The organism is Streptomyces sp. NPDC020192, assembly GCF_044388685.1.
GTDB lineage: Bacteria > Actinomycetota > Actinomycetes > Streptomycetales > Streptomycetaceae > Streptomyces.
This window is the reverse complement of the sequence record NZ_JBIRXG010000009.1, coordinates 115,343-171,785: the sequence shown is the minus strand read 5'-3', so window position 1 is coordinate 171,785 and position 56,443 is coordinate 115,343. Positions and strand designations below refer to the sequence as shown.

Sequence of the window (56,443 nt, the reverse complement as noted above, 5' to 3'; positions counted from 1 at the left end):
CTGCGGCAGCGCTGCCCCCGTCCGTGACAGCAAGGTCCCGCACGGTCCGGCACTGTGCTTCGAAGCCGCCGCCTGGGCCGCCTTCACAGGCGAGTTGAAGGCCGGCGGCCACCGTCGCTGAGTCCGCCGGGCTCTGGTCGCCGTCCGCGCCCCGGGCTCACCGGGCCCCTGTCCGCGAGGGCCCGGCAGGCCACTGGCCTCCCCAAAGAACCGGGGGAAAGAACTACCCGCCCACCCGCCCTCCCCAGCCGCGCGGCCCGCGTCACCCGTCCGAGTGACCGGCTTGCAAGCGCGGGATTCGGGCGGTTACGTTCGCCGCGACAACCGCACACAGACATCGGCCCCCGGCCGGGATTGCCGTCCCGATCGAGGGCCTGACCGATCAGGAAGCAGAGACCCTTCCCGATGGCTGACCCGCAGTCTAACGCGCCCCTGCGCGCCGCCGCCGGAGCACCGACCTCCGGCGTGATCCACGTCCGCACCCGGCTCACCGCCGACTTCACCGTGATCTCCAACGACCTCGCGCAACGGCGCGGCAGCGCGGTCACGGTCGGTGTCGCGGCGTACATCCTCTCCCTGCCCGACGGCGCCCTCGTGAGCATCACCGCCTTATGCGAGCACTTCAGTGAGGGCGAGATCCTCATCTCGCGAGCGCTCAGGGAACTCGAAGAAGCCGGTTACCTGGAGCGCCGCCGCGAGCGGACGCCCAGCGGGCAGGTCCGTACCCGGACGTACTTCTACGACGTCCCCTGCGGCGATCCCGAGCCTGATCCGGACGGCCCGCCCGAGCCGCCCACACCGCGTCGGCCCCGGAAGCGGCCCGCCGCTGCGGCGGTCACGCCGGCGGCGGCAGCCGTGCGGGAAACGGCGCAGGCGCCCGCCCCGGCCGAGGCGGAGACGCCGGTACCGCTCACCGACGCCGACCCCCGAGCCGTCGCCGTACTCGCGGCCCTGCGCCGGGTCGACCCCCGCCTTGTCCTGTCCGAGCAGGAGGCCGCCCGCCTCGCCCCGGCCGTCACCCGGTGGCTCGCGGCAGGCCTTCTTCCCACGCAGATCACCGACCACCTCAGCGCGAGGCTCCCGGACCAGCTCCTGACCCGTCCGGTCGGCATCCTCGCCTACCGGCTCAGGGAGACTCCCCTGCCCGCACCGGCAAGAGGCGCGGAACCCCCCGCGGGTCCGGCCGTCGTGCCCATGCGCAACTGCGACGGTTGCGACCGGGGATTCCGCTCGGCGGAAGCCGGCCACTGCCGGGACTGCCGTCGGCGCGAGCAGCGCCTCGCCGACGCTGCCTGAGCCACAGAACCGTTGCTTCCGCCCGCGCTTCCTCGTTCTCCACCGGGATCATCAACGACCTCTATTCTCAACGGCGTTACGCCGATCGACCGGGTCGGCAAGAGGCGGGGGAGTCATACCAGTATGAGCGGCACGAACGGAGACGGGCGCGGCAAGCGGGAGACCCGGCGGGACGACCGCTTCGGCGGGGGTGTCGAACCGCTCACCGCCCTGGACCCGGCGCGGATCGGGCCGTACCTGCTGCTCGGGCGGCTCGGTGCCGGAGGCATGGGGAGGGTGTTTCTCGCACGGTCCGACGGCGGGCGCACCGTCGCCGTGAAGGTGGTGCACGAGGAGCATGTGTCGGACGCGCGGTTCCGGGCGCGGTTCCGGCGGGAGATCGAGGCCGCGAGCCGGGTCGCCGAGCGGTACACGGCACCCGTGCTCGACGCCGGGCCCGACGAGGAGCCGCCGTGGGTCGCCACCGGGTATGTGCCGGGTCTCTCGCTGGAGCAGGTCGTGCGGGGGTACGGCCCGTTGGCCCCCGAGTCCCTGCCCACCCTCGCCGACGGGTTGCTGCGCGCGCTGAAGGACATCCATGACGCGGGGATCGTGCACCGCGACCTGAAGCCGTCGAACGTCATGCTGACCGTGGACGGGGTCAAGGTCATCGACTTCGGGATCGCGCGGGCCCTGGAGACCTCCGTCGAGTCGCTTCTGACCAGTACGGGGATGGTCATCGGCACGCCCGGCTTCATGTCGCCCGAGCAGATCCAGGGGCAGAGCGCCGGGCCCGGGAGCGATGTGTTCACCCTCGGGTGTGTGCTCACGTACGCGGCGACGGGGCGGCTGCCTTTCGGGCACCGGGCCAGCAACCAGCACGCGGTCATGTACCAGATCGTGCAGGACGAGCCGGATCTGGAGGGTGTCGAGGACCCCGCTCTGCGGGCGCTCATCACTCGGTGTCTGACCAAGGACGCCGGGCAACGGCCCGATGTGGACGAGCTGTTGGCCGACCCGGAGCGGGCTCGGCCCTCGGCCGCCGGCAAGGCGTGGCTGCCCGCCGACGTCCTGGCGCGCATCGCGAAGCAGACCGCCGAGTTGCTCGACGCCGAGGTGCGGCCGCTGCACGAGGAGTCCATGGACCGGGCGACCGCGGACCTGCGCCCGCGGTCCGAGCCGCCCGTGGTCGTCGCGCCGGGCAGCGGCGGCGCCGACCCGGAAGAGCGTGAACGCCGCCCGCGCCGCCGCCGCACCTTCATCGCCCTGCCCGTGGTCGTCGTCCTCACCGTCGGTGGGACCACGATGGTCGTGCTCCAGCCCTGGCACCGGGGCAGCGACCGGGGCGGAGCCCACGCCCAGTCGCCGGGCAGCAGCGTGAGTCCCACGCCGGACGGCAGTAACTCGCCTGTGACGACCAGTGGTTCACCGTCGAAGACGTCCGACGGGAGGAACGGGAAGGACAAGAAGGAAACGGGTTCCGACGGCGGCAAGAACGCCACGAACGGCGACAAGGCGGCGGGAGGCGGCGGGAGCGCGGGGGCGGCCGGAGGGGACACCTCCGGCCGCGGCTCGTCACGCGCCTCCTCGGACACGACCGCAGGAAGCTCGTCCGGCTCCGGTGACTCGTCCTCGGGTTCCTCCGGTTCGTCCGCCGGCTCCCCGCCGCCCGACCTGAAGAGCTACAACCTCGCGTACACGAACTCCTGCGTCGGAGCGTGCGACATGCCGATCAGGGCGAGCTGGACGGCGGTCTCCCGCGCGACCCGCTACGACATCCACTACACCAACAAGGGCAGCAACTTCACGGCGAAGAACGTCGACACCGTCTACTCCACCAGCAACACCAGCTACACGATCAACGGCCCGTACTCGGGCGACAAGATCTGCATCACCGTGCGCGCGGCCAACACGTACGGCGCCTCCGCCTGGGCGCAGACCTGGTGCAACACGGTTCCCTACTAGATCAGTACTACTTCAGGCCGATGGCAGCGCAGTCCGCCGCGTACGCCGGTGTGCAGATGTCCTGGACGGAGTAGACGCCGTCCGCGATCACCGTCGCCTTGATGGTGGCCCTCGTGAGGGCGACCACCGGCACGAGTCGCGCGGGGATCTTCTTCGTCGTCGGGCTGTCGACCGTGTCGCGGGTCAGCGCGTCGAACTGGATGTCCTTTCCCTTGACCTTGTCCACCGCCAGCTGCGCGGCGTCGGTGGCCTCGTCCAGGAACGACTTGTACACGGTCATGTACTGCTCGCCCGAGACGACCCGCTGCACCGCGTCCAGGTTCGCGTCCTGCCCGGTCACCGGCGGGATCCTGGTCGCGCCCGCCTCCTTCAGCGCGTCGATGACGGCGCCCGCCATGCCGTCGTTCGCCGAGTAGACGGCGGCTATGCTGCCCAGCCCGACCGACCGGATCGCCTTCTTCATGTTCGCCTTGGCGATCGCGGGCGACCACTTGTCGGTGTCGTACTGCGCGACGATGTCCACCTGGCCCTGGAGTTCGCCGAGCGCGCCTTCCTTGAAGCGGGCCGTGTTCGGGTCGGCGGGGTCGCCGTTCATCATGACGATCTTGCTGCTCGGCGCCTTCGGACCGAGCGCCTTGATGATGGCCCGGGCCTGCACCTGGCCGACGAGTTCGTTGTCGTGGGAGACGTACGCGTCGATCGGGCCCTGCGCGAGGCGGTCGTACGCGATGACCGGTATGCCCGCGTCCTTGGCCTTCTGCACATCCGGCGCGATGGCCCTGGCGTCCAGCGCGTCCACCAGGATGACGTCGACCTTGTCGGCCACCATCTGCTGGAACTGGCGACTCTGTGTGGCCGGGCTCGCCTCGGCGTTGGCGTAGACGACCTTGCCCTTGCCGTGCGTGAGGGCGGCGACCTCCTTCTCGATGATGGGGTGGTCGAACCTCTCGAAGCGCGCCGTGTCCTTGTCCGGCAGGAGCAGCCCCACCGTGATGTCGTCCCCCTTCGGGGAGGCAGAGCCGCCGCTCCCCCCGACGACGTTGCCGAGGGCGCCGCACGCCGCGAGTGTGAGAGCCGAGACGGAGGCGGCCAGGGCGACCGCGGCGTGCCGCACGGGGGTTCTGTGGGGGGCAGGAGCGTTCACTGCAGGTGCCTTCCGAGCGGAGGGGGAGCATCTGGCAACCCAGGTGGCGGAAGCCAACTCGGAACGACGGGGGACGTCAAGACGTAAGGACAATAAGGCAGTTGAGTGAACACGGTCTCCTTCGTTCCTCCCTGATTCCCCCAAGTTTCCGTCCGCCCCCTGGACACGTAACTACCCGTCAGTAAGGTTCGGCGCGACGGGCAGACCGAGGCTCCGGTGGTCGGAGCACATGCCTTCGTGAACAGGGGGATTCATGAGTGGGATCAGTCGGCGGCGGTTCGTGGCCGGGGTTGCCGGGGCGGGGGCCGGAGTCGGTCTGTGGTCCGGGCGGGCCGTGGCGCTGGAGCGGGCCCTGGCCGGGAGTGCCCGGCGGGCCGTGCGGATCGGCGGGACTACGCTCGAGCAGGTCGCCATGCCTGTCGGGGACGGGGCCTACAAGCGGTTGGTGGCCGGGCCCGGGTGGCCGCTCGTGGTGCGTCAGGAGTTGCGCGGTGCCGACGGCGGGCGGGACGGGCGGCGGGCCGGGCTCGCCTCCTTCGTGCAGTTCACCGACCTGCATCTGACGGACACCGAGTCGCCGGTGCGGTTCGAGTATCTGGCGCGGCTCAACGACAGCGCGCACCGGCCGCAGGAGACGCTGACCGTGCGGGGCGCCTCGTCACTGGTCGAGCGGGTCAACGCGGTGCGGCAAGGGCCGTACACCGGGCTGCCGTTCCGGTTCGTCATGGCCACCGGGGACAACACCGACAACCACGAGCGGATCGAGCTCGACTGGTATCTCACCGTCATGAGCGGCGGGCGAGTCACTCCCAACACGGGGGATCCCGGGCGGTACGAAGGCGTCCAGAACTCCGGGAGCGGGCTGTTCTGGAATCCCGAGTCCGGGCTTCAGGACGCCTACAAGGCCAAGGGGTTGCCGCACATACCCGGGCTGCTCGGCTCCGCCATCCGGCCCTTCGACGCGCCCGGGCTGAGCGTCCCCTGGTACACCACGGTCGGCAACCACGACGACAGCATCGAGGGCAGCCTGCCCGACCTCGGTCTGCTCAACGACCTCTACACCGGGTCGCGGAAGATCGAGGGGTGTGACGACGCCACCGCGGCGCGGCTCGCGGATGCCCTGCGGCACGACCCGGGGCAGGCCGTCCTTCTGCTCGGCAAGCTGCTGAGCGAGGGCGGTGCGGTGCGCAGCGTCACGCCCGATGAGCGGCGGCATCCGTTCACGCCCGCCGAGTTCGCCCGGGCCCACCTCGATCCCGCCCACACCGGTGCCGGGCCCCACGGGCACGGGTTCAGCCAGGAGTCCGCCGACAGCGGGCGGCTCTACTACACCTTCGACCTCGCCGACGGCATCCTCGGCATCAGCCTCGACACCACCAACCGCGCCGGATTCGCCGACGGCTCCCTCGGTACGGCGCAGCTCCACTGGCTGGAGTCCGTTCTCAAGGCCAACAGCGGGTACTGGTACGACAGCGACGGGCATGTGGTGCGGGGCGGATCCGGGGGTCGGCTCGTCGTCGTGTTCAGTCATCACACCAGCGGCACCATGGGGAACCTGCTGCCCGATCCGTACCGGCCCTTCGAGGGGCGCCACAGCGGGGCCGAGCTCGTCGCGCTGCTCCAGCGGTTCCCGAACGTCGTGGCCTGGGTCAACGGGCACACCCACACCAACCAGATCATGGCGCACGGCCACACCGTCCCGGAGCGCGCCTTCTGGGAGATCAACACCGCCTCGCACGTGGACTATCCGCACCACGCCCGGATCATCGAGATCGCCGACAACCACGACGGCACGCTCTCCCTCTTCACCACCCTCATCGAGTCCGCCGCCCCCTACCGGACCGACTTCGCCGACACCTCCGACCCCGGTCTCGCCGCCCTGTACCGCGAACTCGCCTACAACGACCCCTACGCCACCCCCGCCACCCGCATCGGTACCGCCGCCGACCACAACACCGAGCTGCTTCTCACCAAGCCGGCCATCTGACACCCGACTCTTACGTTCCGGCGGGTCCCACATTTGCCGTTTTACGCAACTAAGCAGCTAGCATTCCGGCGAACCACACACGCGGGGACGCCGGAGGCAGCTGACATGACCAGCGTGAAGAGCTTCTCCGTCTCGGGATACGGGCCCCAACGGCCCCGGTGGACGCGGCTCTTCGCGCGCGATTCCGTGGTCCGCCGGCTGGACTGGCCGATACTGCTGTCCGCTCTCGCGCTGTCGTTCATCGGCTCGCTGCTCGTCTACTCCGCGACCCGCAACCGCACCACCATCAACCAGGGCGACCCGCACTACTTCCTGGTCCGGCATCTGATGAACCTGGGCATCGGGTTCGTCCTGATGGCCGGCACCCTGTGGCTGGGCCACCGCGGCCTGCGCAACGCCGTGCCGGTCCTCTACGGTCTGTCCCTCGCGGGTGTGCTGGCCGTGCTCACCCCGCTCGGCGCGACCATCAACGGCAACCGCAACTGGATCGTGCTGGGCGGCGGGTTCTCGCTCCAGCCCTCGGAGTTCGTGAAGGTCGCGATCGTGCTGGGCATGGCGATGCTGCTGTCGGCGCAGGTCGACGCGGGCGACCGGACGTATCCCGACCACCGCACCGTGATCCAGGCGCTGGGCCTGGCCGCCGTACCGATCATGGTCGTCATGATGATGCCCGACCTCGGCTCGACGATGGTCATGACCGTCACGATCCTGGGCGTGCTGCTCGCCTCGGGCGCGTCCAACCGCTGGGTCTTCGGCCTGCTCGGCATCGGGGTCCTCGGGGCGGTCGCCATCTGGCAGTTGCATCTGCTGGACCAGTACCAGATCAACCGCTTCGCCGCCTTCGCCGACCCGAGTCTGGACCCGTCGGGCGTGGGCTACAACACCAACCAGGCCCGGATCGCCATCGGGTCCGGCGGCCTCACCGGGGAGGGGCTCTTCCACGGGGCGCAGACCACCGGGCAGTTCGTGCCGGAGCAGCAGACGGACTTCGTGTTCACGGTCGCCGGGGAGGAGCTGGGCTTCCTCGGCGGCGGGCTGATCATCGTCCTGATCGGGGTCATCCTGTGGCGGGCCTGCCGTATCGCCCGCGAATCGACCGAGCTGTACAGCACGATCGTCGCCGCCGGGATCGTCGCCTGGTTCTCCTTCCAGTCCTTCGAGAACATCGGCATGGCCCTCGGCATCATGCCGGTGGCGGGCATCCCGCTGCCCTTCGTCTCCTACGGCGGCTCGTCCATGTTCGCCGTGTGGGTGGCCGTGGGGCTCCTTCAGTCGATCAAGGTCCAGCGGCCTGTGCAGGCCTGACATCGGCCGCCGTGTCGACCGGGTACGTCACACCGCCCGCCCCGGGCGGCCGCGGCGACGTCGGCATCGCTCGTCCCCGCCCCGCTCACCGTGCAGCTGAGCGCGGGCCCCTCACGCCCGGTCAGCACCGCGGCCGGCGTCGCCGCCGTGCCCTCGTGGCGTGCATGGGCTTCCGGCTAGCCGCTGCGCCGCACCTTCTGCGCGGCCACGGTGACCGGCAGGTCCGGGTAGTGGGGCACCTCGACCAGCGCGTCGAAGAACCTGCCGGCCTGGTGGACGGGATCGCGGGTCTGCGCGGGGCCGTGACCCCCGGGGTCGACCTCACGAAGACGGTGCCGTCAGACCCGGGGCGTCCACCCCGCACGGCACACACCCGAGCGCTGACGCCGGCCTCGCCACGGCGGCCGAGAGGCCGCACGTCAGGAAGGCCGGCACCCTGTGGCCTGCGGGCCGGGGCGCGGGTTGTGCGGCCGTGACCGGGGAGGCGGGGGTCAGGCGAGGGTGAAGTAGGCCAGGCTGCCGAGCCCCGCGACGGAGCAGTAGATCGCGAACGGGATCAGGGTGCGGTTCTCGAAGTAGCGGACGAGGTAGCGGGTGGCGAAGTAGGCCGCCACGAACGCGGCCACGCTGCCCGCCAGCAGCGGACCGCGCAGGCCGTCGCCCTGGGAGCCGAGCAGCGGCGGCAGCTTGAGCAGCGCGGCTCCGCCGATCACCGGGGTGGCGAGCAGGAACGCGAAGCGCGCGGAGTCCTCGTGGCCCAGGCCCTTGAAGATGCCCGCGCTGATGGTGGAGCCGGAGCGGCTGATGCCGGGGAGGAGGGCGAGGATCTGGGCCGCGCCGATCGTGAGGGCCTGCTTGAAGGTCATCCGGGTGATCCGCAGGTCGGACAGCTCCTCCTCGGACAGATGCTCCTCCCCGGGGGCGACGGCGGCGCCGGCCCGTCTGCGGCCGGTCCCGCCGCGCCGCAGCTGCTCGGTGACGAAGAGCACGATGCCGTTGAGCGCCAGGAAGATCGCGGTGGGAACCGGACGCCCGAGCGTCGTACGGAACACCTTGTCGAGCGCGACACCGGCGACCGCGACCGGGACGCACGCGGTGACGATCAGCCAGGCGAGCCGCTGGTCCACGGTCTCGATCCGCCGCTGGGTGATGGACGTGGCGAGGCCGCGGATCACCCGTACCCAGTCCCGCCAGAAGTAGACGACGAGCGCGAGCGCGGTGGCCAGGTGGAGGCCGACCAGCTCGTTGAGGTAGAGGGAGTCCGCGGCGGAGACGTCCAGGTCGTGCTTCCAGTGCCCGCCGAGCAGCGCGGGTATCAGGATGCTGTGCCCCAGGCTGGAGACGGGGAACAGTTCGGTGACGCCTTGCAGCAGGCCGACGCCCACGGCTTCGGGATAGGTCAGAACGGACATCGGCCGGCCTTCGACTCCAGGTGCGCGACAGGGGGGAGCCGAGGACAGCGCGCGACGGGCGGCTCCGGGCGCAGAAGCTACTACACGAGTGTAAAAACCGGGCCGGGTCCGGATGGAGCGCGCGACACACCGGCCCGGGCCGCCCGGCACCCAGGGCGTCGGCGCCGGAAGACGCCCGCTTTCAGCGGGTTAATCCTGGCCGGTGAGCTGCCGTTCGTGGCGTGTGCGGGCCAGGACGAGCGCACCGGCGTACAGCGCCAGGACGATGGTGAGAAGCAGGTAATACTCGGGTGGGAGCGCCGTCAGACCGAGCAGCGGGCCGAGCGGGGAGGGCGGCAGGACCAGGCCGATGACCGCCAGGGCGGCCGCCGTCCAGCCGACCGGTCCGGGCGGGCGGTCCTCGAACAGCCGGCGGCCGGTGCGCAGCAGCAGCATCACCAGGCTCTGGGTGATCAGGTTCTCGGTGAACCAGCCGGAGTGGAAGACCGCCTCGTCGTCCCCCGGCCCCCGGCCGTGCAGGGCGAGCGCCAGGACACCGAAGGTCGCGAGGTCGGCCGCCGCGTTGAGCAGGCCGAACCCGGTGATGAAGCGCAGCAGGGCACGCGGGTCGAGGACGGCCGGCCGGCGCAGCACGGCCGGGTGGGGGCGGTCGTAGGCGAAGGCGAGCTGCACCGTGTCGAAGCACAGGTTCTGCACCAGCACCTGGGCCGGGAGCATCGGCAGGAAGGGCAGCAGCAGGCCGGCGGCGAGCATCGCGACGACGTTGCCGAGGTTCGACGACAGGATGACGCGCAGATACGTGGCGATGTTGCCCCCGCTCAGCCGGCCCACGGAGATGGCGTGGTCGACGGCGGTGAGGTCCTTCTCGGCGAGCACCACGTCGGCGCCCTCCCGGGCCACGTCGGTGGCGTCGCGCGGGGCGATGCCGACGTCGGCCGCCCACAGCGCGGACACGTCGTTGACGCCGTCCCCGAGGAAGCCCACCGTGTGCCCGCCGGTGCGCAGCGCGGCGCTGATCCGCGCCTTGTGCTCCGGGGTGCAGCGGGCGAAGACGGTCGTACGGGCGGCGAGTCCGGCCAGTTCGGCGTCGGTCAGGCCGTCGGTGCGGTCGGCGGTGACCACCGCGTCCTCACCGAGGGCGATGCCCAGGTCACGGCAGGCGCGGGCGGCGGTGCCGGGGTGGTCGCCGGTGAGGATCTTGACGGTGACACCGCGGTCGGCGAGCGCGGCGAGGGCCGGCGCGGCGGTGGGCGCGAGGGCGTCGCGCAGGGTGACGAAGCCGCGGAAGTCCAGGCCGCGTTCGTCGGCCGGGGTGTAGTCGCGCAGCCGGGCCGGGCGTTCGGCGGTGGCGACCGCCAGCACCCGCAGGCCCTCCCGCGCGGCCCGGTCGGCGAGGTCCGTGAGCCGCCGCGCCTCCTCCGGCCGCAGGGCGCAGCGCTCCAGGACGGCCTCCACGGCACCCTTGACGACGAGCGTGTGCGTGCCCAGCCGGCCCGGGGTGCGCACCACGGCCGTGGACAGCCGGCGCACGGGGTCGAACGGCAGCGCCGCGACCCCGTCGTACGCCATGAGGTCGTCCTCGTCGGCCGCGTCCAGGACCGCCTCGTCCAGGGCGTCGGGCTCGGGCAGTTCGGCGATCTGCAGGGTCCACCAGGCGTTGACGGCGGCCCAGCGCACCGCCTCGGGACCGTCGGCGCCGGCCGCGTCCAGGCCCCGTTCGACCACCGGCCGGTCCTGGGTGAGGGTGCCCGTCTTGTCCAGGCACAGCACGTCGACCGCGCCCAGGTCGTGCAGGGCCGGGAGCCGTTTGACGATCACCCCGTGCGCGCGGGCCAGCAGCGCCGCCCCGCGGGCCAGGCAGGTGGTGACGACGACCGGCAGCATCTCCGGCGTCAGCCCCACCGCCACCGCCACCGCGAACGGCAGGGTCTCCAGCCCCCGGTCGCGCAGCGCCGCGTTGGTCATCAGCACCAGCGGCGGGGTGAGGAGCATGAAGCGGATCAGGATCCACGAGATGCCGTACACGGACCGGTCGAAGGCGCTCGCCTCGCGCTGCCCGGCCGTACGGTCATGAGCCGCCGCGAACCGGGTGCGCCCGCCGGTGTCCACCACGACCGCCGTACCGCTGCCGGTGGCGACGCTGCTGCCCTGGAAACACAGCTGCGGCTGCCCGAACACCCCGGTCCCGCCCGGCCCGACGGCATCGGCCGCGTGCTTGGCGGCATCGGCCGCTTGCTTGGCGACGGGGACAGACTCCCCGGTCAGCGCCGACTGGTGCACGGTCAGGCCCCGGGCGCGCAGCAGCCGTACGTCCGCCGGGACCAGGTCCCCCGGGCCGAGCCGGACGATGTCACCGGGGACCAGGTCCGCCACCGGGATCTCCCGGGCGACGGGGGCCGCGTCCTCGCCGGCCCGCCGCAGCACGGTCGACGTGGTGGCGACCAGCTCGCGCAGGTGGGCCATGGACCGGTCGGCGCGGTGCTCGCCGGAGGCCCGCAACACGGTGCTGGTCACGACCAGCGCCAGGATCACACAGGCGGTGGACCAGGCGGACACGGCGGCGGAGACCACGGCGAGACACAGCAGCACCGCGGTGAACGGATCGCGCAGGCCCCGCAGCAGCAGCCGCGGCCAGGAGGCGTCCTCGCGGTCCGGCAGTGTGTTCGCCCCGACCCGGGCCAGGCGCAGCGCGGCCTCGTCCTCCGTCAGCCCGCGCGGCCCGGTGTCCAGCCGCCGCAGCACCTGCAGCGCGGTCGCCGCACCCGCGTCCCCGGAATCACTCGCGGCCAGTGCTTCGGGCACGGCCCCGGACACCGGTGTCCCGGCATCCTCTCCCCAGGCCGGCGCGATCCTAGGCACCGGTTCCCTGCAGCAGCGCCGCCGGCGCGGGCGCTTCTCCGGCGCGCTCGGCGAGCTGACCCACCATCACCCGTACGACCGTGACGACATCGGGGTCGCCGACGTAGTAGATCTGCCGCCGGCCCTCGCGGCGGGAGCGGACGAGACCGGCGAGCTTCAGCTTCGACAGGTGCTGGCTGACCGCGGGCAGCGCACCGCCCACCCGGTCCGCGAGCCGGCTCACATCGCTCTCGCCCTGGGCCAGCACCCACATGATGTGCAGCCGGGGCGCCGCCGCCAGCAGCCCGAAGGCGGCGGCGGCCTGCGCGAGCACCTCGGCGGACGGATCCTCGAAACCGTCGGCGATCTGCGCCACAGTCCTCCCCCGTCCGCCGTGTCATCGGTGTGCGCGCCCCTCAGTCTAGGCAGGGGGAAGACGGCCACAGGCCGACGCGAGCAGGTCGATGCTGAAGTCCGCCGTCTCCACCAGGGCCGGCTCCGGCATCAGAGCGGGGTGTCCTCGGTACGGCGGACGGCGGACGGCGGACGGCGGACGGCGGCCTGCAGGCGGGCCGGCAGCTCGTCCGTGCTGAAGGGCTTGGTGACGTAGTCGTCGGCGCCGGCGTCGAGCGCGGTGACCTTCTCGTCGGAGGCCTGACCGGTCCGCGCCCCCGGATGCGTCCTGGCCACGGCGTACGACCCGCCGCCGTCCGGGAAGGCCGCGATGACCTGCTGGTACGAGGCGACCGGCACCGCGAGCAGGGCGGCGACGGCCGGCGTGACCGGCAGGGTGAAGCCGAGCCCGTGCGCGCCGGCGGCGGCGAGGACGAGCACGATCGCCTCGGGCCCGTAGGCCACGGACGCCATGGCGTCCAGCGAGAGGGTCGTGCTCCTCTTTTTCCTAGCGTGCGCGGGCGCACTCAGGTTCTGTCCGTTTCCGACCGCATCCGACCGCTCCTTGCGGGATCTTCGCAGCCAACCGGCCCGTCTTGACGGGACCTTGACGGGGATCCGCGTCAGAGCTGTATCAAGGTGCCGGAATCCGCTCCCGCAGCTCAGTACCGTCGTCGGCATGGCGGGTTCCGGCGAGGTGGCCAACGACCAGGACTGGGCACAGGAGTGGTGGAGCGCCGTCCGCTGCGCCGGTGTCCCGCTCGTCCTGCTGCTCCTGGTCGACTGGGCCTCCGGCCACGGCGCCCTGTGGCGCACGGCCCTGTGGCTGGCGCTGTCGGCCCTGCTCTTCGCCGTCCTGTGCCCCACCCGGATCTCCGCCGGCCCGAACTGGCTGACCGCACGCCGCCTGGGCCGCGAACACCGGATACGGACGGACCTCCTGATCTCGGTCCGCTGCCTGGACGGCGTCTCCCCGCGGCTGCTGCTGCGGGACGCGCTGGGCGGCCGCGTCGAGATCGACCCCGAGGTCCTGGTCCGCAACCCGCAGCTGTGGCACCGCCTCGACGAGGGCGCCCGGAAGGCCGCGGCCGAGGGGATGCTGCTGTGCGGCGAGACCGCGCTACGCCGCCTGTCGTCCCGGATGGACCGGGAGACGGCGCTGGGAGTGTTCCGGGCGTCGGGACTGAACTAGCGGATGTGGTGCACAATGCCCGCGTGAACTCACTGACGGATCGGCCCCGGTGGTGGCTGGGGCTGCGCGGCCTGGTCTGCTTCCTGCTGGGCGGCGGCCTCGGCACCTACGCGTACGCGGCGGTCACGCACCGGCCGGGTGGGCTGCCGTGGGGCGGACTGCTCTTCGGCTCACTGGTGTGCGGGACGCTGTGCGCGCTGTTTCCCCGGCGCCGCCGCTGACCGGCCACGCCGTCAGGCGTCCGCCAGCCGCGCCTCCTCCAGGTCCAGGGCCCGCTGGAGCCGCCGTCGGGTGGTGTCGCTGATGGCGTGGGCGTCGTAGAGGCGTTGCAGTTCCGCCGTCTCCACCGCTATCAGGTCGCGGCGCAGCTGGCGGTAGACCCGGTCGGCGGACTCGGTGGCCGTGGTGGCGCCGTTGGTCTCGGCGAGGCGCTCGCAGGCGTCCTCCAGGCGAGCGGTGAGGCCGCGGCGGAGCCGGTCGAGGACGACGTCGGACACGGCCTCCAGCTCGGCCAGTTCCTCCAGCCGGGCCAGGCCGGCGTGGGCCAGGTGGGCGCGGGCCTCGGCCTCCTCGCGGGCGGTGTGCGCGGGCTCCAGGGCGATGCCGGAGGCGCGGACGACCGGGGCGAGGGTGAAGCCCTGGACGACGAGGGTGACCACCACGACCGACGTGGTCAGGACCAGCACCAGCGGCCGGTCGGTGAGCGGGCTGCCGTTCTTCGTGACCTCGGGGATGGACAGGGCGGCCGCCAGCGGCATCACACCCCGGGTGCCCGCCCAGGTCAGCACCACCGGCACCCGCCAGTTCAGCCGGCCGACCCCGCCCTTGCGCTGGACGACCGCCGACAGCGGCGCGAGCCACAGCAGGCGTACGGCGACGAGCGTGCCGGCGACCGCCAGGGCGTACAGCGGCCAGGCCCGGTCCCCGGCCAGGGCCCGCACCTGGGCGGGGAGGGCGAGACCTATGAGGCTGAACACCACGCTCTCCAGCAGGAAGACGACCGTGCCGTAGACGGCGTGGAGTTGCAGTCTGATGCGGGCGTTGGTGAGGCGGTCGCCCCGGCCGCCCAGGATCACCCCGGCGACCACGCAGGACGTCACGCCGGAGGTGTGCGCGATCTCCGCCAGCAGATAGGCGGCGTACGGGGTGACCAGCGCGATCACCGTCTCCAGCACCGGGTCCTCGGTGCGGCGCCGGATCAGGGTGATCACTCCCGCGACGGCCGCCCCGATCACCGTGCCGCCGCCCGCGAGCAGGAAGAACTTGCCGGTCGCCGAGCCCCAGTCCGCGGCGGCCGCGGCGATGGCGATGCCCGCCGCCACCCGGACCAGCACCAGTGAGGTCGCGTCGTTGAACAGGCTCTCCGCCTGCACCAGCACCTGCACCCGGGGCGGCAGGGCCAGCCGGCGGCCCAGCGCGGTGACCGCCACCGGGTCGGTGCTGGCCAGCACCGCGCCCAGCACGAACGCCATCGGCCAGGACAGCGGGGTCACGAGCGCCGCCACGACGGCGACGGCCGCCGCCGAGGCGAGCACCAGGCCGATCGCGAGGATCCCGACCGGTTTCCACACCGCGCGCAGCTCCCGCCAGGGCATGTCCTCGGCGCTCGCGTACAGCAGCGGGGGCAGCACGACGAGGGCGATGATCTGCGGGCTGATCTGGAACTGCGGGGTGCCCGGCAGCAGCGCCACGGCGAGGCCCGCGACCACCAGCAGGGAGGGTGCCGGAATGCGCCAACGGCGCGCGAAGGTGGCGACCACCGTGGCGAGGACCACGAGGGCGAGAACCGTACCGACGCTGCGCATGCCGTCCCCCTGGGAATTCCCTCCGGAAACGCGGAAGGGGATTGCGGAAGCCACCCCGGCCTCCGGCCGACCAGACTTCCCGGCACACCTGTTCTCACCCTATCGGGTACGTAAGGGTCGCGTCAGGATCCAGCCCCGCCCCGTCAAGGCCGCGTCAGCAGCGGTCGCCGGGCCCGCCGGGCAGGCCTGGCGTCGGCTGTATGCGAGGGAGCAGAGCCACCGGCACCGCCCGCGATCGTCACTGGCGTGGCGGCGCTCGGCCGGCGGCGGGCTGTGCCGTTCTCTTCGGGGCGCTGGCCTTTCTCGTCGACTGGGACGCGGGCACGCTGACGGCGCTCCGCGCTCTGCTCTGGGCCGCCCTGGCGGCCGCGGTGTGTGTCGTGCTGTTGCCGCAGCGGGTGAGCGCGGGGCCGGGATGGCTCGCGGTGCGGACGCCCTGGCGCCGGCGTGTCGTGCGTACGGACGCGCTGACGGCCGTACGGCAGTACGACGGTGTCTCCTCGCACCTGGTCCTGCGGGACGTCCACGGCCACCGCCTGGAACTCGATCCCCGGATCCTCGCCGCCAACCCCCTCCTCTGGCACGAACTCGAAACCGGCGTGCGCCGCTCGCTACAGCGCGGCACGCTGCGCCACGGCGCGGACGTCCTGGACCGGCTGGGCCACCACATCGACGACGAGACGGCGCAGGCGGTGCTCCGGGCCTCGGGGCTCTCCTGACTTCTGGCTAACCTGCACGGGTGACCATCGAGCTGACCCTGCTGTCCCAAGTCGCCTGCCGTGGACGGGAGATCACCGCGCCCCGGCTGCGCGGGCTGTTGGCGTTGCTCGCGGAGGATCTGCGGGCCGGATGCAGCACCGGACGGCTCGTGGAGGGGCTGTGGGCCGACGACCTGCCCGAACGGCCGGGCAAGGCGGTGCAGATCCTCGTGTCGCGGCTCCGGGCGCAGGTCGGGGCCGAGGTGGTCGTGAGTACGCCGACCGGCTACCGGCTGGCGCTGGAGGAGACGCGGGTCGACAGCTCCGCGCTGCTGCTGCACGAGGCGGCGAGTGCCGAGCGCGCGCGGGCGGGGGATCACGCGGGCGCCCTCGCGCGGGCCGAGGCCGGGCTGGCGCTGTGGGACGGCGGCGTGGGCGCCGGGGCGGCGGACGACCTGCACGATCCGGTGGCGGCGCTGCGGGCCGCGCGGGTGCGGGCGCACCGGGCGCTGGTGCGCTCCCGCGCGCTCGCCCTCGCCCGGCTGGGCCGGCGGGAGGAGGCCGCGGCACCCCTGGCCGAGCTGGCGCGGGAGCTGCCGCGGGACGAGGAGCTGCTGGCGGAGCTGCTGCGCTGCGAGGCCGCCACAGCGGGCCGGGCCGCGGCGCTGACCCGGTACGACGCCTATCGCCGTGGCCTGCGGGACACTCTGGGGACCGATCCGGGGCCCGGGCTCAGGGCCGTGTACCAGGAGCTGCTGAGCGCGGACGTACCGCCGGTCCGCCACGGCGTGCCGCACGACCCGAACCCGCTGCTGGGGCGGGACGCCGACCTCGCCGCGGTGACCGGGCTGCTGCGCGAGGCCCGGGTGGTCACCGTCATCGGCCCCGGCGGGCTGGGCAAGACCCGCCTCTCCCACGCGGTCGGCCGGGCGGCCGAGCAGCCCGTGGTGCACTTCGTCCCGCTGGCCGGTGTCACCGCCGACGACGACGTGGCCGGTGAGGTGGCCTCGGCGGTCGGTGCCGCGGACGGACGTCAGTTCCCCGGGGGCGGGGACATGGTGAGCGGCATCGTCGGCGCGTTGGGCGCCGGGCCGGCGCTGCTGGTATTGGACAACTGCGAGCACGTCGTCGCGGGTGCGGCCGCCCTCGTCCAGGCGCTGGTGTCGCGGTCCAGGGAGCTGCGGATCCTGACCACCAGCAGGGCCGCGCTGGGGCTGACCTCGGAGTCGGTGTACGCGCTGCCGGAGCTGTCCCTGGCGACCTCGGTGGAGCTGTTCACCCAGCGGGCGCGGGCCGCCCGGCCCGGCGTGGAGCTGCCCGCGGCGGCGGTCGCCGAGATCTGCCGGCACCTGGACGGGCTGCCGCTCGCCGTGGAGCTGGCCGCGGCCCGGGTACGGGTGCTGTCCGTGGACGAGATCTCCCGCCGGCTGCGGGACCGGTTCACGCTGCTGCGCGGCGGTGCCCGCGACGCCCCCGAGCGGCATCGCACGCTGCGGGCCGTGGTCGACTGGAGCTGGAACCTCCTGGAACCCGACGGCCAGGCCGCCCTGCGCGCCCTGTCCGTGTTCCCCGGGGGCTTCACCGAGGACGCGGCGGAGTACGTCCTCGGCGAGACCGGGGACACGCTGGCGCTGCTGGAGCAGCTGGCCGGACAGTCACTCATCAGGGTGGACGACAGCCCGTCCGGGGTGCGCTTCCACATGCTGGAGACGCTGCGCGAGTTCGGTGCCGACCGGCGGGCCGCCGCGGGCCGGGAGGAGGCGGTGACCGACCGGTTCCTCGCCTGGGCGCGGGACTTCGGCCGTGCCCACCACGACCTGCTGTTCAGCCACGATCCGGTGCCCGGCTGGGCCGGCATCCGCGCCGAGCAGGACAACCTGGTCCTCGCCCTGCGGCACGCGCTGGCCCGCGCCGACGGACCCACCACCGCGGCCGTCACCGCCGTACTGTCCTCCCTGTGGTCCACCGGCTCCAGCTACAGCCGGCTGGCCTCGCTGGCCGCCGACACCGCGGGCCTCCTGTCCCACTTCCGGCCCGACGACCCCGAGGACGTGGAACCGGCCCGCAGCGCGGCGGCCGTGTGCGCGGCGAGCCTCTTCATGGGTCACGGCCCGCACGCCGTACGCCAGTTGGTGACTCTGCGCCGGCTGCCGCCCGCCCCGCCGGACACCGTGGTGCGGGCCCTGGCCGTCGTGCTGTGCGCCGTACCGGAGATGCGGCCGCCGGAGTTCGCCCGGCTCCAGCAGCTGTGCGAGGCCGACGAGCCGATGCTCGCGGGCATCGCCTCGGGCATCGCCAGCTACGTCTGGGAGGCCGGGCACGACACGGAGCGGGCGCTGGAGAGCGCCCGCCGGATGCTCGACGCGCTCACCCCGCTGGACAACCCGGCCATGAGCCTGCTCAGCCACGGCCGGGTCAGCGAGCTGTGCCTGCAGTCCGAGCGGGGCGTGGAGGCGTACGACCATCTGCGCGCCGCCATGAGCGCGCTGGACGCGTTCGGCGACTCGTCGGACGCGATCGGCGTGCGCTGGGGGCTGGTGCTGGCCTGTCTGCACAAGGGCGACATCGAGGAGGCCGAGTACTGGCTGGGCCTCGCCGCCCTGGACCAGCCGCCGGATTCGGACGGGATGTTCAGCCCCGAGCTGCCGGCCAGGGCGGAGATCGCGCTGGCCCGGGGACTGACCGAGGTCGGGCTCGGGCTGTGGCGCCGGGCGGCGAAGCGGGTACGGGAGTTCAGCGCCCTGCACACCGACGATCCCTTCGTGGACCCGTGGGCGCTGCAGGTGGAGTCGGCCGCCGTGGCCGCGCACGCGCTGCACGGCCGGCCGGAACCGGTCGCCGGGCTCACCCAGGAGTTGCGGGCGCGGCTGCTCGGGCTGCTGTCCGGTGCCCCGGCCGGCGGCTCGCCGGTCGACGGGTCCCCGGTGGAACTGCCGGTGTACGGGACGTTGTTGCTGGCGCTCGGACACGCCCGGCTGGCCCAGGGCGACCCGGCGGCCGTACGGCTGGTGGCCCTGGCCGAACGGATGCCGGTGGTACGGGAGTTCCCCATCCTGTCCCTGGCCCGCTCCCGGGAGGCGGCCGAGAACGCCGACAGGGCGGCGTACACCGACGCGAGGTCGAGGTACGCCGCCCTGGGGCGGGAGGAGTTGCGGGGGGAGGCGCTGCGGGAGCTGACGGGCGGCTGATCCGCCACGCCTCACCGCTTCGGCTCGCGGTTGAACTGCGACTTGGACCACAGGTAGCCCAGCAGGCTCATGCCCACGAACCAGGCGACGGCGAGCACCGCGTTCTTCGTGCCGATCCCGCTGCCCAGCAGCAGCCCGCGCAGCGTCTCGATGGCGGGCGAGAACGGCTGGTACTCGGCGAACCAGCGGAACCAGCCCGGCATGGCGTCCACCGGTACGAACGCGCTGGACAGGAAAGGCAGCATGACCAGCGGGGTCCCGATGTTGCTCGCACCCTCGGGGTTGGGGCTCACCAGGCCCATGCCGACCGCGAGCCAGGTCAGCCCGAGGCTGACCAGCGCCATCAGTCCGGCCGCCGCGATCCACTCCACCGGCGTGGCGTTCGGCCGGAAGCCGATGGCCAGTCCGATGCCCAGGACGAGCACCAGGGCCGTCATCGTCTTGATCACGCTGCCGGCCACATGCCCGATCAGCACGGAGGCGCGGGAGATCGCCATGGTGCGGAACCGGGCCATGATGCCCTCGGTCATGTCGGTGCACACGGACACCGCGGTGCCGAGCGAGGTCATCGCCACGGTCAGGAAGAGAATGCCGGGGACGAGGTAGGCGACGTAGTCGGACCGGTCCGCGTGGCCGCCGTTGATGCCGGCGCTCATCACGTTGCCGAAGACGTAGACGAAGAGCAGCAGCAGGATGACCGGGGTGAGCAGGAGGTTCAGGGTGAGGGAGGGGTAGCGGCGCGCGTGCAGGAGGTTGCGCCGCAGCATGGTCATGTTGTCGCGGAACGGGTTGGCCCGCAGGGGCTGGGGGGCGGCGCTCATCGGACGGTCTCCTTGTCGGTGGTCTGGGCGGTGGTCTGAGCGGGTACGGCACTGCCGGTCAGGGCGAAGAACACGTCGTCGAGGTCGGGGGTGTGCACGGACAGCTCGTCGGCCTCGATACCGGCGGCGTCCAGCCAGTCGAGGACGGCGCGCAGCTCGCGCTGGCTGCCGTCGCTGGGGATCTGCAGGCTGAGCGTGTCGTCGTCCCGGGTGGTCTCGCGCAGCGCGGTCGCCGCCCGCTCGTACGCCGTCGGGTCGGTGAAGCGGAGCCGGACGTGTCCGCCGGGCACGAGCCGCTTCAGCTCCTCGGCGGTGCCCTGGGCGACGATCTTGCCGCCGTTGAGCACGGCGATGCGGTCGGCGAGCTGGTCGGCCTCGTCCAGGTACTGGGTGGTGAGGAAGACGGTCGTACCGCCGGACACCAGCTCGCGGATGATCTGCCACATGGTGTGGCGGGAGCGCGGGTCGAGGCCGGTGGTCGGCTCGTCGAGGAAGATGATCCGCGGGCTGCCCACCAGGGTCATGGCGATGTCGAGGCGGCGCTTCATGCCGCCGGAGTAGGTGGAGGCGGGTTTCCTCGCGGCCTCGACCAGGTCGAAGCGCTCCAGCAGACCGGCGGTGACCTGCCGTCCCTCGCGCGGGGAGAGGTGGTGCAGGTCGGCCATCAGCAGCATGTTCTCCTCGCCGGTGATCAGGCCGTCCACGGCGGAGAACTGGCCGGTGACCCCGATGGCGGCCCGGACCGCCTGGGCCTCGGCGGTGAGGTCGTGCCCGGCGATCCGGGCCTGGCCGCCGTCGGCGGAGATCAGGGTGGACAGGATGTTGACCGCCGTGGTCTTGCCCGCGCCGTTCGGCCCGAGGAGGGAGAAGATCGTGCCCGCGGGCACCTGGATGTCGATGCCGTCGAGAACGGTCTTGTCCCCGTAGGCCTTGCGCAGCCCGGTGGCCGCGATCGCGAGTTCGTGGTCCGTCGTCGTCATGCCGCAGAGCATGCGGCGGGGGCGGTTCAGCGTGGTCTCAACGCGGTTTCAGGCCTGGAGCGGAGCCGTCGTAGGGATGAAACGCGCAGGTCACGGCCGCGACGATGAGGGCCCCGACGAGGCTTCCCAGCATGACGAGACCGACGCCGATCACGAACAGGCCGCTGGAGTCGTCCGACCAGTCGGCGTATGCGGCGACCGTCAGGCCGGCCGTGGTGCCCAGCACGGCGCCCACCGCGTGGTGCCGCCAGGCCGCCCAGCACACCGTCGCCAGCAGCGTCAGCACCAGCCCCGCCACCTGCCACGCCTGGTACGGGCCGGTCGTCGTGCCGTCCGGATGCACGTCGCGGTGCTGGTCCCAGCCCAGCCAGACGGCCCAGGCCGCCGACGCCGCAAGGGCCGGCAGCACGGTCCCGCACAGCCGGAGAAGAGTTTTCGCACGTGGTCTTCCCATGCCCCCAGCGTTCCGGCCCGGCCCGGCACCGGCCAGCGCGCACATACTCATCTTCGGGTGAGCATCTACGCTTCCCCTGTAGAAGAGCCGTCTCGTCTGTGGGGTCCGTGGCGTGGTGAGGGAAGTCCCGTTGAACTTCTGGTCGATCTATCAGCATGGCTTCGCGCGCGTCGCCGCGTGTACGGGCCACACCGTCATCGCCGACCCGCCCGCCAACGCCGCCTCCGTCCTGCGCCACGCGCGCCGGTGCGACGAGGAGGGCGTCGCCGTCGCCGTCTTCCCGGAGCTGTGCCTGTCCGGGTACGCGATCGAGGACCTCCTGCTCCAGGACGCGCTGCTCGACGACGTCGAGAAGGCGCTCGCCACCGTCGTCGCCGGGTCGGCCGACCTGCTGCCGGTGCTGGTCGTCGGCGCCCCGCTGCGCCACCGCGGCCGGATCTACAACTGCGCGGTCCTCGTGCACCGCGGCCGGATCCTGGGCGTCGTACCGAAGTCGTACCCGCCGAACTACCGCGAGTTCTACGAGCGCCGGCAGATCGCCGGCGGCGACGACGAGCGCGGCGGAACGATCCGGCTCGCGGGCGGGGACCTCCCCTTCGGCGTGGACCTGCTCTTCGCGGCGGACGACGTCCCCGGGCTGGTGCTGCACGCCGAGATCTGCGAGGACATGTGGGTGCCGGTGCCGCCGAGCGCGGAGGCTGCCCTGGCCGGCGCGACCGTCCTGCTCAACCTCTCCGGCAGCCCGATCACGGTCGGCCGGGCCGAGGACCGCAAGCTGCTGTGCCGCTCGGCGTCCGAGCGCTGCCACGCCGCGTACGTCTACGCGGCCGCCGGCCTCGGCGAGTCCACCACCGACCTGTCCTGGGACGGCCAGACCCTGATCTACGAGAACGGGGTGCTGCTGGCCGAGACCGAGCGCTTCCCGCTCGGCGAGCAGTACGCGGTCGCCGACGTCGACCTCGACCTGCTGCGCCAGGAACGCCAGCGGATGGGCACCTTCGACGACAACCGCCGTACGCACGCCGCCCGCACCGGCGACTTCCGCACGGTCTCCTTCGAACTCGCCCCGCCGGCCACCACCGACCTGGGCCTGCGCCGCGGCCTGGAGCGCTACCCGTTCGTGCCCGCCGACGCCGACCGCCTCGCCCTGGACTGCTACGAGGCCTACAACATCCAGGTCGCCGGCCTCCAGCAGCGGCTCGCGGCGATCGGCGGCCCCAAGGTCGTCATCGGTGTCTCCGGCGGCCTGGACTCCACGCACGCGCTGATCGTCGCCGCCCGCGCGATGGACCGCGCCGGCCGTCCGCGCAGCGACATCCTGGCCTTCACCCTGCCCGGCTTCGCCACCAGCGACCACACCAAGGACAACGCCCACAAGCTGATGCGCGCCCTCGGTGTCACCGCGGCCGAGCTGGACATCACGCCGACCGCACGGCTGATGCTCAAGGAGATGGGCCACCCCTTCGCCTCCGGCGAGCCGGTCTACGACGTCACCTTCGAGAACGTCCAGGCGGGCCTGCGCACCGACTACCTGTTCCGGCTGGCCAACCAGCGCGACGGCATCGTCCTCGGCACCGGCGACCTCTCCGAGCTGGCGCTCGGCTGGTGCACGTACGGCGTCGGCGACCAGATGAGCCACTACAACGTCAACTCCGGCGTGCCGAAGACGCTGATCCAGCACCTGATCCGCTGGGTGATCAGCAGCGACCAGTTCGACGACGAGACCGGCAGGATCCTCGCCGCCATCCTGGACACCGAGATCAGCCCCGAGCTGGTCCCGGGCGAGGAACTGCAGTCCACCGAGTCGAAGATCGGCCCGTACGCGCTGCACGACTTCACCCTCTGGTACGTCCTGCGCCACGGCTTCCGCCCCTCCAAGATCGCCTTCCTGGCCTGGCACGCCTGGCACGACCGCGAGTCCGGCGCCTGGCCCCCCGGGTTCCCCGAGTCCGAACGCGGCTCCTACGACCTCCCCGAGATCCGCCGCTGGCTGGAGGTCTTCATCCGCCGCTTCTTCGGCTTCTCCCAGTTCAAACGCTCGGCGATGCCCAACGGACCGAAGGTCTCGGCAGGCGGCGCGCTCTCGCCGCGCGGCGACTGGCGGGCGCCGTCGGACGGGAACGCCCAGGCGTGGCTGAGGGACCTGGAGCGGTTCGACGTGAAGGAGACAGAGGCGTAGGCGGCCCGAAAGGGGCGCGGGGAACTGCGCGACGCATCACGACGGACCCGCGGCCGCCGGACCACCACACGCCCCGAGTCGGTGGGCGACGGCTCAGGCCCTCGCCGGTGCCAGTGCACGAAGGATGCGTGTGAGGTCGTCCGGCGCGGCCGCCAACCGCACCGTCCGGCCCCCGTCATCCAGCTCGGCGATGTGCCAGCTGTGCGGCACCAGCTCGCCCTCCTCTCCCCGCGCCCGCCGCACGGTCCGCAGGGTGAGCCGCTGAACGGGTACCGGCCTGGCGGCGAACCGCCCCGGCCCGGGGTGCGGCGTCACCGCGGGCCCGTCCGCGCCGAGGACGACGTGCGTGCCGAAGTGGTGCGGGTTGTAGTCGGTGTGCTCCAGGAAGCGGGCGGAGAGGAACACGTCCTCTCCGTCCGGGAGTTCACGCGTGCGCACCGGCACGCCGGTCTCGTCGGGCACACGGATCCGGGTCGCGCGCCAGGCCCAGGCGAACAGCCCCAGGCTGACCGCCCCGCCGGCGGCCCACCACACGACCGCCTCCGTGGAGCCGGACAAGGACGTGGGGTGCCGGTAGCACAGCGGGAACAGCCACACCGCGGTGCCGACGAGGGGCGCCAGGAACGGCAGATGCGACGGCAGGACCTCGTCCACCGGCTGTCGGCGTCCGCGCACCAGGACGAGCAACCGCGCCCCCGGATACCCGGCGCCCAGCACGAGCACGGCGGCGAGGACGGCCATGCTGCCGCCGGTGGTCACATGCTCGTGCCAGACGTAGTGCTGCCCGGAGACCGTCATCACCTGCCCCCGCCAGAAGGTCAGCTCGACCCGGTCACCGGCCTCGAAGGACTCGGCGGCCTCGTACGACACCTCCAGCCCCCGCACCGGCCGGCCGTCGGTGAAGTACAGGTGGCTGCGCTTCTTGGGCTGCTGCGGGTCGGTCCGCTCGATCACGGCGGGGACGGTGCTCAGACACTCGTCCCCGCGCTCCCCTGCCGCACAGGGCCTGGCCGCGTCCCAGGCCCGCTCGTCCGCGGTGACTGCGGCCACGGACCGGGCGACCCCCGCGGCGAGGAGCAGCAACAGCAGCACGTAGGCCAGCGGCTTGGCCCAGCCGCCCCGCGCGCTGCCTTCTCCGGTGTTCATGGAGGGCATTCTCGCGCTGCCGGCATCCGGCCCTCATGTGCGGAATCCGGCAATGTAACCGGGCTCAGTTGTTCCAGGTCTCGTCGTACGGGTCGTGCGGCACCGGGACCGGCTGGGCCGAGGTGACCTTCAGGTACGGGATCGGCCCGTTGTTGACCGGGTCGCGGCTCAGCCGGGGACTGTAGGTGCCGGTCACCGTCAGCCAGGCGTCCGGCCGCAGCACCGGCGGCAGCTGGCCGGTCAGCGCGATCTTGATCGGCTGGGCGTCCGCGGCACAGCAGTTGAGGGCCATGCGCACCAGATACGGCGCGCCCGAACCGTCCAGCGCGAGGAACCCGGTGACCCGGACCGGCCGGCCGCCCAGGGAGCGGCCGTGGCCGTAGGCCGCGCGGGAGGCGTAGTCGACCACGGACAGCTGCACCGGCCCGCTGCCGCCGGGCAACGGCCCGAGGTCGTACGGCTTCTGCAGCGCCGTACCGGAGCGCAGGGCGCTGTACGAGCCGAGCGCGGGCGGGGCGATGAGGATGAGGGCGAGGAGGGGAAGCAGGAGCAGCCAGGAGATCCGCGGCTCGGGGTGGGCATGGCCGTGGCCGTGGCCCTGTCGGCGATGGCGTCGGCGTTCGTACCAGACGGTCGCCAGCGCCCCCACGATCAGCACCGCGCCCGAGGCCAGCAGCAGCGGTTGCAGTCCCGCCTTGACGTACCGCAGATACAGGTCGGTGCTGCCCGCGTGCAGCAGGGCGGCGCCGAGCAGGAACATGACGGCGGCCTGGGCCTGGCGGTTCACAGGAGCACCGTCCCGGTCAGTACGGCGCCCGCGACGGCCATCACGAACGTGGCCGGGGCGAAGCGCAGGGCGAAGGTACGGCCGAAGGTGCCGGCCTGCATCGCGAACAGCTTGAGGTCGATCATCGGGCCCACCACCAGGAACACCAGCTTGGCCGTCAGGGAGAACTGGGTGAGGGAGGCCGCGACGAACGCGTCCGCCTCCGAGCAGATGGACAGCAGGACGGCGAGGACGGCCAGGGCGAGGATCGCGACCAGGGGGTTGCCGGCCGCCGTGCGCAGCCAGGACGCAGGGGCCACCGCCTTCAGGGTCGCGGCGGCCATCGCGCCGAGCACCAGGAAGCCGCCGGCGTGCACGGTGTCGTGCCGTACCGAGTTCCAGAACGCCTCCCCCTTGGTCTCGCCCTCGTGCGCGCCGTGGGCCGGGGGGCGCAGCCAGTCGGTACGGCCCAGCCGCTGCCACAGCCAGCCCATCGCACACGCCACCAGGAGGCTCGCGAGGAACCGGCCGAGGACCATCTCGGGGTTGCGGGGGAAGGCGACGGCGGTGGCGGTCAGCACGATCGGGTTGATCGCGGGAGCGGAGAGCAGGAAGGCGAGCGCGGCGGCCGGGGTGACTCCCCTGCGCACCAGCGCGCCCGCCACCGGCACCGACGCGCACTCGCAGCCCGGCAGGATCGCGCCCGCGAACCCGGCCACCGGGACGGCGAGGGCAGGGCGGCTGGGCAGGGCGCGGGCGAAGAAGGACGGCGGCACGAACACCGCGAGCGCCGCCGAGAGCAGCACGCCCAGCACCAGGAAGGGCAGCGCCTGCACGGTCACCGCGACGAACACCGTCATCCAGCTCTGCATCAGCGGGGTGCCGAGGAGCCCGCGGATCGGGGACTGGGCGAGCACCGCCAGCACCAGCACCAGGGTCAGCACCAGCGAGGAGCTGAGCCGCCGGTCCTCCGCACCGGAGTCGGCGGACTCGGAGCCGACGTCCGCGCCGGGCGGGGCGTCTTCGGTGATGGCCACGGGCGGTTACCTCCGGCTGGCTGTCCTGGCTCGCTCCCTCCCCGTCAGTACGCGGGGCAGGGCAAGGGCGTTCAGTCCGTTCCTGGAACCGCCCGCCTTCTTGGTGCACTCTTTTCCCTCGTGGCGAGCGTTCCGTATCAGGGGGGGCCGGGTGGTACCCCGCCGGCGCACATGGTGGTGTGCGGTGACGACGGACTCGCGCACCGGCTGGCCGCCGAGTTGCGCGGAGTCTACGGCGAGCAGGTCACCCTCGTGGTACCGCCGAACGGGCGCACCGCGCGCCCTCCGGTGGTCGGCCGGGCCCGTGCCGCGTCGGCGGCACTGTTCGACCGTATGGTCAGCGCGGCGGTGAGCCGGGCGGGCGCCGTCACCGGGAGCACGACGGCGGCGGCGAGCACCGGCGGGGGCGCCAACGGGACCGACGGACCCCGGGTGTTGGAGGCCGACGACCTCACGGAAGCGGTCCTCTCCGAGGCCGGGGTGGAGCGGGCCGCCGCGCTCGCCCTCGTCTTCGACGACGACGAGACCAACATCCGGGCCGCGCTGACCGCCCGCCGGCTCAACCCCCGCCTCCGTCTCGTCCTGAGGCTCTACAACCGCCGGTTGGGCCAGCACATCGAGGAACTCCTCGACCAGGCCGCCGCGTTGGCGGCGGGCGACGGCGAGGGCGGCGCGGACGCCTCCACCACCGTGCTGTCCGACGCCGACACCGCCGCGCCCGCGCTCGCCGCCACCGCCGTCGCCGGCACCAGCAAGGTCGTGCAGACCGAGGGGCTGCTGCTGCGGGCCGTGGAACGCCCGCTGCCCCCGGCCGGGCCGGCCGCCGGCTCCGGGCTGCGCACGCTGGCCCTGCTGTCGGGCAACGACCCCGCCGGTACGGCCGGCGGTGCGGACGGAGCGGTCGGGGCGGACGGCGCCGGGGAGCACGAGCCGCGGCTGCTGCCCGACGACGAGGAGGTGGAACGGGCACGGGCAGCCGGGCGGACGGCCCTGGTCCTGGAGCAGGCGACGGCGACGGTCGGCCCGGAGCCGGCCACCCCCGGCCGCCGGACGGGCGGCCGCGCGGCGGGCGGACGCGGGGTGGGCGCGGTACCACCCCTCGCTTCCCTCTTCTCCCGGCGACTGCGCTGGTCGCTGGCCGGCAGCGTGGCCTGTGTCGTCGCGCTCGCCGTCTCACTGTGGCTGGTGACCGGTATCCACCCCCTCGGCGCGTTCTACCTGACGCTCCTCGACCTGTTCGCGATCGACAACCCCGCCATCGGCGAGTCACTGGGCCGCCAGATCCTCCAACTCCTCTCCGGACTGGTCGGGTTGCTGCTGCTGCCGGTGCTGCTGGCGGCCGTGCTCGAGGCGCTGGGCACCTTCCGCACCGCCTCCGCCCTGCGCAAACCACCGCGCGGCCTCGGCGGGCATGTGGTGCTGCTCGGGCTCGGGAAGATCGGCACCCGGGTGCTGACCCGGCTGCGCGAGCTGAACGTCCCCGTCGTGTGTGTGGAGTCCGACCCGGAGGCACGGGGCCTCGCGACCGCGCGCCGCCTGCGGGTGCCGGTGGTCCTGGGCGACGTCACGCAGGAGGGCGTGCTGGAGTCTGCCAAGATCCACCGGGCCTACGCACTCCTGGCGGTGACCAGCGCCGACACCACCAACCTGGAGGCCGTGCTGTACGCGCGCACCGTACGCCCCGATCTCCGGGTGGTCCTGCGCCTCTACGACGACGACTTCGCCACGGCGGTGTACCGCACCCTGCGTGCCGCGTACCCCCACGCCCTGACCCGGAGCCGCAGCGTCACGCACCTGGCCGCGCCCGCCTTCGCCGGGGCGATGCTGGGCCGCCAGGTACTGAGCGCGATCCCGGTCGAACGCCGGGTCCTGCTCTTCGCCGCGGTGGACGTCGCCGGCCACCCCCAGCTGGAAGGCCGCACGGTCCGCGAGGCCTTCCGAGCCGGCTCCTGGCGTGTCCTGGCCCTGGAGGGCCACACCGACACACCCCCCGACCACGTCCTGGAGAAGGGCGACCGAGTGGTGGTGGCCACCACCCGCAGAGGCCTGGCCGAACTCCGCTGACCGCTAAGCCCCCGGCAGGTGTCTGGTCGCGAAGTCCATTTCCAGCCGGACCTGTTTGATGCGCTCGTCCACCACCAGCGAACCGTGGCCGGCGTCGTAGCGGTAGACCTCGTGCACCGCGCCCCTCGTCTCCAGGCGCTTGACGTAGTTGTCGATCTGGCGGATCGGGCAGCGCGGGTCGTTGACGCCCGCCGAGATGTAGACCGGGGCCTTGACCTGGTCGACGTACGTCAGCGGGGAGGACGCCTCGAAGCGTTCCGGCACCTCCTCGGGGGTGCCGCCCAGCAGGGTGCGGTCCATGGCCTTCAGGGCCTCCATCTCGTCGTGGTACGCGGTGACGTAGTCCGCGACGGGCACGACCGCGATGCCCACCGTCCACGCGTCGGGCTGGGTGCCGATGCCGAGCAGGGTGAGATAGCCGCCCCAGGAGCCGCCGGTCAGGACCAGGCGGGCGGGGTCGGCGAGGCCCGAGGACACCGCCCACTCGCGGACCGCGGCCACGTCCTCCAGCTCGATCAGGCCGACGCGGTGCTTCAGCGCGTCGGTCCAGGCGCGGCCGTACCCCGTGGAGCCGCGGTAGTTGATGCGGATCACGGCGTAGCCCTGGTCGACCCAGGCGGCCGGGCCCGCGGCGAAGGAGTCGCTGTCGTGCCAGGTCGGGCCGCCGTGCAGGTCGAAGACCGTGGGGAGGGGGCCGGTGGCGCCGGCCGGCTTCTGGATCAGGGCGTGGATGCGGCCGCCGGGCCCCTCCACCCACACGTCCTCCACCGCCACCGAGGGCGGGCAGACCATGCCCGGCGGGTCCAGCACGACCCCGCCGGACGTGGAACGGACCGCCGGCGGCTGGGCGGCCGACGACCACAGGTACTCCACGCTGCCGTCGGGGCGGGCCGTGGCGCCGGAGACCGTGCCGGGCGGGGTGGGGATACGGGTCAGCTCACGCGTGGCGAGGCCGAAGCGGAACAGCTCGCTGCGGGCCTCGAAGCCGTGCGCGATGAGCAGGGCCGAGCCGTCCGGATACCACTCGGCGCTGACGTCACCTGGCAGCTCCAGGTCGAGATCGGTCTGCTCGCCCGTCGCCACGTCCCACACCAGCGGCTCCCAGCGGCCCCGGCGCTGATGGCCGATGAGGAGGCGGGTGTCGCCGTCGACGGGGGCGAAGCCGAGCACCTCCAGGCCCAGCTCCTCCGTGCCGCCCTTGGTGTCGTCCAGCTCGGCGACCGTCGTACCGTCCGGGCGCAGCACCCGCAGTGCCGCGTGCATGGCGTCACCGTGCTCGGTGTGCTCGACGGCGATCAGGGTGCCGTCGTGGGAGAGGTCGCCGACGCCCGCCGACTCGCGGTGCCGGTAGATCTCGACCGGGGCCTCGCCCGCACGCGCGAGGTGGATCGTCGTACCGTCCTCGTCCGTGGAGCGGCCGACGACCGCCGTGCGCCCGTCGCGGGCCAGGGCCAGCCCGGCCGGGTAGGAGGGGTCGAGGCCCGGCACCGCGGGCTCGGCCGCCCCGCCCGCGAAGGACTGGCGGCGCCAGACGCCGAACTCGTCGCCGTCCTTGTCGTCGAACCACCAGATCCAGGCGCCGTCCGGGGAGAGCACGCCGTCCGTCGTGCCGTTCGGCCGGTCCGTCGCCTGCCGCTGCTCGCCCGTCGCACGGTCCCAGGCATACAGCTCGTACGTCCCCGTCGCGTTCGACACGAACAGGGAGCGGTGCGGCGCGTCCTCCGCCCAGTCGGGCAGCGACACCCGCGGCGCCCGGAAGCGCTTCTCCCAGTCCGGCATGTCCGGCACACTGCGCGTGCCCGGCCCGTTGCTCTCACTCATCGCCCCAGTCATGCGCCCATACTGCCTGGCCGCGCCGACAATTGGGTGGCGAGTGTCCGCAGCCTGTGGATAACTTTGGGATCATGACCGCAGAGAGCCCGTCGGTGTCCGTCCCGTCGAACTGGCGGGAGGACAATCGCGCCATGTGGGACGAACGGGTCCCCGTCCATGTCGCGGGCGACTTCTACGACCTCGACGGCTTCCGCGCCCGCCGGGACGTGCTGCGCGACTTCGAGACGGCCGAGGTGGGCGACGTCACCGGCAGAACCCTGCTCCATCTCCAGTGCCACATCGGCACCGACACACTCTCCTGGGTCCACCGCGGCGCCGCCCGCGTCGTCGGCCTGGACTTCTCCGCGCCGGCCGTCGAGGCCGCCCGCTCCCTCGCCGCCGACCTCGGTCACGGCCCCGAGCGCGCCACCTTCGTCACCGGCGACGTCTACGACGCCCGCACCGCCGTGCCCGAGCCGTCGTACGACATCGTCTACACCGGGCTCGGTGCCCTGTGCTGGCTGCCGGACATCCGCCGCTGGGCCGAGACGGCCGCCTCCCTCGTCGCCCCCGGCGGCTTCCTGTACCTCGCCGAGTTCCACCCGGTCACCGAGTCCCTGGACGACGCGACCGGCACCCGGATCGTGCGGGACTACTTCGCCCGCGACGCCCAGGTCTGGGACGAGCCCGGCACCTACGCCGACCTGAGCGCCGAGACCGTCCACAACCGCAGCGTCCAGTGGCAGCACACCCTCGGTGACGTCGTCTCCGCGCTCGCCGCGACCGGGCTGCGCATCGAGTTCCTGCACGAGCACGACGTGTCGCTCTTCCCGCGCTTCGACAACTTCGAAGTACGGGACGGCTACCACCGCTTCCCCGCCGGCCACCCCCGCATCCCCCTCATCTACTCCCTGAAGGCCACCAAGGACTGAGGGGATGCCCCGCGGGCGGGCGCCCGGCGGCGGCGCCGTACCGTGGAGGGCGTGTACCGGTTTCTGCTGACACCCCGCTGGTGGGGCATCAACGTCTTCGTGCTGCTCGCCATCCCGTTCTGCGTCTTCATGGGGTCGTGGCAGCTGAGCCGGTTCGAGGGGCGGGTGCACGACAGTCGCGCCGCGACCGAGCAGGCGGCCTCCGACAAGAAGGAGGCCGCGCGGCCACTGGCCACGATGCTGCCCGTCGACAAGGCGACCTCCGGCCGCCGGGTCAGCGTGCACGGACAGTACGGCAAGCAGCTGCTCGTGCCCGGCCGGCAGCTGGACGACAGATCCGGCTTCTACGTCCTGACCCTGCTGCGCACCGACTCCGGCAAGGCCCTGCCGGTCGTACGGGGCTGGCTGCCGGGCACGGCGGACGCGGCGAAGGCCCCGGCCCCGCCCACCGGTGAGGTCACCGTCACCGGCGCGCTCCAGGCCTCCGAGACGCCCGGCGACAACGGCGTCAGCGCGACCGGCGGACTCCCCGCGGGCCAGACGGCGGCGATCAGCTCGGCCTCGCTGGTGAACCTGGTGCCGTACCAGCTGTACGACGCCTGGATCACCCTCGACCAGGGCGACTCCGGTATGAAGGCCGTCCCCGCGACCGTCCCGCAGGGCACCGGCCTGGACCTGAAGGCCTTCCAGAACCTCGGCTACACGGGCGAGTGGTTCGTCTTCGCCGGCTTCGTGGTCTTCATGTGGTTCCGGTTGCTGCGGCGCGAGGCGGAGGCGGTACGGGACGCGGCGCTGGGCCTGGTCCCGCAGGAGGAAGCGGCTCCGGCACCGGTGAGCGCCCCGTAGGGGCTCACGCTCCTGCCAGCACCCCGGTGTAGTAGACGGTCCCGGCGCACTGCCCCGGCACGGTCGCCGAGGCGGACGGGGAGCCGCCCTGCGCCGTGTGCGTCACCACGACACTCCCGGCGGCCGGGCCCCCCGCCGTGCCGAGCTGGGTGGTCGCACCCGACGACGTGGACCCCGTCCCCGCGTCCGAGCCACCGCCGGAGGCACCCGCGCCCTGGGTCGGCGACGGGGTCGGCGACGCCCCGCCGGTCGTGCTGCCGCTCGTACCGGTACCGCCGCCGGTGGTGGGACACGTCTCCGAGGGCACGAAGGCGAACTTCTCCTCGTAGGCGGCGCCGGGCTGCAGGACCAGCCCGGAGACCTCCAGGGAGGGGTCGGGCAGCTCGGTCGCCGCGTCCCCGGCCGCGTGGCGGGCGGTGACGATCTTGGTCGGGTCGGCCGCGCCCTTGGCGACGGGGATGACGGATCCCGCGCCGCCGACCGTGCAGGCGGCCTTGGAGGTGTTGGTGACCCGGAACGTGCCGTAGACCACGCCCGCGGAGTCGGGCGCCGCGGCGTTGCCGGTGGCGGAGCCCAGCTGGGTGGCCGTGCACAGCTGGACGCCGCCCGAGGAGGCCGCGGCGCTCGGGTAGGCGCCGCTGGGGGAGCCGGTCGTTCCGGCGCCGTTCCTGTCCTTCTCGCCGCCCCTGCCGGGCTGTGTGCCGGGCTGGGCGCTCGTACCGCCCATGCCCTTCCTGCCGCCCGTGCCGTCGGTCTTGTCCTCGCCCTGCCCGGTGCCGCCCTGGGCCTGGGAGGACTGGCCGGCCATGGCGGTGTCGGGGTTGGAGCCGCCGGAGTCCGAGACGTGCACGAGGGCCGGGATCGCGGTGCCGAGGAACAGGGCCGCGGCGGCCATCCCGACGACGGCCTGCCGCTTGCGGGCCCGCCGGGCGGGCACCGCCCGCCGCAGATGCTCCAGCGAGCCGGTGCGCGGCTCGAGGCCGTCGACGGCGGAGTGCAGCAGCCGCCGCAGGGCCAGCTCGTCGTCCCCGAGCCCCCCGGGCCCCATCCCCAGGTCCGGGCCGAGCCCCTCGGGTTCCTTCTCTTCGGGGCCGTGGTTCACAGTTCCGTTCCCAGCGTGCGATTGCGTGTGCTCTTGCTCGTGGCGCTCGCGGCGCTCGTGGCGTTCATGGCGCTTCATGCCGCCCCTCGCTCGCTCATGCCGGTGCCTCCATGGCCACCCGCAGCGCGGCGATGCCCCGCGAGCCGTACGCCTTGACCGAGCCCAGGGAGATCCCGAGGGTCTCGGCGACCTGGGCCTCGGTCATGTCCGCGAAGTAGCGCAGGACCAGGACCTCGCGCTGGCGGCGCTGGAGGCCCTTCATGGCCTTGATCAGATCCCGGCGCTCCAGCTGGTCGTAGGCGCCCTCCTCCGCGCTGGCCATGTCGGGCATCGGCTTGGAGAGCAGCTTCAGGCCGAGGATGCGCCGGCGCAGCGTGGATCGGGAGAGGTTGACGACGGTCTGGCGGAGGTACGCGAGGGTCTTCTCGGGGTCGCGCACGCGCTTGCGGGCGGAGTGCACGCGGATGAAGGCCTCCTGGACGACGTCCTCGCAGGAGGCGGTGTCGTCGAGGAGCAGCGCGGCGAGGCCCAGCAGCGAGCGGTAGTGCGCGCGGTAGGTCTCGGTGAGGTGGTCGACGGTCGTCCCGGCGACCGCGTTCGCCGCGGCCTCCTCGGCCGCGGCTTCGTCGCGCTGACCGGGTATGCGGGAGGGCCGCGCTGCGGGCATGGGCGCGATCACCGGCATGCCGCCGGGCGTGCGGGGCCGGAGCGCCGCACGGGGCGGCCGGAGCGCCGCGGTGCCACGGGCCGCACTGAGTTCGAGTACCTCTGCCACGCCTGTTGGACACGTCTGACCCCGTCAGGGTTGTACGTGCCGGGCGTCACATGTGCGACAACCGACGGTGCCTCAAGTGCCGTCATGCGTCCCGCTCTTCCCTTGTATCCCATAGGTCCGAGGCGTCCCCACGCCCCGACCACGACGTCCCCACGCCAGGATCGTTCGCCCCCCAGGCCCCGCAAGGGTGACCGCAAAGACGCTCCCCGCCCTGCAAGCGGTTGCGGAGGGCGGGGAGAAGAATCCTCTTACGGAGATCCTACAAACGAAACCGCAGGTGAACAGGGGCGGCGTTCAGGAGAACTCGGCGGCGACCAGCTCCGCGATCTGCGCGGTGTTCAGCGCGGCGCCCTTGCGGAGGTTGTCGCCGCACACGAACAGCTCCAGCGCGGTCGGGTCGTCCAGGGCCCGCCGTACCCGGCCCACCCAGGTCGGATCGGTGCCCACGACATCGGCCGGGGTCGGGAACTCACCGGCCTCGGGGTCGTCGTACAGCACCACGCCCGGCGCGGTGGCGAGGATCTCGCGTGCACCGTCGACGGTGACCTCGCCCTGGAAGCGGGCGTGGACGGTCAGGGAGTGCGTGGTCACGACGGGCACCCGGACGCAGGTCACGGCGACCGGCAGCTTCGGCAGCCCGAGGATCTTGCGGGCCTCGTCGCGGACCTTCATCTCCTCCGAGGACCAGCCGTCCTCGCGCAGCGACCCGGCCCACGGCACGACGTTCAGCGCGACCGGCTCCGGGAACGGCCCGGTGTTCTCGCCGACGGCCCGCCGTACGTCACCGGGCTTGGTCCCCAGCTCGGTCCCGGCGACCAGGGACAGCTGGGCCCGGAGCGTCTCCACACCGGCCCGCCCCGCCCCGCTGACCGCCTGGTACGACGACACCACCAGCTCGCGCAGCCCGAACTCGGCGTGCAGCGCGCCCAGGGCGACGATCATCGTCAGGGTCGTGCAGTTCGGGTTGGCGACGATCCCGCGCGGCCGGACCCGTACGGCGTGCGGGTTGACCTCGGGCACCACGAGCGGCACCTCGGGATCCAGCCGGAAGGCGGCCGAGTTGTCGACGACGACCGCGCCGCGCGCGACGGCGACCGGCGCCCACGCGGCGGCGACCTCGTCCGGGACGTCGAACATGGCGACGTCGACCCCGTCGAAGGCCTCCTCGCTCAGGGCCACGACCTCGACCTCCTCCCCGCGCACGGCCACCTTGCGGCCGGCCGAGCGCGGAGAGGCGATCAGGCGGATCTCGCCCCAGACGTCCGCCCGCTGGGACAGGATCTGGAGCATGACGGCACCGACGGCCCCGGTCGCTCCCACGACCGCGAGCGTCGGCTTGCCGGTCATCGGCCGGTGCCTCCGTAGACGACGGCCTCGTCGGAGTCGGAGTCGAGCCCGAAGGCGGTGTGCACGGCGCGCACGGCCTCCGGCACGTCGTCCTTGCGGGTGACGACCGAGATACGGATCTCGGAGGTCGAGATCAGCTCGATGTTCACGCCCGCGTCGGACAGCGCCTCGAAGAAGGAGGCGGTGACCCCCGGGTTGGTCTTCATACCCGCGCCGACCAGCGAGATCTTCCCGATCTGGTCGTCGTACCGAAGGGAGTCGAACCCGATCCCCGGGCGGTTCTTCTCCAGCGCGTCGATGGCCTTGCGGCCCTCGGTCTTCGGCAGGGTGAAGGAGATGTCCGTCAGGCCGGTGGAGGCGGCGGACACGTTCTGCACGACCATGTCGATGTTGATCTCGGCATCGGCGATGGTCCGGAAGATCGCGGCGGCCTCACCCGGCTTGTCCGGCACGCCGACGACCGTGATCTTGGCCTCGGAGGTGTCGTGCGCGACACCGGAGATGATGGCCTGCTCCACCTGCTTGTCCCCAATCGGCTCACTGCTGACCCACGTGCCCTGCAGCCCGCTGAAGCTGGAGCGGACGTGGATCGGGATGTTGTAGCGGCGGGCGTACTCCACACAGCGGTGGAGCAGCACCTTGGAGCCGGAGGCCGCGAGCTCCAGCATGTCCTCGAAGGAGATCCAGTCGATCTTCTTCGCCTTCTTCACCACGCGCGGGTCGGCGGTGAACACGCCGTCGACGTCGGTGTAGATCTCACAGACCTCGGCGTCGAGCGCGGCGGCGAGCGCCACGGCCGTGGTGTCGGACCCACCGCGCCCCAGCGTGGTGATGTCCTTCTTGTCGGCGCTGACGCCCTGGAACCCGGCGACGATCGCGATGTTGCCCCGGTCGAGCGACTCCCGGATCCGCCCCGGCGTGACGTCGATGATCCGGGCTTTGTTGTGGACCGAGTCGGTGATGACGCCTGCCTGGCTGCCGGTGAAGGACTGGGCCTCGTGACCCAGGTTTTTGATCGCCATCGCCAGCAGGGCCATGGAGATCCGCTCTCCGGCGGTCAGCAGCATGTCGAATTCGCGCCCGGCAGGCATCGGAGAAACCTGCTCGGCGAGATCGATCAGCTCGTCCGTCGTGTCGCCCATCGCGGAAACGACGACGACAACCTGGTTGCCGTTCTTCTTCGCTTCCACGATCCGCTTGGCGACGCGCTTGATGCCCTCGGCATCGGCTACGGAGGAGCCTCCGTACTTCTGCACGACAAGGCCCACGTGCGCTCCTCGCTCGGTTCGTTTGTGTCGGCTCAGTCTAACGAGCGCCCGAATTCCACCGCCCTGCTCCCGCATGGTGAGACATGGTCACGGTGGCCACCGGACGTCCGCGGTCCGGTACCTGCCCAGCCTCTGCCACACCACGCGGGAAAGTGCGCTGGGTCACACTGAGCTCCCCGGCATGGACAGGGACACGGACATGGGCGGGGATACGGGGGTGACGGAGATCTTGCTGGCATCGATCGTCCTGCTCGGCGCCGGCGTCCAATGGCTGACCGGCATGGGCTTCGCCCTGGTCGCCGTACCGGCCCTGGTGCTGCTGCTCGGCCCGGCCCAGGGTGTGATCCTCGCGAACTGCGCCGCCGGCGCGATCAGCGTGGTCGGCCTGGCCGGCGGCTGGCGCCGGGTCCGCCTGGCGGCGATGGTCCCGCTGTGCCTGGCCGCGGCCTGCACGGTACCGGCGGGCGCCTGGCTGACCCGCCGGCTCCCGCACCCGGTCCTGCTGCTGACGATGGGCGCCCTGGTGACGGCGGCCGTGCTGCTGGTCCTGCGCGGCGCACGGGTCCCGGCACTGCGCGGCGGCAAGGGAGCGGTGACGGCGGGCGCCCTGGGCGGCTTCATGAACGCGGCAGCGGGCGTGGGCGGCCCACCGGTGTCCCTGTACGCCCTCAACGCGGGCTGGACGGTACGGGAGTTCGTGCCGAACGCGCAGTTCTACGGCGTGGCGGTCAACGTTTTCTCGATAGCGGCGAACGGCACTCCGCGTCTGACCGCACCCCAGTGGCTGGCGACGGCCGCGGCACTGGCGCTGGGTGCCGCGATCGGGGGTGCGATCTCCACCCACATCCCCGAACGCAGAGCCCGCCACCTGGTCCTTCTCCTCGCCCTGCTGGGCGGCGCCACGACGATGACGAAGGGCCTGTGGGGACTGTGGCCAGGCCGCTAGGGTGCGAGGCGTGCGCGTACTTCTGCTGGGGGACGACGAGACACCGGCCGACGCCTTGCGAGCCCACGGCTACGAGGTGGACCACGGAAGCGACCCGGAGGAGGGCCACGACGTGATCGTGGTCGGTCCCGCGTCCCTGCCGGCGTGCCGAACCCTGCGCTCCCGTACGACCACACCGTTGATCGCGCTCGTCCGCGCCGAACGCGACCGGGTGACGGCCCTGGAGATGGGCGCGGACGACTACGTGGACGAACCGCACGAGGCGTCACGAATCATCGACCGCATCCGCGCGACGGTACGGCTACCGCTGCCCGGTCCGCCCGAAGTCCGGGTAGACGTGGACGAGTTGAACCTGTCGGAGCCGCAGCGCACGCTCCTCGCTCACTTCCTCGCCCACCCGGACCGTGTGCTCACCCGCGCTCAGCTCACCTGCCTCCCCGGCCTGACGGACTCCCTCCTGGACACACACGTGACGGCACTGCGCGCCGAACTCCCCGAGACGATCACCCTGGAGCAGGTGCGAGGCATCGGCTTCCGCCTGCTGCTCAGTCGCTGAACTGCTTGAGCGGCTCGGTGTCCAAGGTGATGTTCACGGGGTCGGGGAGCTTGACGGAGGCACCGAAGGGCAGCTTCTCCTCGTGACGGTAGCGGCCGTCCTCGGGCTGGTTGAAGACGACGACCGAGCGGTCATCACGGTCGATGAGGAGGTAGACGGGGATACCGGCGGCGGCGTAGCCGTCGGGCTTCTGACCTCGCACGTGCCAGTCCGTGTCCGGGTCGCCGGACGTCACCTCGACCGTCATGAACACTCCTGCTGGGTCGCTCCAGGCCCCATGTCCAGCGAAGTGCCTCTCCGGGGCCAGCACCCCGTCGGGACGTACCCGTCCCATCCTGTCGGCTTCCGTGCGCAGGCCCCGGTACGCGTAGAGCCACGGGGCCCGTTCCCGCTCAGCCCACAACCTCTGCAACCAGGCGATGATCTCGCTCCGGTTGCCGTCCGGCCCCCGTTTCACCGCCAGGCGGCCTCTGATGAACTCCAGCCACACCGTTTCCGGTGCGTGGCGTTCCAACTCCTCGAACTCCTCGATGCTCATCTGCGGGCGACGCTCCACCCTGACCGGCACGTCCTGCACGCTCATACGCCCCTCCCGCGCCTCGAACGCAGGCCGCCCGCAGCGCGCACCCTGGCTGCCCAGTCATGCACTTCCTGGGCCGTGGGAAGGGGCCTGGCCAGGAAGGTCGCCGGCATCTGCGTGATGCGCTCGCCCTCGGGCGTCTCCAGTCCCAGCTCCACGCGGCACCCCCGGCACAGGCCCTGGATGATCTCCACGGTCCTCTCGTCCGCGTCGCAAGTGCCACACACCCGGATCACCCGGTCGACGTGACCCAGCAACACATCCTGCTTCTGACGTGCCTTCGCCTTCTTCGGCGGCATCTTCTTCTCCAATCGCTTGCGGGCGAATCCACCCGGGTTCGTCACATGGGGTGGAAGTCCTTCGGTGAGGGCTCGGGTGATGTCCTCGGGCGTCGAGCCCCGCGACAGCCACTCGGCGGCAAGGGCTTCGAGGGACCGGCAGTCCTGTTCGGACAGCGGCATACGACGGTCCGCGTCACAGAGTTCGGTGAGGGTGCGGTAGGCCGCACTGGGCTGCGGCTCGGCCGGCTCCACCGGCTCCTCCTCGTGGATCTCTTCCTCGACCTCCTCGGTCCGGGCCAGCCCCGGTCGGTAGCCGCCGGTCACGACCCTGCCGTTCCGTGCGCGCGCGAACTCGTCCCACCAGGCCGCCGACCTGGGCGTACGTGACCAGTACGTCCGCGTCACCCAACGCATCGAGCCGTCGTCGAGGGCGATGTGCTCCCGGATCCACAACAGGTGTCCGGCGTCGATCAAGCGCCCCAGCGACACACGCGTCGCCTGCTGGCCGTAGCGGGGGTGCGCGGCAGCGATCGCTTTGTAGCCGACGGCCTGGCCGTCCTGCAGGTGGTCGATGAAGACCGCGAGGTCGCGTTCACGGTCGCCCAGGTGTGCGAAGTCGGCATCCGCGTGCGGGTCTTCGTCACCGGCGGAGCATTTGCCGTAACCCGTTTTGGCCATCGGGTGGGACGGCGACGGCAGGGCAGGGCTAGGGTGGGCGTAAGCCACGATCGACTCGCATTCGATCCGTAGGTCCAGGCCCCGGAGCCGGTGTTGGCGCACCGACCGGGGCCGATCTATTTGCCGCGAAACTAGAGCCGCTTTACGTTCCGACGCAAGCCGATCACGGAACGTCACTCGTTCGGGCTAGACCCGCCTCACTCACGTACAGACTTGGCTGGTTGGGAGGTTCAACCAAGTCCAAAACCCAGGGGAAGGGCTCGAAGCCCGAGGCTCAATCCCCGGGCTGAAGTGCGGCGATGAACGCCGACCAGGCGGGGGTGGGAACGTTGATCTCCGGGCTGGTGTGGTCCTTGGAGTCGCGGATGTGGATGCGGGCCGCGAACGCGACTTCGACACAGGCGCCGCCCTCGTTGTCGCTGTAGGTCGACTTGAACCACGCGAGCCGGTCAGTCATGGCGATCCACCATCCGCTCGATGAAACGGGCCGTCTCAGCGGGGCTGAGGGCCTGGGCGCGGATCATGCTAAGCCGCCCGGTCACCCGGCTGACAACCTCCGGATCGGCCGAAAGTTCGCTGGCGAACGGGCCTTCCGTGAAGGCGAACCGCTCGTGACCCCGATCCTCCAGCAGAACCATGGGGCCCAAGTGGGCGTCGCTGGTGGCTCGTTCGAAGGGCAGCACCTGTACGTCGACGTTCCGCAGGCCCGACACCTGCTGCAAGCGGCGCAGTTGGTCGACGTCGACGAACGGACCGCGTAGGGCTGCCTCATGGACAACGAAGCTGAGGGCCACCGGCGGCTTCCTGTCGGTGAGGATCGCCTGCCGCTCGATCCGCGCAGCGATCCGCTTCTCGACCGTCTCCTCGTCCAGCGGCGGATAGCGGCTCTCGATCAGAGCGCGAGCGTACGCCTCGCTCTGCAACAACCCGGGAACCAACATGGTCTCGTACCACCAGAGACCGATCGCCTCCCTCTCCCGCTCCATGAACTCCTGCGCCCTCGGCGGGAACTTCTCCCTGCTGAGGTACTCCTTCGCCGCGCTCAGCAACCCCTCCGCGCAGCACAACTCGTCGGCCACATCGAGGACTCGGGGCGTCGGCATGCGAACCCCCTGCTCCATCGACTTGATGGTGTCCGGGGAGTAGTTGGAGGCGGCGGCCAGTTGCTCTCGGCTGATGTTGGCCTTCGTGCGCCAGCGTTTCATCTGGTTGCCGCTGAAGCGCCACATGACGGGCGACTGGGACACCGTACGCACCTCCGACCGATACACGTGGGCATGTAGCACCTGGGTCACTACCGAGGGTAGCCACCCAGACGTCAGCGTGTGACCATGACGAACGCAATTCACCGGCCCGCCTGGGTTCCCCTCCGTGGGCACCGGCTGCGCGTGGCCGGCGTGCACTTCGACGCCGTGCGGATCGAGGGACGGCGGGGCGAGGGCGTCGCCGAGTGGCTGATCGAGCGGGGCGACGGGGACGCGGGGCCGATCGTGTGCGAGGGCGGGAGCGGGCCGCGGTGGGTGTACTTCCTGCTCCAGCCCGGCGTCGTACACCGCTACGACTGGCCGCTCGGCGTGCAGTACTTCGGCCTGCGCATCGACCGAACCGTCACATACGTCGGCGTCCCGGCGTTGGACGGCGACACCTGGCCGCTGCGCTGGTACAGCGAGCCGACGCCGACCGCGCCGTATGTCAATCCGGAATCGCTTCTCGCTCTGACGAGGTCTTAGGAGATTCTTCCGGAAGGCGGTCCTTGAGTATGGAGTGCACCTTGTCCGCGAACATCTCAATTTGGCCCGGCAATGCCCTCGCCTGCAGGGAAGCCTCGTCGGAAGTCAGTATCGAGTAGAGGCTCGGCCATACCTGGCCGGGATCCCCAGCATTGAAGAGCTCCAGGAAAAAGTACAGGCCACGGGTTTCCATGTCCTGAGCGCCCAGTTCGCGTTCAAACACAGGGGCGGCCTGTTCCGCCAGTACCCGGGCACGTTCCGGGTCTCCGAACATAATGCGTGTGACAAAGAGGCGCGCCTGCGCCCTGAGCGTCGCCTCGGCACCGTCGCCCAGGGAGCGCAGGCATTCAGCGAAGACCCGCTCCTCACGAGTGACGGGATTCTGCTGATCGTCCGCGGCGTCATTCGTCAGGGAAGCCAGAACAGTCCTGAAGCCCTGGAGGAAGCCGGTGAATCCGTTCGATTCGTCCACAACGTCAAAAAGCCTCTTGATCGACTCTGGGGTGCCGAAGAGGCCACGCATCCTCGACACCTGCTCAACGCGCGCGTTGAGGTCTCGCGTCGCCTGAGTCGCAGGGTGCTGCTCATCCAACTCGCGTTCACAGATACCGAGATTCCGCTGCACGAGTGCTGAAGCGGCCGCGATCTCGCCGGACGTCACAAGAACCTGAGCCAAGACGTTGCGGGCCTCGATCGCGTCAGGGCTCGTCTCCCCCCGATCACGCTCAAGCCCGTCGAGGATGCTCCGAGCCAATGGCATCGCCCGGTCCGGACGGTTCGCTGCCGCATACGCTCGCGCAAGGCTGATCTACGCCTTGCGTGTCTCCGGAGATGTTGCGCCCAGCGTACGTTCGAAATCCTCCACGACGCTCTCCGCGAGCCGGACTGCCCGGTCGAATTCCCCGAACTCCCGGTAGGCGTCCGCACTCCAGCGCTTCACGACCAGCGTGGAGGGGTCTTCCTCACCGAGAATCCTCGCAGAAGCGCTCGTAGCCCGCTTCAGCAGGTCCAGGGCTGACCGCCTCCGTCCCTGAGTGCGCAGGAAGCGCCCCGTCCTCGCGGCAAGGCGAGCAGTGCTCTCGTTGTCAGGCTCCGCGCGAGTCTTGTCGAACAGAGCCTCGACGTGAGGCAGATTCCGCCGCCATACCGGCGCCTTCCACGCGTCGTCCTCCGGGTCGGCCGGAAGCGCCGCCAGCAGCAGGTCGACGGCCCGGTCCCGGGCGGCCGCCACAAGATCCTCCGTGCGGTGCGGGTCGTCCGGTTCAGGGGTCCTGGCCATCATTTGGACCATGCGGTGAACGTCGACAGCCGGCCCTCGATAACTGATCATGTTGTAGTCGTCGAGCAGCCCGAGAATCTCAGGCAGATCCAGGGGATCGTCGACATACGGCTCGATCAGGTCACAAGGCACGCCGGTGGGGGCGTACCTGGCGATGACGCGCAGAACGTCCACGGCGCGGGGCTCCCGCTCCTGGAGGACGTCCAGCGTGATCCGCCATACACGCGCGAGCGTACGGTCGGGGTCGGTGCCGGGGGCGGCGCTCATCATGCGGCCGGGTCGGCTGGCGAACAGCTCACGGTAGTGAGCAACGGTGTGTCGGGTCTGCGCGATGTAAGCACCCGCCTGGCGGAGGGCGAGCGGCAGGTATCCCAAGTCCTCCGCGAGCGCACGGGCTTCGTCGACGTCGTCCTCACTCACCCCCGCCAGGCCCTTGAGCAGGCGCTGGGCTGCCTCGGGCTCCAGGACCGGAAGCGGAGTCAGTGTGGTGTTCCAGCCCCGCTGGAGACGAGTAGTGATCAAGAAGCGTCCGGTCTGACGGAGTTGGCCGATGACGCGGTGGATCTCAGCCGGCTCCATGGCGTTGTCGAATACGAGCAGCCAGCCCGGGTGGGCCTGCAACCACGTGACGGCCCAGACCGCGGCATCGTCCATGGTCTGATCGGCGGGACCGTGGCCACCACGAATACGGCGAGCGAGTTCCGCGAGGTCCGCTGTGATCGAGTCCGCGGTGTCCGCCCTGATCCACCACACCAGCCGACTGGCATCCACATTGTCGTGGGCGTAGCGCAACGCCAGCGTGGTCTTGCCCACTCCCCCGAGTCCGTGCACGGTCTGCGCCGCCGCCTCCGGGATCGTGGAGAAGCCGCGTTCCAGGGCAGCGAGTGCTGGCGCGCTCCTTCGTCTCCGTACCCACGCTTGCAGAGCGCAGCGTACCGGCCGCCTCCGCACATATGCGCTCAACAAGCAGGCGCAGAACGGGAGATGACTGCCACGCCGGTCATGCCGCCCCGACCGTCCGGTCTCCGTACTCAATGGTCACAGTGATCCTGGCCCCAAGCGCCTCGGCGTACACACGCATCGTTTCCAGGTTGTGGATCTCCCCCCGTTCGATCTGGGAGACCCGGGCCTGGGAGATGCCGAGTGATGTCGCCACCTGGGCCTGCGTCAGTCCCTGCTCCTCGCGGATCTCCCGAAGGTGGTGACCCACTACGCGCGCCTCCGTCGCCGTACGCGCCGCCTGCTTGCGGGATGCCCATTCGGCATCGGACACCGTCGGTTGACTCTCCCGCATCCGGCGCTTGACCTCTGCCCAGTTGCTGTACCGGTTCATCGGTCCATCCCGTCCTTTCCTGCCCCGTCCGTAGCGGCGAGGTATTCCTCGTAGCGGGCCTCGGCAAGGGGAATCGACTCGCGGTACCAGTCCCTCCATCGGCCGGCCTTGTCACCGGCCACCAGCAGAATCGCCTGCCGCCGAGGGTCGAAGACGAACAGGATCCGGACTTCGGTACGCCCCGCGCTCCCTGGCCGCAGTTCCTTGAGGTTCTGGGTGCGGCAACCGTAGAGCCGGTCGACCAAGGGGCGGCCGAGTGCAGGCCCGTGCTCTGCCAGCAGGTCGACCGCCGCTTCGACGAGGTCCGCCGACACCGGGTCCTCCTCTGCGAGCTTGAGCAGCCAAGACTCCACCGATGAGTGGAGGTTGATTTCCCAGTTCATGCGATGCATCCCAGCGTAGGACGCGCCAGCCCAAAAGGAAATCCTTATACCTTCAGCTCAACGGGTGACAGCGGCGTCGTACCCGGAGTCACTTCCCCCGCCGCATCCCCAGCGGCGTCCCGATCTCCTCCGCCATGACCCGTCCCGCCTCGAACTCCAGGGTCTCGTCACCCATGGTCGCCTGGTCGGTGTCGAGGCCGTCCAGTTCCTCCAGGGGCTGGTTGAGGCGGACGTGGATGAGGACCGACTGGAGGGCGCGCAGGACGGCGGAGGCCGTGGGGCCCCAGTTGGAGAAGTAGGAGAACTGCCACCACCACAGGGCCTCGACGGTGCGGCCCGCGCGGTAGTGGGCCATGCCGTGGCGCAGGTCGGTGATGAGGTCGGCGATGTCGTCGGAGATACGGGCCGGTACGGGCGCCTTACGGGGCTCGTAGGGGTCGAAGACCTCCGAGTAGACGTCCACCGGGTCCAGCAGGCGGGCCAGGTTCTCGCGGAGTTCGTCCACGTCCGGCTCCGGGCCCAGGTCGGGCTCGTAGCGCTCGTCGGGGACGATGTCCTCGTGCGCGCCCAGGCGGCCGCCGGCCAGCAGCAGCTGGGAGACCTCCAGGAGGAGGAAGGGGACGGTCGAGCCGGGCTCGTCGCCCCTGGCCACCTCCGTGACGGCCACCAGGAAGCTCTCGATCTGGTCCGCGATCTGGACCGCGAAGTCGTCCGGGTTGCGACCGGTCGCGTGCAGCGTGGCGTCAGACATCTAGGAGTCGTCTCCCCTCGAAGGCGCGGCCGAGCGTGACCTCGTCCGCGTATTCCAGGTCGCCACCCACCGGGAGGCCGCTGGCCAGGCGGGTGACCTTCAGGCCCATGGGCTTGATCATCCGGGCGAGGTACGTCGCCGTCGCCTCGCCCTCCAGATTCGGGTCCGTCGCCAGGATCAGTTCCGTGACCGTCCCGTCGGCCAACCGCGCGAGAAGTTCTCGTATACGCAGGTCGTCGGGACCGACACCCTCGATGGGGCTGATCGCCCCGCCCAGCACGTGGTAGCGGCCGCGGAACTCGCGGGTGCGCTCGATCGCCACCACGTCCTTGGGCTCCTCCACCACGCAGATCACCGACGGATCCCGGCGCGGGTCACGGCAGATGTTGCACAGCTCCTCCTGTGCCACGTTGCCGCAGGCCGCGCAGAAGCGGACCCTCGCCTTCACCTCCATCAGGGCCTGGGCGAGACGCTTCACGTCCGTCGGCTCCGCCTGCAGGATGTGGAAGGCGATCCGCTGCGCGCTCTTGGGACCGACGCCGGGCAGCCGCCCCAGCTCGTCGATGAGGTCCTGGACCACGCCTTCGTACACCGGACTGCCCTTCCTGGAGACCTTTCGGAACGTACCGTAGTTGCCCTGGACTCAGAACGGCAGACCGGGGATGCCCGTGCCGCCGCCGAGGCCCTGGGCCAGCGGGCCGAGCTTCTGCTGCTGGAGCGTCTGCGCGTTCTCGTTGGCCGCCTGTACGGCCGCCACGATCAGGTCGGCGAGGGTCTCGGTGTCCTCGGGATCCACCGCCTTCGGGTCGATCTTCAGCGCGCGCAGCTCACCGGAGCCGGTCACGGTGGCCTTCACCAGGCCGCCGCCGGCCTGCCCGTCGACCTCCGTGTTCGCCAGTTCCTCCTGCGCCTGCTGCAGGTCCTGCTGCATCTTCTGGGCCTGCTGGAGCAACTGCTGCATGTTGGGCTGGCCACCACCGGGAAACACGATCAGCTCCTTAACGTTTTCTCCGCTGAGCATGAGCCTACGTGGTCCACGCCGCCGTCGCCCCGCCACTCTTTCGAGTGAGAAGTCCAGGAGCCCTATACCTGATCAAGACCCTCTTCCGGACGGAAAAGCCGGGAAAGCTCCCTCTTCGCCACCCATTGGGCGGTAGGAAGGGTCCCGTGCGTCGGCAGGCTGTCGGAAGGGTTCGGCACGGTATCGGCGGGAAATGTCACGCAACGTGATCGGTCGGGGTCAGTCGGGATAGGTTCGGTCGGGATCGGTTCAGTAGGGAGTGCCGGGTGGGTCAGCCGGAGATGCAGCCCGAGGGTCCGCCACAGGACGGGCGGGGCGAGGGTCGGTCCGGGCTGCGGCCGGGCGATCTGACCGGGCGGGCCTTTCCGCTCGGGGACTGGGGGGAGCCCGCCGAGCGGCTGGACGAGCTGTACCGGTGGGTGGAGCGCGGGGCGCTGACCACCGCGTCCTGGTATCTGCGGGACCGGGTGTGGAAACGGCGCGGGGCGCGTGTCCTGCGCGGCGGCGCGGCGGCGGGTGCGGCGGCCGGTGCGGCACTTCCCCTCCTGGACCTGACCGGGGCGGCCCACGGCGTGGCCCCCTGGGGCTGCCTGGCCCTGCTCCTCGCGGTGGCCTGCGTCGGCATCGACCGCTTCTTCGGCGTCACCTCCGGCTGGATAAGGGACGTCGCCACGGCCCAGGCGGTGCAGCGGCGCCTCCAGGCACTGCAGTTCGACTGGGCCTCGGAGAGCATCCGGGAGGTCCTGGGCCCGGCCGAGGGCACGGCGAGCGAGGCGGCCGAGCGGTGCCTGGGCGTACTGCGCCGCTTCTCCGAGGACATCACCGAGCTGGTCCGCACGGAGACGACCGACTGGATGGTCGAGTTCCGCACCGGCTCGGCCCCGCTGGGCATCCAGACGGCGGTGGCGGCCGTACCGAGGCAGGAGGGCGGGGGTTCCGGGGGGCGTTTCCCCCTGCCACCCGCGAACGGCACCCGCCCGAACATGCCCCGGCAGCGACCGCCGGAACCTCGATAGGCCGGCTGCCCACAGGTCACTGCTTGGTGTACGTCAGGCTCTCCCCGCCGCCCGCCTTCTCCCGCTTCAGCGTGCCGTTCGGCTGGAGGGTGATCTCGGTGGCCTCGCCCGGGGTGCAGGAGGAGGCGGGCTCGCCGGAGCTGACGGTGGACGGCCCGATCTCCAACGGCCCGTTTCCGCTGGGCTGTTGGGTGAGCGTGGCCTGGAAGACACAGTGGTACGACCCACCGCTGTCGGTCGGCCCGTCCGCGACCAGCGTCAGTACGGTGTCGCCCACCTGGCCCTGCCGGATGGTCAGTTGGCGGGTGTTGGTCCCGTTGGCGTTGTCGATGGTCGTGCTCCAGGTGCCCAGATAGGCGGTCGGTACCGCGCCATCGGCAGGCGTGGAGGAGGACGGCGCGGAGGTGGTCGGCGTGGGCGCCCCGGACGTCCCTCCGGTGGCAGGCGCGGAGGTCACGCCGGGCGACGGGCTCTGCTTCCCGTCGCCCTGGGCATGCCCGCCGCCGTTCATCAGCGCGTACACCGTTCCACCGGCACCGAGCGCCACGACCAGCGCGATCACGATGAGCAGCGCGGTCGACCGCCCGCTGCGCCGCTCCGGCCCCGGCGCGCCCCCACCGGGAGGCGTCGGCCCGTAGGGCGGGGTGGAGCCGAGTCCACCGCCGTAGGGTCCGTACGGCTGCTGCGGATAGCCGTAGGAATGGGGGTACGGCGACGAGGGCTGGGGCTGGGGCTGGGGCTGGTACGGCGGCACCGGCTGCGGATGCTGCTGCGCCTGCCCGTACCCGACCGGCGGAGCCGCCGAAGGCCCCCCGGCCACCGGGGCCTGCCCCGCCACCACGGTGGGCATCCGGTCAACGCCGCCGTTGCCCGGATCGGCGGCCCCCTCATCGGAGGCGGCGGCATGCTCGGGCGACTGACCCTGCCCGTTCTCCGACGCAGACGCATCGGCCCCACCGGGGCCACCCGCACCCGGTGACGGAAGCCGCGCGGGCGGTGCGGCCGGGTGACCGGACGGATCCTCGACCTCCAGCAACTGCACGGCATGTCGCCCCAGTTGGGCAACCAGCACACCCGGCAGCCAGGGATCCCGGGACCGTCCCCCGGACACCGTGTCCTCCGCCCCGGTCCGCTCGAGAATCGCGTCCAGCGAAGGCCGGGCCCCGGGATCCTTACGGAGGCAGTCCCGTACCAGGTCGGCGATCCCCTCCGGCACCCCCGCCAGATCCGGCTCCTCCTGGGCGATCCGGAACATCAACGCGTGCCCACCACTGTTGGCCGTACCGAACGGCAGCGCACCGGTCGCCGCGTACGCCAGCACGGACCCCAGGCAGAAGACGTCGCACGCCGGCGTGATCCGGTCCCCCCGCACCTGCTCCGGCGCCATGAACCCCGGCGACCCGACCAGCGCACCGGTATGCGTCAGCCCCTCCCCGCCCAGCGAGGTCGTCTCCAGCGCCCGCGCGATCCCGAAGTCGATGACGCGCGGCCCGTCGATCGTCACCAGCACGTTCGACGGCTTCAGATCCCGGTGCACGATCCCGGCCGCGTGGATGTCCTTGAGCGCGTGCGCGAGCCCGGCCGCCAGGATCCGTACCGACCGCTCGGGCAGCGCCCCGTGATCGCGCCCGACGACCTGCTGGAGGTTGGGCCCGGCCACATACCCGGTCGCCACCCACGGCACGGCCGCCTCGGTGTCCGCGTCGAGCACGGGCGCGGTCCAGTACCCGCCGACCCGCTGCGCGGCCTGCACCTCCTGCCGGAACCGGGCCCGGAACTCCTCCTCCCGGGCCAGCTCCTCCCGGACGAGTTTCACGGCGACGGTACGGCCCCGGTCCGACCGGGCCAGATACACCTGCCCCATCCCGCCGGCCCCCAGCCGCGCCAGCAGCCGATAGCCCCCGATGCCTTGCGGATCCCCCGCCCCCAGCTTCTCCATGGCCACCCGCCTCCCCCGACACGCACGCATACGTGTACGACGGACCGAGAATAATCCGGCCCTACGAGAAGTCGCGCAGCCCCCGGTCTACGGTTCCGCCGGGGAGGGCGTGCCGAGCCGGTCCAGCACCTCCGAGAGCCGCTCCATCAGCCGTACCGCCTCAGCCGGCTCGGTCTCCCCCATCGCCGCCGCCAGCCGCCCGGCGAACGCGGCGTGCCCCGGCCCGATCCGGGCAACCGCCGCCCGCCCCTCCTCGGTCGGCGCGAGAAGCTTCGCGCGCCGATGGGCCGGGTTCGCCCGGTACTCGGCGAGCCCCCGCTCGACCAGCAGATCGGCGATGCGCTGCACGCTCTGCCGGGTGATGCCCATGACCCGGGCGATGCCCGCCACCGGCAACGGCTCGGGCAGCACCGCGCCCAGCACCTGCCACCACGCCGCCGTGAGCCCCGCCGGCCGGGCCAGCTCCTCGGCGACGGCCAGGCCGCCGTCGGTCACGGCGTCCGCCTCGACGTACCGCTCACCCCCGGCGTCATCGGTGGCCCCCGCCAGGTAGTAGGGGCTCACGCTGGTGTGGGCGCGCTCGTCCAGCAGGCCCTCGCGGGCGAGCCCGGCGGTGGCACCGCAGATCGCGGCGACGGGAACGCCGGCGTCCAGGAAGGCACGCGCAGCGCGGGCGAAGGGCGCGAGGCCATCCGTTGCGTCCCAGAGGTCGGCGCCCGGCAGGATCAGCAGGGAGCTGTCCTCGGGGCGCAGCTCGTCCAGTGCGAGGTCCGGCTGGATGCGCAGTCCGCCGATGCTCGTAACCGGCTTCCGGCCGAGCCCCACCGTCACCACCTCGTACCCGGCGCGGGCGAGATACGCGGTCGTGTGCCCCGTCGAAAGCCGGCTCCTTCGCCGCCCTTTCGACAACCTGTCGCGGAAACCCCCCTCTCACAGAACAAGACGCCGATGTCGCTTCCGCATCGCGGACATTTACGCTCGGCCGCATGACCCCTCAGCCCCATCCCGAGACCGGCGCCGCGGTGAAGGCCGCGGACCGCGCGCATGTCTTCCACTCCTGGTCCGCCCAGGACCTCATCGACCCGCTCGCCGTCGCCGGCGCCGAGGGGTCGTACTTCTGGGACTACGACGGCAAGCGGTACCTGGACTTCACCAGCGGGCTCGTCTTCACCAACATCGGCTACCAGCACCCCAAGGTCGTCGCGGCGATCCAGGAGCAGGCGGCGCGGATGACGACCTTCGCGCCCGCCTTCGCCGTCGAGGCGCGCTCGGAGGCGGCCCGGCTGATCGCCGAGCGGACCCCGGGCGACCTGGACAAGATCTTCTTCACCAACGCCGGCGCCGACGCCGTCGAGCACGCGGTGCGGATGGCGCGGCTGCACACCGGGCGTCCGAAGGTGCTCTCGGCGTACCGCTCGTACCACGGCGGCACCCAGCAGGCGATCAACCTCACCGGCGACCCCCGCCGCTGGGCCAGCGACGGCGCGGCGAACGGCGTCGTCCACTTCTGGGCGCCGTTCCTCTACCGCTCCCGCTTCTACGCCGAGACCGAGGAGCAGGAGACCGCGCGGGCGCTGGAGCACCTGGAGACGACGATCGCCTTCGAGGGGCCGGGGACGGTCGCCGCGATCATCCTCGAGACCATTCCCGGTACGGCCGGGATCATGGTCCCGCCGCCCGGCTATCTGGCCGGCGTCCGGGAGATCTGCGACCGCCACGGCATCGTCTTCATCCTGGACGAGGTCATGGCCGGGTTCGGCCGGACCGGCGAGTGGTTCGCCGCCGATCTCTTCGAGGTCACCCCCGACCTGATGACCTTCGCCAAGGGTGTGAACTCGGGTTACGTCCCCCTCGGCGGTGTCGCCATCTCACAGAAGATCGCCGAGACCTTCGGCAAGCGCCCCTACCCCGGCGGCCTGACCTACTCCGGCCACCCGCTCGCCTGCGCCGCCGCCGTCGCCACGATCAACGTCATGGCGGAGGAGGGCGTGGTCGAGAACGCCAGGAACCTCGGCGCCACTCTCCTCGGTCCCGCGCTCGCCGCCCTGGCCGAGCGCCACCCGAGCGTCGGCGAGGTCCGCGGCACCGGCATGTTCTGGGCGCTGGAGCTGGTCAGGAACCGCGAGACCCGCGAGCCCCTCGTGCCGTACAACGCGGCCGGCGAGGCGAACGCCCCGATGGCCGCCTTCACGGCCGCCGCCAAGCAGCACGGCCTGTGGCCCTTCGTGAACATGAACCGCACCCACGTGGTCCCGCCCTGCAACGTCACCGAGGCCGAGCTGAAGGAGGGCCTCGCCGCGCTCGACGCCGCGCTGAGCGTGGCCGACGAGCACACGGAGTAATCGGGTACGGGTGGCCGAGTACACGGAGTAGCCGTACCGCACCTGCCGCCCGGGAGAGCCGAACGCGTAAGGTGGCGTGCTCGTAAGAAATCTCGTACGAGACACGAGCACGTCATCTACGCGCGAGGAGAGACTCCGACCATGCCCGGCAACGGCGCCGTGACCCGCAGCACCCTGCGCCAGCAGATCGCGGACGCGCTCCGCGACGAGGTGCTGGCGGGGCGGCTGCGACCGGGCCGGTCGTTCACGGTCAAGGAGATCGCGGACCAGTACGGCGTCTCCGCCACCCCCGTCCGCGAGGCGCTGGTCGACCTGTCCGCGCAGGGCATCCTGGAGGCCGACCAGCACCGCGGCTTCCGGGTCCCCGCGTACTCGCTCACCGACTACCGGAACATGATCGAGGCCCGCAGTCTGGTCACCGACGGCATGTTCCAGGCCCTGTCCACGAGCCACCCCGCCTTCCGCACCCCGCCGGACGACCCCCGTACCAAGGCCGCGCTGACCACGGTCCGCCGCCGCGGCGAGGAGGCCGCGCGGGCCGCGACGGCCGGGGACCTCACCATCCTGATCGGCTACGACCTCCGCTTCTGGCGCGAGCTGAGCGCCCTCTTCGGCAACCCCTACCTCGGCGACTTCCTGCACCGGCTCCGCGTCCAGTCCTGGGTCTGCGCGGTGCAGCACCTGCTCCGCCTCCCCGACCTGCGCGGCCGTCTCTGGGCCGGGCACACGGACCTGGTCGACGCGCTGGCCCGCCGCGAGAGCGAGGCCGCCCGGGCGATCATCGCCGCCTCCAACGCCCATTCACTGGCCCTGCTGGAACACCTGACCAACGGCTGAGCGACGGGTACCCTTCCCTGACCACCTTCTGTGTGCGAGGAGCCCTCTTTGGCCTGTGACCTGTGGCTGGTACCGCTCGTGGACGTGTTGTGCCACACCCCGGACAACCCGTTCGCCGAGGAACTCGCGCAGTACAACAGCGCTCTGGCGGCGGCCGGTCTCCCGCCGGTGCCGGTGTACCAGTACATGCCGGGCCTGTCCGGCGAGGTCGCGCCCGTCGCCGGCTTCGACTACGACGCCCTCCACTTCCTGCGCCGGGCCTACCTGCTCCAGGTCTGCGGCCTGCCGGTGACGCCGGTGGGCGAACTGGGCGGGGACTACGAGCAGTTGCTGGAGATGTTCGAGTCCACGGCCCAGCAGTCCCATCTGGTCTGGCACTACGACCACGCGGGCGCGTACGTCCCGGTCGACTTCCCGCACCCGCTGTCGAACGACGAACTGCTCGCCGGAGGCGGCCCGTTGGGCTCGTCGCAGACGCTGCTGCGGGAACTGGAGTACGTGGCACCGTCGCTCGGCATCGACCCGGCCAACCCCCCGGCGGCCCCGACCCCGCCGACGGCCCCCACGGAGCTGGAGGAGCCCGCGGTCCCGGCGCCGTACGACCCCAGCCCCTTCGCCCGCGAGCGGCACGTCTGGCTGGGCCTGCACGCGGCGGCGACGCGCTCGCTGGCGCAGGGGTCGATGATCGTCTTCAGCTGACCGGAACACGACGGGCGGGCCACCGCCCGCAAGAGCAGTGGCCCGCGCGCGAACAGCGGGGTGGGCGCGTCTAGAAGACCGGCGTGCCCGCCTGGGTCAGCTTCCAGTTGACCTTGGCGAAGTCCGCCGGGTCCAGGGTCTTCTTCGCCGTGACGTAGTCGATCATCAGCTGGCGGATCTCGTTCGTGGAGCTGTACGCGATCGGCGCCGAGGCGATGTGCGGGTAGCCGGAGCCGCCGTTCGCGCGGTAGTTGTTCACCGCCACGACGAAGACCTGGTCGTCGGCGACCGGGGCGCCGTTGTAGGAGAGGTTCTTGATCCGCGAACCCTCCGCCTGCGCGATGTCGATCTCGTAGTCGACGCCGGCCGCCGTGTCGTACATGTAGTCCCAGAAGTTGTTGGCGTTGGTCAGCGTCGCGGTGTCGACCTTCGTGTCCGACGGGACCTGGTGGTAGTACTTCGCCGCGTACTCCAGGTAGTCCTTCAGCTGGGCGCCCGTGAGCTTCTTGCCGTACAGCGTGTTGTCGTAGATGTAGAGCCCGGCGATGTCCTTGATGGTCACGCTGCCGGCCGGGATGTCGGCGGTGCGGCTGAACGGCGCGGCGACCGAGATCAGGGGCAGCGCGGCATCGCTCGCCGACAGGCCCGCCTTCACCGACTGCATCTGGACCTCGTGGATGAAGTCCATGATGGGGACGTCCTTCCAGCAGGAGTCCGCCGCCGGGAGGTCCTGAGTGCAGGTGCCCACGGCCGTGTTGACGTACTTGACGACGAGGTCGTGGTCGGCCTTGAGGAGCTTGGTGATCTCCGGGTCCTCCTCGACGCCCTTCGGGTCGAGGGTCTGGGCCGTCTTCTTCGTCACCTTCCACTGCCCACAGTGCAGTTCGAGCTCGAAGTCGAAGACGGTGAGGCGGTAGCCCCAGCAGTACGGCTCGGAGAGCAGGACGTCCTCGCCGGTCTCCTCGTTCTTGACGGTGTACGAGGAGACCTCTTTGTGCGTGTGGCCGACCAGGATCGCGTCGATGCCGGGGACCTGCTCGGCGACGAGGTTGGAGGCGTTCTCGACGTACGGGAGCGCGTCGCCCCAGGAGGTCGATCCGTCGAGCCCGGAGTGGTCGGTCAGGAAGACGACATCACACCCCAGCGCCCGCAGCCTCGGCACGTACTTCTTCGCCTGCTCGACCAGCCCGGGGAAGACCATCTTCCCGCTGACGTTGTCCTTGTCCCACAGGGCGATACCGGGGTTGGTCAGGCCGAGGATGCCGACCTTGATGTCCGGGGCGCCGGGGACGCAGATGCGCTTCACCGTGTACGGGTGGAAGGCCGGGCGCAGGGTCTTCGCGTCCAGCGCGTTCGCGCCGAGGAGCGGGAAGTGACACTGCTTCTCGAACCTGCGCAGCGTCTCGATGCCGTAGTTGAACTCGTGGTTGCCGAGGGCGGCGGCGTCGTAGCGCATGTGGTTCATCGCCACGGCCATCGGGTGCTTGGGGCCCTTCTTGCCGTCGGTGCCCGTGATCGGGTCGACGCGCGCGAAGTAGTAGGCGAGCGAGGTGCCCTGGATGATGTCACCGGCGTCCACGAGGAGGACGCGGTCCTCGCCCTTGGCCTCTCTCTGCTGCTTGATGAGGGTGGCGACCCGGGCGACGCCGACCGAGTTCCCCGCCTTGTCGGTGTAGGCCGCGTCCTTGTAGTAGTCCCAGTCGAAGACGTGGCTGTGCAGGTCGGTGGTGCCGAGGATGGAGAACGACCAGGTGCGCGGCGTGTGTTCGCGCTTCTGCTCGGCGGCCTGGGCGGGGGCCGCGGCGACGGTCCCGGCGGCCGCGACGGCCGCCCCGGTGACGGCCGACTTCTTCACGAACTCCCGGCGGTTCATGGGACTGACGGGCATACAGGGCTCCTGGAGCGAGGAAGAGGGACGAAGACAGGCAACTACCCGCGTAGATGCTTGCCTTCGGCTTCCTGTTCTGAGAACCACGAACAGCCCAAGGGCCGGTCAAGGAACTTCATGTCCATGACCGGCCCGTGAAGCGGAGCTGAACTACGGGAACTAGAGGAACGAGTTGATCTCGATCGTCTCGTCCCGGCCCGGGCCCACGCCGATCGCGGAGATCGGGGCGCCGGACATCTCCTCGAGCGCCTTGACGTAGTTCTGGGCGTTCTTCGGCAGGTCCGAGAAGGACTTGGCCTTGGTGATGTCCTCGGACCAGCCCGGCAGGGTCTCGTAGACCGGCTTCGCGTGGTGGAAGTCGCTCTGCGAGTACGGGAGTTCCTCGACGCGCTTGCCGTCGATCTCGTACGCCACGCAGACCGGGATCTGCTCCCAGCCGGTCAGGACGTCCAGCTTGGTGAGGAAGAAGTCGGTCAGGCCGTTCACGCGGGTCGCGTAGCGGGCGATGACCGCGTCGAACCAGCCGCAGCGGCGGTCACGGCCGGTGGTCACGCCCCGCTCGCCGCCGATGCGGCGCAGCGCCTCGCCGTCCTCGTCGAACAGCTCGGTCGGGAAGGGACCGGCGCCGACACGGGTCGTGTAGGCCTTGAGGATGCCGATGACGCGGCTGATCTTCGTCGGACCCACACCGGCGCCGGTGCAGGCGCCGCCGGCGGTGGGGTTGCTGGACGTGACGAAGGGGTACGTGCCGTGGTCGATGTCGAGGAGGGTGCCCTGACCGCCCTCGAACAGGACGACCTTGTCCGCCTCCAGCGCCTGGTTCAGGACCAGGACGGTGTCGGTGACGTACGGCTCGATCTGCTCGGCGTAGCCCAGCAGCTCCTCGACGACCTGGTCCACGGCGATCGCGCGCCGGTTGTACAGCTTGGTGAGGAGCTGGTTCTTGACGTCGAGGGCCGCCTCGACCTTCTGGGTCAGGATCGACTCGTCGTAGAGGTCCTGGACCCGGATGCCGACGCGGTTGATCTTGTCCGCGTAGGTCGGCCCGATACCGCGCCCGGTCGTACCGATCTTCCTCTTCCCGAGGAAGCGTTCCGTCACCTTGTCGACGGTCACGTTGTACGGCGTGATGATGTGCGCGTTACCGCTGATCAGGAGCTTGGACGTGTCGACGCCTCGCTCGTTCAGACCGCTCAGCTCGGAGAGCAGGACCGACGGGTCGACGACGACACCGTTACCGATGACCGGCGTACAGCCGGGGGAGAGGATTCCGGAAGGGAGGAGGTGGAGCGCGTACTTCTGGTCGCCGACGACGACCGTGTGGCCGGCGTTGTTGCCGCCCTGGTAGCGCACTACATAGTCCACCGAGCCACCGAGCAGGTCGGTCGCCTTCCCCTTGCCTTCGTCACCCCACTGAGCACCGAGCAGCACAAGTGCGGGCACGCGCGTACAC

50 protein-coding genes and 2 pseudogenes are annotated in these 56,443 nt (G+C 71.6%); 20 read left to right on the top strand and 32 right to left on the bottom strand.

The window, feature by feature from the left end; translation table 11 throughout:
- Positions 1-16: 16 nt before the first annotated feature.
- From ACH47Z_RS19420 to ACH47Z_RS19410, 3 genes and pseudogenes are all read left to right on the top strand, one after another.
- Positions 17-121 (top strand): annotated as a pseudogene (locus tag ACH47Z_RS19420) (DUF397 domain-containing protein); the annotation flags it as partial.
- Positions 122-405: 284 nt separating this feature from the next.
- The gene (locus tag ACH47Z_RS19415) at positions 406-1,296 is read left to right on the top strand and encodes a hypothetical protein (protein ID WP_399075115.1); all 891 of its coding nucleotides are present in this window, start codon (positions 406-408) and stop codon (positions 1,294-1,296) included.
- Between the two features lie 123 nt (positions 1,297-1,419).
- Complete coding sequence (locus tag ACH47Z_RS19410; RefSeq protein ID WP_399075113.1) at positions 1,420-3,240, top strand: protein kinase; 1,821 nt, start codon at positions 1,420-1,422, stop codon at positions 3,238-3,240.
- 7 nt (positions 3,241-3,247) lie between these two features.
- On the opposite strand, the gene ACH47Z_RS19405 is transcribed toward ACH47Z_RS19410, so the two are convergent.
- Complete coding sequence (locus ACH47Z_RS19405) at positions 3,248-4,354, bottom strand: sugar ABC transporter substrate-binding protein (RefSeq protein ID WP_399075111.1); 1,107 nt, start codon at positions 4,352-4,354, stop codon at positions 3,248-3,250.
- 283 nt (positions 4,355-4,637) lie between these two features.
- Here ACH47Z_RS19405 and ACH47Z_RS19400 point away from each other — a divergent pair, with 283 nt between their 5' ends.
- Entirely contained in the window at positions 4,638-6,371 is a 1,734-nt protein-coding gene (locus ACH47Z_RS19400) for a TIGR03767 family metallophosphoesterase (protein WP_399075109.1), read from the top strand.
- Positions 6,372-6,476: 105 nt separating this feature from the next.
- Positions 6,477-7,676: a rod shape-determining protein RodA gene (rodA, locus tag ACH47Z_RS19395; RefSeq protein ID WP_399075107.1), complete on the top strand. Its 1,200-nt coding sequence runs from the start codon at positions 6,477-6,479 to the stop codon at positions 7,674-7,676.
- Between the two features lie 491 nt (positions 7,677-8,167).
- Here rodA and ACH47Z_RS19390 read toward each other — a convergent pair whose 3' ends face one another.
- From ACH47Z_RS19390 to ACH47Z_RS19375, 4 genes and pseudogenes are all read right to left on the bottom strand, one after another.
- The gene (locus ACH47Z_RS19390) at positions 8,168-9,088 is read right to left on the bottom strand and encodes an undecaprenyl-diphosphate phosphatase (protein ID WP_399075105.1); all 921 of its coding nucleotides are present in this window, start codon (positions 9,086-9,088) and stop codon (positions 8,168-8,170) included.
- A 189-nt stretch (positions 9,089-9,277) separates the two neighbouring features.
- Positions 9,278-11,890 carry a magnesium-translocating P-type ATPase gene (gene mgtA, locus ACH47Z_RS19385; protein WP_399075103.1) on the bottom strand — a complete coding sequence of 871 codons (2,613 nt, stop codon included), beginning with the start codon at positions 11,888-11,890 and terminating at the stop codon, positions 9,278-9,280.
- Positions 11,891-11,939: 49 nt separating this feature from the next.
- Positions 11,940-12,302: an ArsR/SmtB family transcription factor gene (locus ACH47Z_RS19380; protein ID WP_399075101.1), complete on the bottom strand. Its 363-nt coding sequence runs from the start codon at positions 12,300-12,302 to the stop codon at positions 11,940-11,942.
- Between the two features lie 284 nt (positions 12,303-12,586).
- Positions 12,587-12,850 (bottom strand): annotated as a pseudogene (locus tag ACH47Z_RS19375) (amino acid permease); the annotation flags it as partial.
- A gap of 148 nt (positions 12,851-12,998) precedes the next feature.
- Here ACH47Z_RS19375 and ACH47Z_RS19370 point away from each other — a divergent pair.
- Together ACH47Z_RS19370 and ACH47Z_RS19365 are read left to right on the top strand one after the other, a co-directional pair.
- Positions 12,999-13,511 (top strand): hypothetical protein, encoded by a 513-nt coding sequence (locus ACH47Z_RS19370; RefSeq protein WP_399075099.1) that lies wholly within the window; start codon positions 12,999-13,001, stop codon positions 13,509-13,511.
- Between the two features lie 23 nt (positions 13,512-13,534).
- Positions 13,535-13,732, top strand: a complete 198-nt coding sequence (locus ACH47Z_RS19365; protein WP_399075097.1) for a hypothetical protein — start codon at positions 13,535-13,537, stop codon at positions 13,730-13,732.
- 12 nt (positions 13,733-13,744) lie between these two features.
- Here the strand turns inward: ACH47Z_RS19365 and ACH47Z_RS19360 are convergent, their stop codons facing one another.
- Positions 13,745-15,316, bottom strand: a complete 1,572-nt coding sequence (locus tag ACH47Z_RS19360) for a Na+/H+ antiporter (protein WP_399075095.1) — start codon at positions 15,314-15,316, stop codon at positions 13,745-13,747.
- 200 nt (positions 15,317-15,516) lie between these two features.
- On the opposite strand from ACH47Z_RS19360, the gene ACH47Z_RS19355 reads away from it, so the two are divergent.
- Complete coding sequence (locus ACH47Z_RS19355) at positions 15,517-16,035, top strand: hypothetical protein (protein ID WP_399075093.1); 519 nt, start codon at positions 15,517-15,519, stop codon at positions 16,033-16,035.
- Positions 16,036-16,055: 20 nt separating this feature from the next.
- Positions 16,056-19,202 (top strand): ATP-binding protein, encoded by a 3,147-nt coding sequence (locus tag ACH47Z_RS19350; RefSeq protein WP_399075091.1) that lies wholly within the window; start codon positions 16,056-16,058, stop codon positions 19,200-19,202.
- 11 nt (positions 19,203-19,213) lie between these two features.
- Here ACH47Z_RS19350 and ACH47Z_RS19345 read toward each other — a convergent pair whose 3' ends face one another.
- Genes ACH47Z_RS19345 through ACH47Z_RS19335 form a run of 3 tightly spaced genes read right to left on the bottom strand, consistent with a single transcriptional unit; the run spans position 19,214 to position 21,457 of the window.
- A complete protein-coding gene (locus ACH47Z_RS19345) occupies positions 19,214-20,023 on the bottom strand; it encodes an ABC transporter permease (RefSeq protein WP_399075089.1) in 810 nt (269 codons plus the stop codon).
- Positions 20,020-21,003 carry an ATP-binding cassette domain-containing protein gene (locus tag ACH47Z_RS19340; protein ID WP_399075087.1) on the bottom strand — a complete coding sequence of 328 codons (984 nt, stop codon included), beginning with the start codon at positions 21,001-21,003 and terminating at the stop codon, positions 20,020-20,022. The genes ACH47Z_RS19345 and ACH47Z_RS19340 overlap by 4 nt, the downstream gene beginning before the upstream one ends.
- A gap of 37 nt (positions 21,004-21,040) precedes the next feature.
- Positions 21,041-21,457 (bottom strand): hypothetical protein, encoded by a 417-nt coding sequence (locus tag ACH47Z_RS19335; RefSeq protein WP_399075085.1) that lies wholly within the window; start codon positions 21,455-21,457, stop codon positions 21,041-21,043.
- 130 nt (positions 21,458-21,587) lie between these two features.
- Between ACH47Z_RS19335 and ACH47Z_RS19330 the strand changes: the two genes are divergently transcribed.
- Positions 21,588-23,636, top strand: a complete 2,049-nt coding sequence (locus ACH47Z_RS19330) for an NAD(+) synthase (protein WP_399075084.1) — start codon at positions 21,588-21,590, stop codon at positions 23,634-23,636.
- Between the two features lie 93 nt (positions 23,637-23,729).
- Here ACH47Z_RS19330 and ACH47Z_RS19325 read toward each other — a convergent pair whose 3' ends face one another.
- The 3 genes from ACH47Z_RS19325 to ACH47Z_RS19315 all read right to left on the bottom strand — a co-directional run bounded on the left by ACH47Z_RS19325 (position 23,730) and on the right by ACH47Z_RS19315 (position 26,585).
- Positions 23,730-24,782, bottom strand: a complete 1,053-nt coding sequence (locus ACH47Z_RS19325) for a PH domain-containing protein (protein WP_399075082.1) — start codon at positions 24,780-24,782, stop codon at positions 23,730-23,732.
- Positions 24,783-24,846: 64 nt separating this feature from the next.
- Entirely contained in the window at positions 24,847-25,569 is a 723-nt protein-coding gene (locus tag ACH47Z_RS19320) for a TIGR03943 family putative permease subunit (protein ID WP_399075080.1), read from the bottom strand.
- Positions 25,566-26,585, bottom strand: coding sequence for a permease (locus tag ACH47Z_RS19315; protein WP_399075078.1), 1,020 nt, complete (start codon positions 26,583-26,585; stop codon positions 25,566-25,568). The genes ACH47Z_RS19320 and ACH47Z_RS19315 overlap by 4 nt, the downstream gene beginning before the upstream one ends.
- A 171-nt stretch (positions 26,586-26,756) precedes the next feature.
- Here ACH47Z_RS19315 and ACH47Z_RS19310 point away from each other — a divergent pair, with 171 nt between their 5' ends.
- Positions 26,757-28,649 (top strand): NAD-binding protein, encoded by a 1,893-nt coding sequence (locus tag ACH47Z_RS19310; RefSeq protein ID WP_399075373.1) that lies wholly within the window; start codon positions 26,757-26,759, stop codon positions 28,647-28,649.
- Between the two features lie 3 nt (positions 28,650-28,652).
- On the opposite strand, the gene ACH47Z_RS19305 is transcribed toward ACH47Z_RS19310, so the two are convergent.
- On the bottom strand, positions 28,653-30,470 hold the full coding sequence (locus tag ACH47Z_RS19305; RefSeq protein WP_399075076.1) for a S9 family peptidase: 1,818 nt from the start codon (positions 30,468-30,470) through the stop codon (positions 28,653-28,655).
- Between the two features lie 83 nt (positions 30,471-30,553).
- Here ACH47Z_RS19305 and ACH47Z_RS19300 point away from each other — a divergent pair, with 83 nt between their 5' ends.
- Both ACH47Z_RS19300 and ACH47Z_RS19295 read left to right on the top strand, forming a co-directional pair.
- Positions 30,554-31,393, top strand: a complete 840-nt coding sequence (locus ACH47Z_RS19300; RefSeq protein WP_399075074.1) for a class I SAM-dependent methyltransferase — start codon at positions 30,554-30,556, stop codon at positions 31,391-31,393.
- Between the two features lie 51 nt (positions 31,394-31,444).
- Entirely contained in the window at positions 31,445-32,239 is a 795-nt protein-coding gene (locus ACH47Z_RS19295; protein ID WP_399075072.1) for an SURF1 family protein, read from the top strand.
- A 4-nt stretch (positions 32,240-32,243) separates the two neighbouring features.
- Here the strand turns inward: ACH47Z_RS19295 and ACH47Z_RS19290 are convergent, their stop codons facing one another.
- The 4 genes from ACH47Z_RS19290 to ACH47Z_RS19275 form a co-directional block, all read right to left on the bottom strand.
- Positions 32,244-33,341: a hypothetical protein gene (locus ACH47Z_RS19290; RefSeq protein ID WP_399075070.1), complete on the bottom strand. Its 1,098-nt coding sequence runs from the start codon at positions 33,339-33,341 to the stop codon at positions 32,244-32,246.
- Positions 33,342-33,435: 94 nt separating this feature from the next.
- Positions 33,436-34,116 (bottom strand): SigE family RNA polymerase sigma factor, encoded by a 681-nt coding sequence (locus ACH47Z_RS19285; RefSeq protein WP_399075068.1) that lies wholly within the window; start codon positions 34,114-34,116, stop codon positions 33,436-33,438.
- Positions 34,117-34,410: 294 nt separating this feature from the next.
- The gene (locus ACH47Z_RS19280) at positions 34,411-35,463 is read right to left on the bottom strand and encodes an aspartate-semialdehyde dehydrogenase (RefSeq protein ID WP_399075066.1); all 1,053 of its coding nucleotides are present in this window, start codon (positions 35,461-35,463) and stop codon (positions 34,411-34,413) included.
- On the bottom strand, positions 35,460-36,731 hold the full coding sequence (locus ACH47Z_RS19275; protein WP_399075064.1) for an aspartate kinase: 1,272 nt from the start codon (positions 36,729-36,731) through the stop codon (positions 35,460-35,462). The genes ACH47Z_RS19280 and ACH47Z_RS19275 overlap by 4 nt, the downstream gene beginning before the upstream one ends.
- A 181-nt stretch (positions 36,732-36,912) precedes the next feature.
- Here ACH47Z_RS19275 and ACH47Z_RS19270 point away from each other — a divergent pair, with 181 nt between their 5' ends.
- The gene (locus ACH47Z_RS19270; RefSeq protein ID WP_399075062.1) at positions 36,913-37,677 is read left to right on the top strand and encodes a sulfite exporter TauE/SafE family protein; all 765 of its coding nucleotides are present in this window, start codon (positions 36,913-36,915) and stop codon (positions 37,675-37,677) included.
- 10 nt (positions 37,678-37,687) lie between these two features.
- Positions 37,688-38,233, top strand: a complete 546-nt coding sequence (locus ACH47Z_RS19265) for a response regulator transcription factor (RefSeq protein WP_399075060.1) — start codon at positions 37,688-37,690, stop codon at positions 38,231-38,233.
- Here ACH47Z_RS19265 and ACH47Z_RS19260 read toward each other — a convergent pair.
- The 4 genes from ACH47Z_RS19260 to ACH47Z_RS19245 form a co-directional block, all read right to left on the bottom strand.
- Positions 38,223-38,816 (bottom strand): Uma2 family endonuclease, encoded by a 594-nt coding sequence (locus ACH47Z_RS19260; protein WP_399075058.1) that lies wholly within the window; start codon positions 38,814-38,816, stop codon positions 38,223-38,225. The genes ACH47Z_RS19265 and ACH47Z_RS19260 overlap by 11 nt on opposite strands.
- Positions 38,813-39,772: a hypothetical protein gene (locus ACH47Z_RS19255; RefSeq protein ID WP_399075057.1), complete on the bottom strand. Its 960-nt coding sequence runs from the start codon at positions 39,770-39,772 to the stop codon at positions 38,813-38,815. Before ACH47Z_RS19255 ends, ACH47Z_RS19260 begins: the two co-directional genes overlap by 4 nt.
- Positions 39,773-40,046: 274 nt before the next feature.
- A complete protein-coding gene (locus tag ACH47Z_RS19250) occupies positions 40,047-40,229 on the bottom strand; it encodes a DUF397 domain-containing protein (RefSeq protein WP_399075056.1) in 183 nt (60 codons plus the stop codon).
- Complete coding sequence (locus ACH47Z_RS19245; protein ID WP_399075054.1) at positions 40,222-41,001, bottom strand: helix-turn-helix domain-containing protein; 780 nt, start codon at positions 40,999-41,001, stop codon at positions 40,222-40,224. Before ACH47Z_RS19245 ends, ACH47Z_RS19250 begins: the two co-directional genes overlap by 8 nt.
- A gap of 96 nt (positions 41,002-41,097) precedes the next feature.
- On the opposite strand from ACH47Z_RS19245, the gene ACH47Z_RS19240 reads away from it, so the two are divergent.
- Positions 41,098-41,502 carry a hypothetical protein gene (locus ACH47Z_RS19240; protein ID WP_399075052.1) on the top strand — a complete coding sequence of 135 codons (405 nt, stop codon included), beginning with the start codon at positions 41,098-41,100 and terminating at the stop codon, positions 41,500-41,502.
- Here the strand turns inward: ACH47Z_RS19240 and ACH47Z_RS19235 are convergent.
- The 7 genes from ACH47Z_RS19235 to ACH47Z_RS19205 all read right to left on the bottom strand — a co-directional run bounded on the left by ACH47Z_RS19235 (position 41,465) and on the right by ACH47Z_RS19205 (position 46,236).
- Entirely contained in the window at positions 41,465-42,262 is a 798-nt protein-coding gene (locus ACH47Z_RS19235; protein ID WP_399075050.1) for a hypothetical protein, read from the bottom strand. The genes ACH47Z_RS19240 and ACH47Z_RS19235 overlap by 38 nt on opposite strands.
- Before the next feature lie 48 nt (positions 42,263-42,310).
- Positions 42,311-43,594, bottom strand: coding sequence for a tetratricopeptide repeat protein (locus ACH47Z_RS19230; protein WP_399075048.1), 1,284 nt, complete (start codon positions 43,592-43,594; stop codon positions 42,311-42,313).
- A gap of 187 nt (positions 43,595-43,781) precedes the next feature.
- On the bottom strand, positions 43,782-44,114 hold the full coding sequence (locus ACH47Z_RS19225) for a helix-turn-helix domain-containing protein (protein ID WP_399075046.1): 333 nt from the start codon (positions 44,112-44,114) through the stop codon (positions 43,782-43,784).
- Positions 44,111-44,497 carry a type II toxin-antitoxin system RelE/ParE family toxin gene (locus tag ACH47Z_RS19220; RefSeq protein WP_399075044.1) on the bottom strand — a complete coding sequence of 129 codons (387 nt, stop codon included), beginning with the start codon at positions 44,495-44,497 and terminating at the stop codon, positions 44,111-44,113. Before ACH47Z_RS19220 ends, ACH47Z_RS19225 begins: the two co-directional genes overlap by 4 nt.
- 88 nt (positions 44,498-44,585) lie before the next feature.
- Positions 44,586-45,248 (bottom strand): DUF5063 domain-containing protein, encoded by a 663-nt coding sequence (locus ACH47Z_RS19215; RefSeq protein ID WP_399075042.1) that lies wholly within the window; start codon positions 45,246-45,248, stop codon positions 44,586-44,588.
- A complete protein-coding gene (recR, locus tag ACH47Z_RS19210; protein ID WP_399075040.1) occupies positions 45,241-45,840 on the bottom strand; it encodes a recombination mediator RecR in 600 nt (199 codons plus the stop codon). The genes ACH47Z_RS19215 and recR overlap by 8 nt, the downstream gene beginning before the upstream one ends.
- Before the next feature lie 51 nt (positions 45,841-45,891).
- Positions 45,892-46,236: a YbaB/EbfC family nucleoid-associated protein gene (locus ACH47Z_RS19205; RefSeq protein WP_399075038.1), complete on the bottom strand. Its 345-nt coding sequence runs from the start codon at positions 46,234-46,236 to the stop codon at positions 45,892-45,894.
- A 299-nt stretch (positions 46,237-46,535) separates the two neighbouring features.
- Between ACH47Z_RS19205 and ACH47Z_RS19200 the strand changes: the two genes are divergently transcribed.
- The gene (locus tag ACH47Z_RS19200; RefSeq protein ID WP_399075036.1) at positions 46,536-47,285 is read left to right on the top strand and encodes an SLATT domain-containing protein; all 750 of its coding nucleotides are present in this window, start codon (positions 46,536-46,538) and stop codon (positions 47,283-47,285) included.
- A gap of 16 nt (positions 47,286-47,301) precedes the next feature.
- On the opposite strand, the gene ACH47Z_RS19195 is transcribed toward ACH47Z_RS19200, so the two are convergent.
- Positions 47,302-49,224 (bottom strand): serine/threonine-protein kinase, encoded by a 1,923-nt coding sequence (locus tag ACH47Z_RS19195; RefSeq protein ID WP_399075034.1) that lies wholly within the window; start codon positions 49,222-49,224, stop codon positions 47,302-47,304.
- Positions 49,225-49,311: 87 nt separating this feature from the next.
- Positions 49,312-50,133, bottom strand: a complete 822-nt coding sequence (locus ACH47Z_RS19190) for a DJ-1/PfpI family protein (RefSeq protein WP_399075032.1) — start codon at positions 50,131-50,133, stop codon at positions 49,312-49,314.
- 77 nt (positions 50,134-50,210) lie between these two features.
- On the opposite strand from ACH47Z_RS19190, the gene ACH47Z_RS19185 reads away from it, so the two are divergent.
- The 3 genes from ACH47Z_RS19185 to ACH47Z_RS19175 all read left to right on the top strand — a co-directional run bounded on the left by ACH47Z_RS19185 (position 50,211) and on the right by ACH47Z_RS19175 (position 53,102).
- Positions 50,211-51,566 carry an aspartate aminotransferase family protein gene (locus ACH47Z_RS19185; RefSeq protein WP_399075030.1) on the top strand — a complete coding sequence of 452 codons (1,356 nt, stop codon included), beginning with the start codon at positions 50,211-50,213 and terminating at the stop codon, positions 51,564-51,566.
- A gap of 141 nt (positions 51,567-51,707) precedes the next feature.
- Complete coding sequence (locus ACH47Z_RS19180; protein WP_399075028.1) at positions 51,708-52,403, top strand: GntR family transcriptional regulator; 696 nt, start codon at positions 51,708-51,710, stop codon at positions 52,401-52,403.
- Between the two features lie 48 nt (positions 52,404-52,451).
- Positions 52,452-53,102, top strand: coding sequence for a hypothetical protein (locus ACH47Z_RS19175; protein WP_399075025.1), 651 nt, complete (start codon positions 52,452-52,454; stop codon positions 53,100-53,102).
- Between the two features lie 70 nt (positions 53,103-53,172).
- Here ACH47Z_RS19175 and ACH47Z_RS19170 read toward each other — a convergent pair whose 3' ends face one another.
- Together ACH47Z_RS19170 and ACH47Z_RS19165 are read right to left on the bottom strand one after the other, a co-directional pair.
- Positions 53,173-54,990, bottom strand: coding sequence for a bifunctional metallophosphatase/5'-nucleotidase (locus ACH47Z_RS19170; RefSeq protein ID WP_399075023.1), 1,818 nt, complete (start codon positions 54,988-54,990; stop codon positions 53,173-53,175).
- Between the two features lie 159 nt (positions 54,991-55,149).
- Complete coding sequence (locus tag ACH47Z_RS19165; protein WP_399075021.1) at positions 55,150-56,433, bottom strand: adenylosuccinate synthase; 1,284 nt, start codon at positions 56,431-56,433, stop codon at positions 55,150-55,152.
- Positions 56,434-56,443: the final 10 nt, after the last annotated feature.

What these genes read in the sequence shown, in the direction of transcription:
- ACH47Z_RS19400 (WP_399075109.1), top strand. Translation starts at nt 4,638, where the DNA reads ATGAGTGGGATCAGTCGGCGGCGGTTCGTGGCCGGGGTTGCCGGGGCG.
- ACH47Z_RS19225 (WP_399075046.1), bottom strand. Translation starts at nt 44,114, where the DNA reads ATGAACCGGTACAGCAACTGGGCAGAGGTCAAGCGCCGGATGCGGGAG.
- ACH47Z_RS19195 (WP_399075034.1), bottom strand. Translation starts at nt 49,224, where the DNA reads ATGGAGAAGCTGGGGGCGGGGGATCCGCAAGGCATCGGGGGCTATCGG.
- ACH47Z_RS19300 (WP_399075074.1), top strand. Translation starts at nt 30,554, where the DNA reads ATGACCGCAGAGAGCCCGTCGGTGTCCGTCCCGTCGAACTGGCGGGAG.
- ACH47Z_RS19245 (WP_399075054.1), bottom strand. Translation starts at nt 41,001, where the DNA reads ATGTGGCGCTTCAGCGGCAACCAGATGAAACGCTGGCGCACGAAGGCC.
- rodA (WP_399075107.1), top strand. Translation starts at nt 6,477, where the DNA reads ATGACCAGCGTGAAGAGCTTCTCCGTCTCGGGATACGGGCCCCAACGG.
- ACH47Z_RS19170 (WP_399075023.1), bottom strand. Translation starts at nt 54,990, where the DNA reads ATGCCCGTCAGTCCCATGAACCGCCGGGAGTTCGTGAAGAAGTCGGCC.
- ACH47Z_RS19270 (WP_399075062.1), top strand. Translation starts at nt 36,913, where the DNA reads ATGGACAGGGACACGGACATGGGCGGGGATACGGGGGTGACGGAGATC.
- ACH47Z_RS19410 (WP_399075113.1), top strand. Translation starts at nt 1,420, where the DNA reads ATGAGCGGCACGAACGGAGACGGGCGCGGCAAGCGGGAGACCCGGCGG.
- ACH47Z_RS19250 (WP_399075056.1), bottom strand. Translation starts at nt 40,229, where the DNA reads ATGACTGACCGGCTCGCGTGGTTCAAGTCGACCTACAGCGACAACGAG.
- ACH47Z_RS19305 (WP_399075076.1), bottom strand. Translation starts at nt 30,470, where the DNA reads ATGAGTGAGAGCAACGGGCCGGGCACGCGCAGTGTGCCGGACATGCCG.
- ACH47Z_RS19340 (WP_399075087.1), bottom strand. Translation starts at nt 21,003, where the DNA reads ATGACGACGACGGACCACGAACTCGCGATCGCGGCCACCGGGCTGCGC.
- ACH47Z_RS19360 (WP_399075095.1), bottom strand. Translation starts at nt 15,316, where the DNA reads ATGCGCAGCGTCGGTACGGTTCTCGCCCTCGTGGTCCTCGCCACGGTG.
- ACH47Z_RS19180 (WP_399075028.1), top strand. Translation starts at nt 51,708, where the DNA reads ATGCCCGGCAACGGCGCCGTGACCCGCAGCACCCTGCGCCAGCAGATC.
- ACH47Z_RS19185 (WP_399075030.1), top strand. Translation starts at nt 50,211, where the DNA reads ATGACCCCTCAGCCCCATCCCGAGACCGGCGCCGCGGTGAAGGCCGCG.
- ACH47Z_RS19415 (WP_399075115.1), top strand. Translation starts at nt 406, where the DNA reads ATGGCTGACCCGCAGTCTAACGCGCCCCTGCGCGCCGCCGCCGGAGCA.
- ACH47Z_RS19255 (WP_399075057.1), bottom strand. Translation starts at nt 39,772, where the DNA reads ATGGCCAAAACGGGTTACGGCAAATGCTCCGCCGGTGACGAAGACCCG.
- ACH47Z_RS19390 (WP_399075105.1), bottom strand. Translation starts at nt 9,088, where the DNA reads ATGTCCGTTCTGACCTATCCCGAAGCCGTGGGCGTCGGCCTGCTGCAA.
- ACH47Z_RS19235 (WP_399075050.1), bottom strand. Translation starts at nt 42,262, where the DNA reads ATGCCATTGGCTCGGAGCATCCTCGACGGGCTTGAGCGTGATCGGGGG.
- ACH47Z_RS19355 (WP_399075093.1), top strand. Translation starts at nt 15,517, where the DNA reads ATGCGAGGGAGCAGAGCCACCGGCACCGCCCGCGATCGTCACTGGCGT.
- ACH47Z_RS19310 (WP_399075373.1), top strand. Translation starts at nt 26,757, where the DNA reads ATGGTGGTGTGCGGTGACGACGGACTCGCGCACCGGCTGGCCGCCGAG.
- ACH47Z_RS19325 (WP_399075082.1), bottom strand. Translation starts at nt 24,782, where the DNA reads ATGAACACCGGAGAAGGCAGCGCGCGGGGCGGCTGGGCCAAGCCGCTG.
- ACH47Z_RS19345 (WP_399075089.1), bottom strand. Translation starts at nt 20,023, where the DNA reads ATGAGCGCCGCCCCCCAGCCCCTGCGGGCCAACCCGTTCCGCGACAAC.
- ACH47Z_RS19215 (WP_399075042.1), bottom strand. Translation starts at nt 45,248, where the DNA reads ATGTCTGACGCCACGCTGCACGCGACCGGTCGCAACCCGGACGACTTC.
- ACH47Z_RS19220 (WP_399075044.1), bottom strand. Translation starts at nt 44,497, where the DNA reads ATGAACTGGGAAATCAACCTCCACTCATCGGTGGAGTCTTGGCTGCTC.
- ACH47Z_RS19335 (WP_399075085.1), bottom strand. Translation starts at nt 21,457, where the DNA reads ATGGGAAGACCACGTGCGAAAACTCTTCTCCGGCTGTGCGGGACCGTG.
- ACH47Z_RS19280 (WP_399075066.1), bottom strand. Translation starts at nt 35,463, where the DNA reads ATGACCGGCAAGCCGACGCTCGCGGTCGTGGGAGCGACCGGGGCCGTC.
- ACH47Z_RS19260 (WP_399075058.1), bottom strand. Translation starts at nt 38,816, where the DNA reads ATGAGCGTGCAGGACGTGCCGGTCAGGGTGGAGCGTCGCCCGCAGATG.
- ACH47Z_RS19370 (WP_399075099.1), top strand. Translation starts at nt 12,999, where the DNA reads ATGGCGGGTTCCGGCGAGGTGGCCAACGACCAGGACTGGGCACAGGAG.